We start from the raw sequence: 57,671 nt of genomic DNA on the forward strand, positions 1-57,671 counted from the left end.
AATTATGGTTTTATAGTGTATTTGATAATGGTCTTTTTGTTCGATTGAAAGTATGGCTGAGGTATTTATTAAGTTTGGACAATGCTGGATTAAAATAATCCAACATTGTTTTCGCCCTATTGCATGGTTCTTGATATTGCTTTTCCGGTTGCTTTAATATCTTGTTTAGCGCCTGTTACAGTCCCTTTAACAGTATGGCATGCTGCTAATAGAGCAATGCTTACACTGAGAGCTCCTAACTTGATTAAATTCCTTTTTAAATTAAACATAACTCCTCCTTTATGCTTATGATTCACTTGAATTTTAAACGCCCGTCCTTTTTCTTACCGCTGCATGCCTCAACTTGTCCAAGACATGCAGGCCGTTTAACGAGTGATTTAAAATCAAATAACTACATTTATATTTTTGCTTAATTTTCATAAAAAGAATGCTTTACATAAAGAATAGAAGAGTATTCTTAATTTTCAAGATAAAATTTCTATCAAATGACATAGTCAGGTCCTCATAGTAAAATCGCTGGCAAAATTATTTGTAGGTAATAAAACTGATACGTCCTGTTCTCTCCAAACGCGCCTCTTTCACCTTTGTCAAATCGCTTTCGTTTAATTTCTCCCTGCAGACTTGCCTCAGATCTTCTTCAGTCACTTGATGTCTTTTCAAAGCACTCCAAATGAGCTGGCCATCTTGTATTAATAGAACGGACTTTCCTTTAACCAGTTTTCCAAAGCTGTGCGAGTAAAAGGAGGAAATAGCAAAGACCCAATGCAAAAAAATAAGTAAACTGCTTCCAGCCATTGCAGATAATAATGTGGAGTTGCCGTTAATCGCACGGCTTAATACGGCACCAATGACAAAGACAAAAATATAATCAAATGCTGTTTCTAGGTTGTATCGGGTATTGCCAACACGGATGATAAAAATGGCAAAAACATAGATAATAAAAGTTCTTATAAAAAGATATAAAAGGTCTGGATCGGAATTAATCTTATAGAGGTAGTCAAGCCACATATCTGTTTCAACAAATCATTTATCCCAAAACTATAAATAGAATTGCTTTTCTTTTGCAATAATTTTATCAAGTTTTAAATGGATTGCTTTTGAATGCGTGTCTGGATAGAAAGTTAATCGATTGCTTATAAACATCAATATCAGGCAGGTAATCCTCTATCCAGGCATATAAAACCTTATTTTCTCAAATTAGTTCTGGTAATTAATTGATATTCACATTGTTTTTTCTTTCATAAAGAGTTCATTAAGCTTGTCTTCGTAAAAATGGTAATTTAATACCTGATACAACTCTTCGCGGGTTTGCATCTCTGCCAGAATGTCTTTTTGGGTACCGTTTTTGCGGATTGTGTTATAAACTTTTTCTGCGGCAGCACTCATTGCCCGAAATGCACTTAAAGGATAAAGGGCGAGGCTAATTCCCACTTCTTTTAATTCTTCCAATGTAAATAATGGAGTGACTCCAAATTCGGTGATATTGGCCAATACCGGAACATTGCATTGCTCAGTTAATGCCTGATATTCTTCAAGTTTACGCACGCCCTCAAAGAAAATCATATCTGCCCCTGCTTCAATATAAGCACTAATTCGCTCTAGCGCTGTATTTAAACCTTCATTAGCGAGGGCATCGGTTCTTGCCATAATAACAAAATCAGGATCGGTTTTCGCATCCACGGCGGCCTTAATGCGATCAATCATTTCTTCTTTTTCAACCAGTGCCTTACCTGGGCGGTGACCACAGCGCTTGGCTTGAACCTGATCCTCAATATGAACCGCGGCTACCCCTGCTTTAATCATTTCCTTGATAGTGCGTGCGATGCTAAAAGCGCCACCCCACCCTGTATCAATATCGACAAGTAAAGGCAAATCAACCGCGCTCATGATGCGCTGTGCGTCTTCAACTACATCATTTAATGTGGTAATTCCCAGGTCTGGTAAGCCGTAAGAGGCATTAGCCACCCCTGCTCCTGAAAGATAAATGGCATGAAATCCTGCTTTTTGGGCTTGCAAAGCGGTATAGGCATTTATTGTTCCTACAACTTGTAATGGTTTTTCTTTCATTAAAGCTTCACGTAGCTTTTTTCCTTGGCTGTATTGAAAATTTGACATTTGGTTTCCTTGTTTTGCCTAAGATGAGAATTTATCAGGACTTACGAAAAATCCCAATCTCTTTGTTAAAAAAAGTTTTTAATTCGGTCATTTATTTGATCTAAACTTCCTCATTAACAACATTTTTTGCCTTGATCTTGGGGTTTTCGTAAGTCCTGTTGATTTGATTTTTACGTTCTTTTGGATATTTTTTCAAATTACTGGAAAGGCACAGCAGAAGGACATCCAGGGTTTGAAAAAACGTATAGTTCATGTACCAAAGACAGACAAGTTTGTTTACCTCGTGTCACAACGGGACATGGCAAAAATCAGCTACAAATCATGAATAACCCAGACATTTGCTTCAATGTATATTCCGACATCCTCTTCTTTATTGATAATTACAGGATTTAATCCGCTTTTAACAAGATATTGACCAGTTTGAAGCAATGGATGACCGAGCCATTGCTCCCACTGAGCAACATTCGCTGTGATCATGCGTGATTGCTGACATGGATGAGCTATTTTTCCTCCCAGTTGTGCATGAACTCTTAACCAAGGATCAAAAATAGTATTATCCGCTTTTTTCCACTTCAAATAATCCTCTATGGAAATAAGAGGGTAGTTTTCCTTTTGGCTAGGTCTGGCTGGCACTATTAGGGCATTATATTGAGCCTCTTGTGCACTTGCTTTTAACCGATTCAATAAGAGTTTGCTTAAACCAAGTCTTTGGTAAGCTGGATTTACAGTCACTGATACAGCAGCAAGATAATTTGGTGGGTTGGGTATTGTAAATTCCAGATGAGACAGGATCCAATTTAATCCTTCTTGTGGCAAATTATCCAGTGATTGATGAAATGCTACAGGCAACGAATTAATAATCGCAACTACCTCACCATTATAGTGAGATAGCCACTGATATAAAGGATAATGACTGTACAACTTAAGAATATGGTCTTTTTTAATGCGTTGATAATCAGGCCAAATCTTTTGCCGCAAATGTAAAATTTTCTCTATCCAGTCTTCTTGCGCTTTGCCGGTTAGCCACGTAAGTTTATTGAGCATGAGCTTGTACCAAAAGGTGTTCCTTTGCGTTAATTAAACCAGCCCACCAATCTTCCATTATATCGACCGCCGCATACGCGCCATCCAATATTTCTTTTTCTTGGAGAAAAATATTGGGATCAACCTGTTCTTGAGCAAGAGTATGATCCATAAACTTGCCTAACTCATCTTTATGTGCCTGCTCTACTCCATCCAGGTGTAAATCATGGAATTGCTTGATGCGAGAATTTTCAAAATCCAAACCGTTTCTTTGGCAAAGCTCAGCACCTATTTTTTTAAATAAAATATGCTCAAAAATCGCAGCTGTTTCAGTGGCGTACATGACACCAAGGGTTTTCGATGCATTAACCCCAATCAAAGTTTCAATGCTCATAAAAAATTGTCTGGTTGCTACATACGGAATCCTGTTTGTTACATCCAGCCCTATTTTTTTTAGTGCATGTCGATACATTTGAGCATGATTTTTTTCTTCATTATAGTTAGCGAGTAACTCTTCGGAAACTCCAGGATCAGAAAGTGACTTTGTCTGGATATGAGAATTCATTAAAAAACGAGTATTGTTTAACGAAAACTGATAATGCTCCATTGTTAACCATTCAAGATAACTCGTCGAAAATTTTTTTAGGTCGCTAAAATAATTTAAAATTTCGGTAGTAAATTGGTCGTTTCTCTTATCCATGTATTCTCTTATCATGAAGCCTCCAGCAAGTATTAAAATCAATTCACTCATTCGGTTTACCATAACTATAAAGATCATATAATAAAAATATTATTTTATAATTATCTTGATAATTTTTAATTATGATAAATTTTTCGCAGATCCAGGTATTTATTACAATTGTTGAATCGGGTGGATTTATTGCTGCTGGAGAAAAGATACACCGTTCACAACCAGCAATAACTAATGCCATAAAAAAATTGGAATCCAGTTTGGGTTTTGAACTGTTTGATAGAAGAGTATACCGCCCACAACTCACTGCGAAAGGTAAAGCTTTTTATCAAAAAGCAAGAGAAGTGGTCGCTCTATTTATTCAATTGGAAAATAGTGCTGAAACATTGAGATCAGGAGTAGAAACACAATTTTCTATAGATCTTGATATTGCTTTACCATTGGCAGTATATGCTCCGCTTATTCAATCGTTCATAAGGCACTATCCCGAAACTTGTTTTTCACTAAGTAACAATACTTTTGTTCGATGTCTTGAGCGTCTGGAAAAAAGAGAGTGTCATTTATGTATAGCTGCAAGCCATATTCGCTCTCCGCAGATAGAATATTTGCGTATGCCTTCCATACGAATGATTCCTGTTGCGAGTAAGGACTATTATGACCAGCATAAAGAAAAAATAAATAATCCCAAACTGGGAATATACTGCATGCAAATTATGATAGCTGGCACACAACAGGAATTATATCAACTCAAGATTGAGCCATTAAGTAATTCCATGCCCAAATGGTTAGTGGGTGATATGTATATTCGTAAACAACTGATTTTATCGGGTATGGGTATTGGCCGTTTACCTGATCATCTGGTTAAAAAGGAGTTGGCAGAGGGCTCTTTGGTTCAGTTAAATACTAAGGATTATGTAGCCGTTACTATGGATATCTATGCTATGCGGTTAAATAATCAAGAGCACGGCATGGTCTCCAATTATGCCTGGCAATCACTAAAAAATTATGTTGATGACACAGCATCTCTCGATTTGGAATAACCAATCTTTATGTTTGTTTATTAAGGCAAGTGGTTTGGTGGACTGAATGTTTGAACAGCAGGAAGTGGTTCATTGACATAAAATCAAGATAAGCCTAAATTTAAATCAAAAAGATATAAAATTGATCCTATATTGGATACTATAATGATTGATTTTAAAATAAACTCCCAACCCGATGATGAATCTTGCGGGCCAACCTGTTTACATGCCATATACCAACATTATGGCTTGGATATCAGTTATGAAGAGGTGGCGAGCGAGGTAGAGCGTTCCTTATCTGGTGGAACATTGGCTCCCATGCTGGGTAAACACGCCTTGCAATTAGGGTATAACGCTACTCTTTATGTGAATAATTTAGAATTGTATGATCCTACCTGGTTTAATAGCGATGGCTCATCAAATACCAACGTTCTCAGAGAAATGCTCATGCAACAAATGAGGTATAAACGTAATCAGCATCTTGCTCGCGGAACACATGCAGTACTTGATTTTCTGACATTGGGGGGCGCTATCTATTTTCGCTGCCTGACTGCGGAAATTTTAAAGGAATATTTTGCCAGGCAGATTCCCATATTGGCCGGGCTTAGCTCTACTTATCTGTATAACTGCAGTCGCGAATTATTCAATAATGAAGGCAAATCCAGGAGTGATAATATCCGTGGTCGACCGTGTGGGCATTTCGTTGTTTTATGTGGATACAATCAAAAGCATCGTTTAGTGGTGGTTGCCGATCCTTACAAAACGAATCCGGTCTCTGGCGATCACTATTACAATGTGTCCATTCATAGATTGATTAATGCAATCATGCTAGGGGTAGTGACGCGTGATGGTAATTTATTGATTATTGAGCCGAAAAACGCGTAGATGAGTTTTTACTTTTAAACGCTTACTACAAACCCATGCCTGGTACTGAAAACCATGAGTTTCATACACTTCCTCTTTTCAGCTACCATTTACGAATGGCTATTGCCATTCAGCTAAAACCAAATAAATGATTATGGCTTACCTGGTACAAGGGTTTCGAATATATATGGTGTTAACTGAAGTTTATAAAAATGGGCTATGCAAAGGATTGAAGTAACAAAGATCTTCAATGGTGTCTGAATTTGAATTGCTCCAAATCGTCGTACTATACTTAAATTGATACGTTCATTATGTTATCAGTTTGAGATAATAATGACCAAAAGTAAAGGGCCAAAGACGCGAAATAGTTCATTCTTTCAGAATCATTTGAAGGTCTCTGTTGCGAAATTATTGTTCTCAGAGGGAGTGGGGGATTGGTATAAAAAAAAGGGCTATGGCGCTCAAGATACTGATAAAGATTTCCTGGCACCATTTGCTGATTTTCTTAATCAACAAAAAACCAATCCTGAAGCCACTTATTTTAACGCATTTCAGAATCTTGAATTAACATTAAACAGGGTGCCCTCTCAATTAGTTTCAGGGGATTGGTGTGAATTGGAGATCCTGAAATGCGAACCAGAGCCAGATTCTCCTCAAAAACCAGGTACTGGTAAACACATTGTATATTTTCCTGGCGCAAATACCTACTATCAAGCGTGCTTTCGGGATATTAGCGCTGCGGCAAAAGAAACGGGGGCAACGGTACATGCGCTCAATTTTCCAGGTATCGGGATGAGTACCGGAGAGGTTGTGGAAGCTAATGATTTAACCAACGCCGGTATTGCAGTGGTTTTGTCTTTATTAAATCAAGGCGTCAAGCCAGATGATATTGTTTTGCAAGGCGATTGTTTTGGGGCGTCAGTAGCGCTGGAGGTAAAAAATGAGATTGAGAAGCAAGCTGATATAAAAGTACGACTTATAATGAACAATGCATTTAAATCGTTTAAAGCCGTTGTTTCAGGCTTAATCGATCGATCTCCTTTAATTCCTTCAGCATCAAAATCCATTGCTAAAAATTTGCTGGAATTTACCGGATGGAATGTTACCCCTGGGCAAAAATACATCCATTCAGATCCCTACCAGTGCTATATTCAACATGAAGGGGATCAAACCCTAACTACCGCAACTTTATCCTCCAAAGTGGCTAAATATGCAGAAGAAATAAGGATAGGGAGAACCACATCCCACTCAAGAGATCCTGTTATTGACAGATGCCCTGAGGAATACAAACCATATCGTGACTTTCTTGATGAAAATTGTTTTGTCAGAGTTAGAGAATCTGCAAAAGAACGCTTAGCTGCTAAATTTGGTGTGGACAGCCGTGGCGAGGTTAATGCTCATTTTGCCGATCTTTGTGAATTGGAAATGCTGGGAGGGCAATCGGTCTATGAAGGATTTATTAATAACTATTTAGTCATGTCAGATAAATACATAAATACACATCCTCAAAATGACTATGATCCTGATAAAATTAATTTTCTTTCTTCTATTACTATGGGCTATACTCCAAAATCAAGTTAATTCAAAGCAAGTAACCTGGGAGGAGGGCACAAGCCCATATCCTGGGTTTTCATTGTGGTTCGGAAGTCAAGGACTGATTAACCCTGTAAAGCATAAGTATGCTGCCACAACTAAAGAATGGCTTTACTCCAGTTTTTCTCATTATGTTCAGTCTGGGTTATTGGATGAGAATTGGGGTGGTGTGGCTGTGATAGGGGAGTTTGGAGAGAAAATTGGTGATAAAGGTATATCTGGGTCACGTGCTTAGCTTAGCCCTCCTTCCATGCTAAGCTTTCTATTTTTATGGGTTTAGCCTATCTCAAAGGTCATAAGAATGGGGCAAGGTGAAGAGCTGGTTTCCATACATTTTGTTACTAAAAGTGAGAGTCTATTCCGAGCCTCGGTTAATTCATTAATTTTTAAATTAAGTTTTTCAATACGCCTTTCAGCCATATCTCTTACGTGCTCCCGATCATTTTTAGCATCAAACTCTAATAGTTCTTTTATTTCTTTTAAAGTAAAACCTGCTTTTTTGGCTAAAAGAATAAACCTTAAACGACTTATATCATTGTCACTATAACGCCTTATTTTTCCAGCCCCAAGTTCTTTGTTAAGCAACGGAACCTGAAGTAGTCCTTGGCGTTGATAATAACGTATGGTTTCAATCCCAACCCCACATAATTTAGCAAATTCACCAATTGTTTTATTATTCATTACTTGACTCCGTACTATAGTACGGAGTCTATATTACTATTTATAGGCCATTAATCATAGGGGATAGAAATGAACAATACTTCAATTAAAAAAGCAGTTTTGTATCGTATGGTGATAGAGCATCATGTTTGCCCTTATGGTATCAAATCTAGAGATTTATTAAGACGTCGAGGCTATGAGGTAGAAGATAATTGGTTAACAACCCGTGAACAGGTCGATGCGTTTAAGGATAAACACAATGTAAAAACCACACCTCAAACTTTTATCAACGATGAGCGTATAGGGGGGTATGACGATTTACGGCGTTACCTTGGAAAGAAAATAAGAGATCCAAAAGAAAAAAGTTATCGCCCCGTCATTGTGTTGTTCGCGATTACCGCTTTAATGGCGATGGCAGTGAGCTATGCTCGCTTTGCTAACCCTTTTACACCACATGTTTTAAGCTGGTTTATTGCATTTAGCATGGCCGTTCTTGCTTTATTAAAGCTCCAGAATATCGAAAGCTTTTCAACCATGTTTTTAAACTATGACCTCCTGGCCAAACGCTGGGTTCCTTACAGCTATATTTACCCATTTGCTGAAGGTTTAGCAGGGATATTAATGATTGCAGGAGCGTTAAATTGGCTTTCCATTCCAGTTGCCTTATTTATTGGAACTGTAGGTACTCTTTCTGTTTTTAAAGCCGTTTATATCGACAAGCGCGAGCTTAAATGTGCCTGTGTGGGCGGTGATAGTAACGTGCCTTTAGGATTTATTTCACTCACTGAAAATTTAATGATGATAGGAATGGCTTTATTCATGTTGCTTATGTAATTCAACTAGCAAGCGTAGCCCGGATGAAGTGGAACGAAATCCGGGCGTATGACAGCGCTTGCATCCCGGCTATGCTAGCTATACACTGTTAACAGATAAAAAGTCGATCATCGAGCTATCGATATCCAAGATTCTTAAAGTTCCCTTAAGACAGACCTTGTATAATGAACATTTTTTATATTTATTCCAGTTCTGCCAGATGAGCATAGAAATCAAGAGGAACCTACAGAACAATAATTCAGCCTTTGTCTACTTGCGCAGCACGGGGCTCGCCACAAACTCTCTGTCGAGCATTCTGTATTACATGACACGTATCATTGTCCTTACGGAAAGCGCGGGCTTTGCCCTAGGCATCCTGGGAGTGCTTTTTTCAGTCATTGGTTTTGTGAGCAGTACCATTGCAAGAATACTTGATCCAACAGTCTCAAATTTCAGTCGTGTGATGTCGGCTGGTATTCTCATTGCAGCTGCAGCAGGGGCTATACCACTGATCTATCTGGGAACGTTATTCCCTGCGATGTGGGTATATCTTGGTATCGGCGTGATGGGGTATGGTGTACTAGATGCGTCATACTACCTTTATTCGGACGTGCGTAAGGAAAATGTACTCATAAATCAGTATAAAGATAACCCTGAACAATATGTGGAAAATATTAAAGAAAAGCGACAAGCCAATTACGAAAAACTTCTCAACACGCGGATCGACGATAAGCAAACACGTGTGCTGCTAGTTTTTAAGCTTTACCGACTTGACAAAAAATTAGCCTTTGTTAAACAAGAGGGGCCAAGTAGGCTTTACGACATCGCATGTGATCGCAAGCGCACCCGGAGTCTGGGGAGATTTATTGACCTTGGCACTTCTCTTACAAGCCTTATTGTTGGTGTGGCAGGACTGTTTTTGGGAATTGCTGCCTGGCCAATTGGTCCTATATTGATCGGCGTATCCTTGGTTGTATTTGCTGTAAGCCTATCAAAGTCGGCGATACAGTTTTATAAAAAAATTAATAAAAACAATACGCTTTTAAAAGAAGTTCTCTCAGATGATAGATACATATCACTTATTGATGCGAATCTGGATAACCATTATGACATCCAAGAGACGGACACTGTGGAAAAAACACAAGAGAAGGTTTTTACGCATGAGCTTTCACACGAGTCAGCGCTCTCAAAAGACCACGAACGTAAAGAATATTATACAAAACTCTTTCAGCCTGTGAATAAAACCGCTCTCAGGCCAAACGATGAAGAGACGGACGAACTAAGCTGGCTATTTAGGAATTAGACGGTTTTATTGTAGCATCCTTGAATTGCATAAAAGGGATTCGTGAAGATGATGGAGCCTGGAGAAATAATTTATTGAGCGCTTGTGGCAGATTTTGTCTTTTGGGTAGTGAAAAGCAAAAGGCAAGATCTGACCCTCTGGCTTCCTTCGATATTTTTTAGCCAACTGTATTCCAAGACTACTGGCGGATGAGTCGCTCTGGTAGATGTCTTCTAGAATCTGGTTTGGAATATTTTTGACATCCCAAACTCCTAGAAAATGATTTGTGGCTACAACTATTACTGTTACATCGAGTATTCGTTTGTATGCCAATCCTTGAATTAGTCCTTTGAACCAATCTTTCTGCTTACTTTTCAGTTCAAGAATAAAGTGACCTGGGACATAGCCATCAGCATTGTTAGCCTGAGTTTCGCATTTAAATTCGGGATACTTCGATCTAAAGTAATTTCGTATTAGGTCCGCATTTCCTTTTTCATCCGGAAATGAAAGATACTGAATTAATCCCTCAATTTGTTTATCGGCATTAATCTTCTGCATCGAATAACCGTAATTGGTAATATAACCTTGTTATCGACTAACTATAGTTATACTTGAACGAACCATTAGAGTCTCTGTTGGATTGTCTACATTGTGTCTACATGATTTTTCGCGATTTTCTAAAAAATAGCGTAACTACTTGATTTCATTGGTCGGCCCACTAGGACTTGAAACCAGGACCAACGGATTATGAGTTATTTGTTGAAAAAAGTAGCTGGCTGAATTAGTGCATCGTAATATTGTCATATATAGTCGAAACGACATTTATCAAACCAGTGTTCATTTCCAAAATTATCAATAATAGCTATATCATCTTGATATATTTGACCAATTTCATTCACTGGTGGCTGAATGAACGTCATTGAGTTAACTTCAACACTCACCCCAGAAGGAATAAGATAATGTGCGGATGCGTATTTTTTACCCTTTATTAGTACCATTCCTTTGATCTTTTTTTTCTTATTAATTAGTACACCAGAAAGCTGTATATCTTGGTTTGAAATGTTGGTTAGCAAAAAATCACCAACAACTTGCATAACGTCATTATTATTCATTTTTCCCATATGCCACCAACAAGAATGTGTTCGATTTACACTCGCAATAGTTAATGTTTTTAAGGGATGAGCAGGATAGTAATAATTTGCCTTATTAACAATCCATGAGATACATTTCAAAAATGGTTTAAATAGAATGCCGATAGTCTTATCAATCCAATTCATCGTATATATCCCATTATTTATTTGCAAAGCGAGTGGCATAAGGTTGAAGTGTTGTGTTCGAGTGCTCGAGTCAACTTCATCTCAAACTTCGACACATATTCGACACGTAAAATTTAAGGTTTGATTGAATTTCGCCAAAACCCAGACTGGGAATGGCTCCCCGGACAAGACTCGAACTTGTGACCTAATGATTAACAGTCATCCGCTCTACCGACTGAGCTACCGGGGAATTGAGGCGGAATCTTAAAACGATTCCGCGAGAGAATCAAGTGGTTTTTAATATATTTTTTAACTGCAGAAACGTTGTAATCGGTTCAAGGCATCTTTCAGGGTATCAATACCGGTGGCGAAGGATATTCTGATGCAGCCTTCTGTGCCGAAAGCGGAGCCTGGAACCAGTGCTACACCTACTTCATTCAGCAATTTTTCGGAAAATTCGATGTCATTGACGTAACCTCGTTTTTCGATAATCGCCTGCACACTGGGAAAAATGTAGAAGGTTCCGTCGGCGGGGATAACTTCTATGCCATCGATGTTTTGCAATCTATCGGCCACATAGTCGTGCCTTTGATGAAAGGCGTTGACCATTTCTTCAATGCTCTCATTGCTGCCATTCAAAGCCGCTACGGCAGCTCTTTGTGCTATGGAGCATGGATTGGATGTGGATTGGGATTGAATGGTTTTCATCGCATTGATTAATGGAGCAGGGCCAGCTGCATAGCCTATCCGCCAGCCTGTCATGGCATAAGCTTTGGATACTCCGTTTAATACGATGGTTCTGTCGTATAATTCAGGGCAGGCGTTGAGAATATTTGCAAAAGCTTGACTCCAGATAATATGCTCGTACATATCATCCGTGGCAATCAGTATCTGTGGATGTTTTTTCAAAACCTCGCCCAATTCTTTTAATTCCTCCTGAGTGTAGGCTATTCCTGAGGGGTTGGAAGGGCTGTTCAGGAAAATCATTTTGGTTTTTGGAGTGATGGCTTGTTCGAGTTGTTGTGCATTGATTTTATAACGCTGTGCAGGAGTGGTTTCAATGATGACAGGAACACCATCGGCCAGCAAAACCATGTCAGGATAGGATACCCAATAAGGAGCAGGGATGATGACTTCATCGCCTGGGTTAAGATAAGCTTGGCAGAGATTATAACAGCTTTGTTTCCCCCCTACGGAGACTAATATCTGATTGAGTTGGTAATCCAGAGCGTTGTCTCTTTTGAATTTGTTTTTAACGGCTTCCTTTAGTTCGACTATCCCGTCTACAGCAGTGTATTTCGTGTCACCTGCTTCAATAGCAGAGATGGCGGCTAGCTTTATGTGTTGAGGCGTGTCAAAATCAGGTTCACCAGTTCCAAGGCCAATGATATCAAGGCCTTGGGCTTTCATCTGCGCTGCTTTTGCAGCTACGGCAAGGGTAGGTGAGGGTTTTACTTTTTGTACACGCTTTGCCAATGCGATATCCATCTGTTGCTCCTGTGAATTATAGGGGTACTAGCATATAATATAAAATATGAAAGACTTATTTAAAATTTACTCAAATTACCAACCTGCCGGTGATCAACCTACAGCTATAGCCTCTTTAATTGATGGTCTTGAATCAGGTTTGGCCAAACAAACATTATTAGGCGTTACCGGTTCTGGTAAAACATTTACTATAGCTCATGTTATTCAAGCCATGAAAAGACCCACTTTGATCATGGCGCCGAACAAAACGCTTGCGGCTCAACTTTATGGGGAGTTTAAAGCCTTTTTTCCTGATAATGCCGTAGAATATTTCGTTTCCTACTACGATTATTATCAGCCCGAAGCGTATGTACCTGCTTCAGATACGTTTATAGAAAAGGATGCTTCCATTAATGAACACATAGAGCAGATGCGCTTGTCCGCAACCAAAGCGTTGATTGAACGCAAGGATGCCATTATTGTAGCGACGGTTTCTGCCATTTATGGATTGGGCGATCCGGATTCCTATTTGCGTATGTTATTACATCTCTCCCGTGGAGAACAATCCGATCAGCGTAAAATTTTAAAGCGTCTTGCAGAAATGCAGTACACACGAACCAATCTCAGCCTGGAGCGCGGCCAATTCCGGGTGCACGGTGATGTCATTGATATTTTCCCGGCTGATTCCGAGAAAGAAGCGATAAGAATTGAGCTTTTTGACGATGAAGTGGATAATATTGCCCGTTTTGATCCTTTAACGGGAGAAATTTTACAGCGGTTACCACGCGTCACCATTTTTCCTAAAACTCATTATGTCACTCCCAGAGAACGTATTTTAGAAACAGTAGAAAAAGTAAAAGTAGAGTTGCAGGAAAGACTGGCTGAATTGAATGCACAAAATAAGCTGGTAGAAGCTCAGCGTTTGGAACAAAGAACTTGTTTTGATATTGAGATGATGTTGGAGTTAGGTTATTGCTCTGGCATTGAAAATTATTCGCGTTATTTATCCAACCGCGAAGCGGGTGAAGCGCCACCTACTCTTTTTGATTATCTCCCACCTGAGGCTTTGCTAATTATCGATGAATCGCATGTTACTGTTCCTCAAATAGGTGGCATGTATCGCGGAGACAGGGCGCGCAAGGAAACATTAGTTAATTATGGATTTCGCTTGCCTTCTGCCTTGGATAACAGGCCTTTACGTTTTGAAGAATTTGAAGAACGTTCGCCGCAGACTATTTATATTTCAGCAACGCCAGGGCCTTATGAGCAGGAGCATTCAGATAATGTGGCTGAGCAAGTGGTAAGACCCACCGGATTGATTGATCCTGAGGTGGAAATAAGGCCGGTGAAAACCCAGGTCGATGATCTCATGTCTGAAATCAGGCAGGTGATCGCCCAAGGCAGCCGTATTCTTGTAACGACATTAACTAAACGTATGGCAGAGGATTTGACAGAGTACCTGAGTGAGCACGGGATCAAGGTGCGCTATTTGCATTCCGATGTCGATACGGTTGAACGCATGGAAATTATTCGTGATTTGCGTTTGGGTGAGTTTGATGTTCTGGTAGGAATTAACTTATTGCGCGAAGGTCTTGATATGCCCGAGGTTGCTCTTGTTGCTATTTTAGATGCTGATAAGGAAGGTTTTTTACGCTCGGAGCGTTCTTTAATTCAAACAATTGGTCGTGCAGCACGTAATGTGAGGGGGCGCGCTATTTTGTATGCAGATACCGTTACCGGTTCGATGCAAAGAGCATTGACGGAAACAGAGAGACGACGTGAAAAACAAAAAACATTCAATTTGGAACATGGCATTACTCCCAAGGGAATTAATAAATCGGTTGAGGACATTTTGGAGGGTGCTTATATAGGCAAGCGCAAAACATTGGTTGCCGAACAAGCTCCCCGATACACCCATTGGTCTCCTCAGGAATTGGCAAAGCAAATTAATGCACTGGAAAAACAAATGTATTCCCATGCTCAAAACATGGAGTTTGAATTGGCAGCTAAAGTTCGGGATGAATACCTGCTATTAAAAGAGCAGTTGATGAAGGTATAACCCGATGGGTACCGGATTTTGAACCCTTGGGTTCAAGTGGGCAGCGAATGCATCGGTTCAGGCTTCCCACTCTATTGGTGGGCTTGCTCAACGCCGATAACAGGATGCTTCCCTGGCTGTGAGTGTTGGTTCTAAAATCACTCGCCATCGGGTTAATTAGATTATAACATCAACCTGGTTTTTACATCTAGAAAAACTCCATACGATATAGCATTTGTTATTTTTTCTTTAGACTATACTAATCATTAAGTATTCCATTTATTCGGTTTTTTGTAGAGCATTGAAGTGGTTGTAGAAGGGATGAGGAATTAAAAACCAGCCTGCTGACAGGCGTAAGGGAATTACTGTTAATCCATGAATATTAAATCTAATTTGGCACATAGTTCTGTTATCCTCAAAGGTCATGTTAATCGATATGCCTTTTTAGGATTGCTTATTTCTGTTGGCAGTATCTTGATTGCAAGTTGTATTGTTTCCTATCAACTGACTGGATCTGTGAGTTTAGGAGGATTTATTCAGGCTCAAAGATCTAACCCGGCAATTTGGATTCTGGATTTAACACCTTTTATGTTTGTGTATTGGGGGCAAGCGTTTTGTTATGGATTGGTTAACAAAGCGGAGAGTTTACTGGTTGATAAAACCAAAGAGCTTTTAAATATTAGTGGGAATCTGGAATTAAAACTCAAATATGATAGCTTGACCAATTTGCCTAACAACCGCTTGTTAAATGAAAAAATACGGCTTGCCATTGAACAATTGGGAGCACAAGGTGAGTTAGCCGTTATTGTGATAAAAATTAATGAGCTTAATTATAATTTCAGCTCATTTAATACCAATAATATCGTAAAGCAATTTGCTGAAAAATTAAAATCGGTTTTGATTGATCCTTACATGCTAAAAGCGTCTCTTGGAATTAATATGGTGGCAAGATTGCAAAGTGATGAATTTGCCATATTGATGCCAAGACTTAAAAAGGATTTGGAAATTGATGAGCTGTTAATTCATCTGCTTATCTTGCTAAATAGTAACCTAATGGTGGATGGAATTAATATCAATCTGGTCACTACCGTTGGTGCTGCTATCTATCCTATCCATGGAGAAGAAGATGATGCTTTAGTAAATCATGCCCTTATTGCAGTTTACCAGGCACGAAAAGAAAACAAATCCTATGCAGTTTACAGCCCTGAAATGGAAGAAGATCTTATTCATAATCGGATTGTGATGAATGAACTGCAGCGCTCCATTGAAAACAAAGATTTGAAAATTTATTACCAGCCAATAGTTGAATTAGCTAATGGCCAAATTGTAGGTGCTGAGTCATTAGCTCGTTTTGAACATCCTGAATTAGGTTTATTGAATGCGGAAAAATTCATGCCTTTAATCGAGGGAACCAGTTTAATTCATAATTTGACAACCCTTATGCTTAAAGAAGTCATAAAGCAATTAGCTGCCTGGCATGATGCTGGACATAAAATTTTTGTCTCGGCAAATCTGTCAGTGAACCGTGAGTTGCCTGATTTAATTGAGAAATTATTAAATGATTATGAGATCTCTCCACAATTTTTGAAACTTGAATTTACCGAAAGGGCTTGTTTAACTGAGCAGATGGTTACCAAAGAAGTTTTTGAACGATTGTCAACCATGGGAATCAAATTATGCATCGATGATTTTTGCAGCGAAAACTCTTCCTTTATTCATTTGACTAATTTCCCTATCGAAAACATTAAAATTGAGAAGTCTTTCGTACTGAAAATAGCCAAAGACGCAAAAAAAGCCAAAATTGTAGAGGCTATAGTAAAACTGGCCCAAACATTAGGGTGGGAGCCCCTGGTGGATGGTATTGCTGATCAAAATACATTGGAAAAATTAAGAGATTTAGGTTGTTTATATGGTCAGGGATTGTATTTTTCTCGAGCGGTCAATGTGACTGAATTTACATCATTGCTAAAGAAATGAATCTAGGCTTAATATCACCTCCCATTCGTTTTCCCGTTTTTTAGATTGAATACGAATTACAATAGTTAGATGCAAAGGCCTCGCTGATATTAAAACTTGTCAGGATCAGCATGTTCCCAGTGGATTTTATACTCATCAGGAATATTGCCTTTTAAAAATTGGCCTGGGTTAACGTAAGTATAGATTTGATCAAAAGATTTGACTTCATCTACCCCAATTCGTCTCATGATATGGGATGGTTTTAAATCACTAGGATTGTTTAATCCCAAAGCACCAACCATTTCCAAAAAGCTTTTTATCGTATTATTGTGGAAATTGGCAACAAGAAATTTTTTTTCATCAACAACAAGACCATACTGAAGACGTTTCTTTTGGGTGGCAACTCCCGTCGGGCAGGTATTAGCATTGCATTGTTTTGACTGGATACATCCTATTGACATCATCATGGCTCTTGCTGAATTACAGATATCAGCTCCAAGAGCAATATTAGTGAGCAAGTCAAACCCGTTGGTCACTTTTCCACTGCAAATCACGCGAATTTTATCGCGCACCCCAGTACCAACAAGAGCATTATGAACAAAAACCAGACCAGCTTCCAAAGGAGTTCCTATAAAATTGGTGTATTCAACCGGCGCTGCTCCTGTCCCACCTTCGGAACCATCTATTGTAATAAAATCAGGTAAAATATTCGTTTTCAGCATGGCTTTGCAAATAGCCATAAACTCATGTCTTCGCCCCAGGCAGAGTTTAAAGCCTACGGGTTTACCGCCTGAAAGATCGCGTAATCGTTTTACAAAATGAAGTAAGCCGACGGGATTATCAAAAGCGGTATGAGCAATTGGTGATAAAACATCTTTGCCCATGGATACTTTTCTTACTTTTGCTATTTCTTCCGTTAATTTGGCCGCAGGTAAAATTCCACCATGGGATGGTTTTGCACCTTGTGATAATTTAATTTCTATCATTTTTACTTCATCGCGGGAAGCTTCTTTGATAAATTCATTTTCGTCAAAATTACCTTTGTCGTCGCGGCATCCAAAATAAGCCGTGCCAATTTGAAAAACAATGTCACCGCCTTGCAAATGGTAAGGACTTAATCCTCCTTCTCCTGTATTGTGGTAAAATCCTCCAATTTTTGCTCCTTTGTTTAATGCCATTATGGCATTAGCCGATAAAGAGCCAAAGCTCATGGCTGATATGTTCAATCGGGAGGCATTGTAAGGTTTTTTACAATCAGGTCCACCCACATCAATTCTTGGTTCCACTTCACTGGAGTGTTTCGGCGATAAGGAATGGAGTGCCCAAGTGTAACCAACGCTTAGAATATCTCGCTCCGTTCCGAATGGGATGGTATCTCTGACATTTTTTGCCCGTTGATAAATCATGGAGCGGGTTTCCCTGTTAAAAGGAAGCTCGCTTTCATCTGTGGCGATGAAATATTGTTGAATCTCAGGACGAAGAAATTCCAAAAAATATCTAACGTGACCTAGTACTGGAAAATTGCGTAAAATGGTGTGTTTTGTTTGCAATACATCATAAATCCACAGGATTATGACAGGTATCAAGAAGGCAAAAAACCAGACAATATCCTGTAGCATGGCAAACAGGGCAAAGAGACATAAAAGGATAACCCCAAATCCGATATACCATTGACGTCGCATAGCTAATTCCTTTTAATTGTTTGCTATTAATATCAATAGTATAGGATGGTTTGCCGAGGAATACTTAATTTATCTGCCTATTGGCTGCTATCCGTTTCAGAGCCAACTACTGCTTTATTAATTTTATTTTCCAAAGAAGATATAAATTGAGTCACCTGTAATCGCTGTTGCTCCTGTTCATTTTTGCATAAAATTAATTCATGGCCAATATCCAGAGCAGCAAGCAAAAGGATGTGGAAATTATCCAAATGTTTAAATTTATTTTTGTTATTTTGCATTTTCTCATTAAGTTTTTCTGCGGCGAGTATTAAGCTCACTTCTTCTCCATCAGGGCATTTGATTTCATAGATTTTATTTAATAATTTTATTTTACAGAGTTTAATATTGGTCATTATTACGCCTTTGTATTTGCACGGTATTAAGCAAATAGTAGCAATTTTGCCTTAATGCAGCAAATTATGAAAATCATAGGTGGTGAGAAAGTGTAGCAGGTGAACACAGATTCTAAATGGGGTATCATTAGCTATCTTTTTAAATAGGGTTAACTATGTCTTTAGATAATGATTCGCTGCATTTACCTGAGTACGATGATTTTGTGCAATCCATTTCTGTTTTAGCATTAACCATGTCCGGTAGCGAATTACACGGAATCATGTGCGGTTATCTTTGTGCAGGGGCTGATAGTCAAGGTGAGGCCTATATACGTGCTTTATTAAATAATAAAAAAGATGAGCAAAGTCGTAATGCGTTATTATCCATGTTTTCTGTCTTTTCAATTAGTCAGCAACAAATGAATAATTTTGATTTTGAATTTGAAATGTTATTGCCCGATGACAACGAATCTTTGGTTGTTCGTGCTCAGGCTTTTAGTGAGTGGTGTGAAGGATTTACCCAGGGATTAACTATTGTCGGCGTTGGAATGGAGCAGTTTTATGAAGAGGAATCTCAGGAGGCTCTTCAGCACCTTATAGAATTTGCAGAGCTGGATTGCGAATCGTTGGAGGTAGGTGAGGAAGATGAGAAAGCTCTAATGGAGGTCAGTGAATACACTCGTATGGCAGTACTTCGGTTGCACAGCGATTTGGTTTTGCATGAAAGAGAACGCAGAGATTCAGGATCAACCCATTGATGGCAAGTTAATAAGGTATTGAGGTTGTTTGTATTTATTGGTTTTTTGATTTTTTGAAGGATTGCTCATTTGTTCTATTTATTAAAGTGAAAAGGGAAATTGATATGATAAGCCAACAAGAATATAAGGCGAGAAGAAAAAAATTAGCTGCGCAATTGCCTGATGATAGTGTTGCTGTAATACCCGCAGCACACGAAGTGCTGCGCAGTGGAGATACTCATTATCGATTTCGACAGGACAGTGATTTTTATTATTTAACAGGATTTAATGAGCCTGATGCTTTGTTGGTTATTATTGCGGGAAAAGATAGCCAAAGTATTTTGTTTAATCGCCCAAGAAATCCTGCGGAAGAACAATGGACAGGTAAACGATTAGGTCAGGATGGCGCTTTGCGAGAACTTGGAGTGCAGGCGGCATACCCACTAAGCAGTATTACAGAAGAGCTTCCTAAACTATTCAGCGGGAAATCTGCCATATACTATAACCTCAGTCGTAATTTATCATTGGAAAAAAAAATCAGGTATGTTTTATCATCACTAAAAGCTCAGGTGAGAAGGGGCATTAAGGCGCCTGAGTCTTTGTGCGATCTCGAACCTATTCTAAGCGAAATGCGATTGATTAAAAGTGAGGCGGAATTAGAGTTAATGAGACAGGCAGCCAGTATTTCCGTTGCTGCTCATAAACGAGCGATGCAAGTTTGTCAGAAAATGGAGTATGAGTATCAACTGGAGGCAGAATTAATTTATGAGTTTAGCCGTCATGGATGTCGTAGTGTAGCTTATGACCCTATCGTGGGTGGTGGCGCCAATGCCTGCATTCTTCATTATACAGAAAATAACAAACCTTTGCGCCGCGGTGATTTGGTGCTTATTGATGCAGGGGGTGAATACGGTAGTTATGCCGCGGACATTACCAGAACTTTCCCGGTAAGCGGTACTTTTAGCCCTGAGCAGAAAATCATTTATGAATTGGTATTGAAAGCACAAAAGGCTGGCATAGCAGCGATTAAACCGGGCCTTCCCTGGAATCACATTCAACAGACTATTATCAGAATTCTTACTGAGGGACTCTGTGATATAGGAATTTTGAAGGGAGATTTGGAGGATCTCATTAAAAATGAAGCATATAAACCATTTTATATGCATAATTCAGGGCATTGGTTAGGATTGGATGTGCATGATGTCGGGCGATATAAAATCAATAATGAATGGCGCCCTTTAGAGGCCGGGATGGTATTAACAGTAGAACCAGGACTGTATATCAGCGCAGGGATGGAGGGTGTTGATAAACGATGGTGGGATATTGGTGTGCGTATAGAAGATGATATTCTGGTAAGCAGGAGCGGATGTGAGGTATTGACGGGTGCCTTGCCTGTTAATGTAGATGATATTGAGGCGTTGATGCGTGGCGAATAAAGAGACTGATATACTGATTATTGGCGGTGGTTTGACTGGTGCAAGCTTATCCCTGGCTCTGCAGGGTTTGGGTTTCACTGTTACCTTAGTGGAATCCAGGCCATACAGTGACAAGGTAAATCCTGATTTTGATGCTCGCTCATTGGCGTTATCACCTGCAAGTCAACGTATATTGGCGATGTTGGGAGTTTGGGAGAGCCTAAAAGAATATACAACACCAATTCATATGATTCATGTTTCTGATCAGCATCGCTTTGGAGTTTCTCGTTTGCATGGCGAGAAAAATAGCCCTTTGGGCTATGTAGTAGAAATGCAATACATTAATAGGGCTTTGAGTATTCTAATCAATAAAGAGCACTTGCTGGCTCCAGCTGCTTTAAAAGCTATCGATTTTAACAATTCTATTGCCACTGTCACTAATGGCCCCGATATAATATCCATCCGGGCTCAATTAATTGTCGCAGCTGATGGGACGGAATCGATGACACGCCACCTTTGTAATCTACCAGTCAAAATAAAAGATTATGATCAAGAGGCTATTGTCGCCAATGTAGGTCTGGTAAAACCGCATGGTAATCGTGCTTTTGAGCGGTTTACACCTAATGGCCCTCTTGCATTATTGCCTATGATGGATGACAAAATGTCACTGGTGTGGGCATCAAAGCCTGAAGAGACAAAACGCTTAGTGATGTTGAATGATGATGATTTTTTGCGCGAGCTGCAAACTGCCTTTGGGTATAGGTTAGGGCGATTTGGTAAAGTAGGAAAGCGATACTCCTATCCCCTGAAACAAGTTTTAATGCCCCAGCAAACCAAATGGCCTGTTGTCTTTGTTGGTAATGCTGCTCACACGTTGCATCCTGTTGCAGGTCAGGGGTTTAACTTGGGTTTAAGAGATATTGCGACCTTGGCGCAATGCATTAGCCAAAAGGGATTAAATCCACAGATGTTGGGGCATTATTTGAAATTACGAGCACATGATCAGCAAATGATCACTTGGCTAACAGACGGTTTGATACATCTATTTACCAGTCGTTTACCCGGTATGGGTGTAGCGCGTAACCTTGGATTGCTGGCACTGGATAATATACCGGCATTAAAAAATTTATTAGCACGATACGCCCGTGGTTTTGGCGGAATGACTCCTGATTTGGTTTGTGAAATTGCATTGAGTGCAGGGGGGGAACTTCAATGAGCCAGCATTTTGATGTACTTGTCATTGGAGGTGGAATTGTTGGCTTGACTGCAGCCTTAGCTATGGCCCAACGTCATTATACTGTTGCTGTTATCGATGCCGGGACATTGACGGTCAATACAGACAAGAGTGATTTGCGTGTTTATGCCATCAATAAAGCATCAAAATTGTTATTAAGTGAATTAGGCGTGTGGCAACACCTGGATGATGCTCGAGTCGCTCCTTATAATAAAATGCATGTTTGGGATGGTGTGAGTGGAGCTTATATTGACTTTGATTCTCGCAGTATTGCTGAACCAAATTTAGGGGCAATTATTGAAGAATCAATCTTAAAACAAGCTCTATTTCGTCAAATATCATTAGAATCCAAAATTAGTTTATTTCCTCAAAGTGTAATAGACGAGGTGTGCAATTTAGAGCAGAATATCAAGATCTCTGGCCAAAATACTACCTGGGAAGGACAGTTATTGATGATAGCTGATGGCGCTAACTCCCCTATACGTCATAAGCTTAAGGTGGATTTAACCAGTTGGTCGTATGAGCAACAAGCGTTGGTTGCGACAGTAAATAGTGAAAAATCGCATCGGAATACGGCTTTTCAAGTATTTAATCCTGATGGTCCTTTGGCTTTTTTACCATTATCCAATCCCAATCAATGTTCGATCGTTTGGTCAACTCATCCTGATAATGCGATGCGATTGAAATTACTTGATGATAATGAATTTAACGGGGAATTGACTAAGGCATTTGGAAGCCAGCTAGGGCAAATAAAGGTGGTAAGCAGCCGCCATCAATTTCCTTTACAAATGAGGCATGTCAAGCAATATGTAGGACATCGCTGGTTACTACTTGGTGATGCAGCCCACACTATTCATCCATTAGCCGGTCTTGGGTTAAATGTTGGTCTGGCCGATGTGAAAAGCTGGATAAACTGTCTGGAAATGGGTAGAAGGGAATTGACATCAAATAAAATCTTGAGGGCATACCAAAGGGAACGGAAGTATTCTGTGTGGCAAATTATTTTACTTATGGAGGGATTTAAAAGATTATTTGGAACCGCCGCCTCTCCCGTTACCTCATTACGCAGCCTCGGATTGCGGGCATGCAATGAATTTATCCCGATTAAACGATTATTTATGCGCCAGGCTAGTGGTTTATAAGTAATTTTTCGCCAAAGTAAGACTTTTTTTCAGAAAAGATATATTGCTTAATTTTTAGTTAATAATTCTTATGTATAATTTTTTCGCTAACCTAAAAAACTCTCCGAGGTTTTTAAATCACTTATTCTTATTTCTGAAGTTTTTTAGGTTGCCTATCATTCCTCAGAGGTTAAGCAATGAACAGATTAAAATTTTTTTCCAAATTTCACAATGCGTTACTTAATTTTGAATCCAGTATTTCTAATTTAGGCGATCCTCTGGTTGGATTTAAAATCAAGGAATTACAGACTAAAAAAATATTGGTTCGGGCTGATGGACGTAGTTTAGATCATTTACACAAATTAGGTGGTTTGCCACAACGCGTTGAAAGCGAGAAGCTGGAAAAGGTTCGTATTACCGATGTAGAAAGATACCAGAAATTTAATCTGAATCCATTTGGATGGGGTGCCTGTGCTTCTACAGAGGATTTACGAAAATTCCTGGAAACCTATCCCGAATTAACCAAACAAGCATGGGTTCATAAATTTTATGGAAGTTCAACTTCACTTCTTACTCTAAAGTCTGAAGTAGGAATAGGATGTGGTGAGCATGACGGGGAAAGAGAAGAACTCGTTGTCGATAGTGTCTCATTTGGACAAATAATTGCATCTACTTGCCCAAAATACAGGGAAAAATACCTTGATGGGGGAGTGGTTCCCAATGCTATGAAGGATTTTAACTCCAAGGTCCCAGAAACCATGAAACTCGGCGATTTCAGTTCGGAAAAAAGCACTTTGGAATGGTTATTGATAAATGATTGTGAGGAAGAGTTTGCCAAGCTTTGCAAAGAAGTATACGGAGATACCCCTCTTAAAATTTTGCTGAGGCGATTTGACGGAGATAAATATCTTGCAGACGCTGTTACATATTATGTAAAGGAATCTTCATTATCCCCTAGGGTTTAATGCTTGATGAGGATTGTGGCATAGATTTGACTGTCAATTCAACGTCATGATCCTTATTTATTTGTGCTTCAACATGGTGAGATGGATCTAAAATAAGCGGATTCATATGATGTACCTGGTCAAAGCGGATAGAACTGTTATTCCCAATCATGGATTCAACACTACCATATCCCCACTCATTTCCGGTTAGAGCAAACGCATCTGAAGGGTTAATAGCGGCAGGCAGATATTTTTCAATTTCTTCTTCACGAAACTCCAGAACATCTCGGGTGCTTTGATACACTTTGGTAGAACCATCATAGTCTTCAAAAATTGAATCAAACTGTTCTTGCTGAATTTCATTAAAAATGGGAAATTCAATTTTTGCAATCCATGGAAATTTATGATCACTTAACAGTTTTTTATAAGCACGTAAATAATAGGGAAAAATGATATGTTGTATATCATAACCGCAATCAATTTTTGCAAAAAAACCCATTCCAACCCCAGTGGCTTTCAGCAAGGCCGCTTTTCCAGTTTCTTTTGCTGTTTGATTTACTGATGCCAGCAGTAATGAAACGTCTTCCAGTTGATAGCGAAAATAGGCTTCAGATAGGAATATAATAGCGTTGGATTTGCTAAAACTGGGATAAAATCCACCTGAAGAAAACCTTGCCAGATAAGGAAAACCCAAACGAATGCGGGCCATCACCTTGTTAGTATCATATTCACCTAACTCCTTTTTAGCCACATCAAATTGAATAGGTAAACCATCATGCAAATGGCTAAAGAGAGGCGAATCAATTATCTTTTGTACGGGATCTAATAGAAATAAACGATAATGGAGGTAATTATTTTCAAAAGAGGGGCCTGCTAAAGAAAAAATACTCACTTTTATTGGTTTTCGATAGGGTAATAATGGATTGGTTAGTGGATAACCTCCGGAGGCGGTGACCAGGCTGTGCGAAGAAACAACTTTCTTGCTGCCTGTTAACCTTTCTATGGGAGATAATAATTCAGGATGCCCTACAGGGATTTTCTCGAAATATCCTGCTTCATTCGGGAATGGTAATCCATTTTGAAAATACCCACTTTTATCTCCTGATACATCAATGGCCGCTATTTTAGTTAATGCCCCATTAATCGTTTCAGTGTCGGGAAGATATTTCTTATTAGCAAATACTCTGACGGAAGATTGCGTTTCTATCAACTCATCAATCTGAAATTTTTTATCGAGGCCACTGTTTTTTAATTGTGTTTCAAACCAAATTTTAGGGGGGCTAGCTTTTATCGGTCTTGATGCACGTGTGAAAAATGAAAAAAATTTAGACCGCATAAGAAATCTCCCTAACAAATTTAGTATGCCAGCATGTCAGCATTGTTCTGTTAATGATTTGCACTAAAGATGGACCTTAAACAAAATTTAATTCTCTCGTTTTCCTATGCAGAAAGGGAGGGAAATTCTATTAATAAAACAATTAAAACCATCTATTGTTTTATTATATTTCATTATGAGTCAAATTAAAACGTATGTTTTAAAAATTGTTAGCCGATTTATTTGCTAAATGTATGTATTTTGCAATAATGCAATTTATTGATGATTTGAATGGAGAATGCATGTTTGGAAGATTATGGTTACGTGCAGTTGGCCGTCCCTCGACTCTTGACTTGTCAACGATGGTTTTGGGTCGAATGCCTGCGGAGGCTACCTTTGAATCTGTAAAACGAGAATTTGAACAGGAACTTCGCCGAGTTGGGTTGAAGCGATTTCAAGAAAACATTCATGCTGAGCAACTGATTTTGGAGCAATTATTAAAACAGCGGGAAGAGATGACCAAAAAAATTGATGAAAAATGCTTGCTTCCTGCGCTACAGCGATCTGAAAACGGATACGATGTAACAGGATTATATTGGAGCAGGATGCAAGGGGAACTGTCAAAAATTCAGTCTAAAAAAGAACGTGTTGAGTTGGATGAAACGATCGATTGGTTATATGCTCGTCGCCGTTTTTTAAAGGAGCAGAATAATTTGTCTTTGGATAAAGAACCAGCTCACTCTGCTTCCCCCGCGCTTTAGCGTGCAAATTCTTTGCGACAAAAACTTACTTTATCTAAAGTTGACTCTTGTCCGCTCTCTTTAAAACGGGCTTCAATCGTTCTATAACGCTTAAGCCCACCCTCGCGGTTGGCTATTTGTATATTTAATCCTGGTCTGGCATTCAATTCCAGCATTAATGGACCATGTTCTTTATCAAGTACAATATCAACTCCAAGATAACCCAAACCAGTTAGCTCATAGCAACTGGAGGCTATTTCAAGAATTTGGTTCCAATAGGGTACTTCGATGCCTACAATGGGATTTAACGTGTCGGGATGGTAGTCTATGGTATCATTTTGAAACACACCACCAAGAGTTTTTCCTGTCGCAAGATCAACGCCTACACCAATTGCTCCTTGATGTAAGTTGGCTTTTCCACCGGATAAACGGGTGGGAAGTCTTACCATAGCCATTGCCGGATAACCTAGTAAAGTAATAATACGGATATCGGGTATGCCTTCATAACTGACTTCTGCAAACACGGGGTCGACGACTACTCGTTTTTCAATGATGGCATAATCTGAGGAGCCGCCAAGGCTATAAGCCCCAGATAGCAAGCAAGATAGGTGGTAACTCAGTTCCTGCACGGTAGTAAGCTTGCCATTAATTTGTCGATATCGGCCGTAAACTTTGTCCTTAAATACCAGTATTCCATCACCACCAGAGCCTCTGGCTGGTTTTACCACGAAATCATTATAACTGGCAAATCGGGTTTCTATTGATTTGATTTGCTGCTCAGTTTCAATGATGTCATATAAGGCTGGAACTGCAATTCCCGCTTTTAAGGCCAGTTTTTTGGTTTTGAGCTTGTCATCAACCAAAGGAAATAACTTTCTTGGATTGTAGCGTAATACAAAATCCGTATTCCGCTGGTTAATGCTTAAAACCCCATGATTTTTCAGGCGCCTAAACAGGTTAATCATTCTATCGCACTCGCAAGTGATTTAAAGCGTTTTAATTCGACTAAACGATAGCCACGATATTGACCAAACCATAAAATCAAGGACAAAAGTACTAATAGTAATTCGGGAAAAGCAAAGACCAAATATTGCAGGGGTTCATAACTCATTGCCCCGTATGAAATAACTGCTGCTGCAAGACTGCCAATTCCTGATTTTATTGCTTCGGAAGCTCCTCTTTCATCCCACGTGATGCACATACGTTCGATAGTCATGGTTAAGATGACCATAGGGAATAATGCGACAGACATCCCGGTATCCAAACTAAGATTTTGACATAGAACACTGATAAAGATCATTAGTAGAATTACTACAGTGAGAATGGCCGCAAGTCTTGGGACTAACAGTAGCCTTAATTGATCCAGATAAAAACGCGCTAATAGTCCGAAAGAAATAATAATGACAAATAAAGTAATACCCCACGCTACATGCGTTTCTCTAAAGGCTAGGGCAATCAAGACGGGCATAAACGTGCCAAAAGTTTTAATACCTATAAAATTACGTAGTATTAAAATGATGAATGCTCCAATGGGAACAGTTAGCAAAATTTTATATATCCCTTGTACATTGACAGGGAGCTGGAGTAAGGAGAAGCGTAAGAGTTGCGAGTCCTCTAAGCCCCTTGATTTGGCTACACTTAAGGCATTAATGGGTGTTGGTGATACAGTTAATGAAAACTGAGCTCTATTACCACCAACAACATTAAATAACGGCCCATTTCCATATTGCCAAATAAGAAACTCTTTTGGCAAACCGGCACTGCCAGTTTTGGGGTTAATGTAAATCCAGTGTTTTCCGTTAAAAACGGCGAGCAAGGATTTCAAATCAGCCTTTTTTTGCTGGTTTAGATAAATCCCCTGGACTGTAATGGCCGGAATCTTTGATTGATTGAGAATCAAAATGGTAGCATTGATAATATTGTCATCATTGAATTCGTTCCCAATCAAAAGCTTCGCATTACCATCTCTTTTGTTTAACTCTTTAATAGTGCTTTGGGCAAATGTTTGAATGTCTGCTGATGTTGATCTCACTTGATTGGTAATCGTTTCAACAGCCGATTTTTGACTGTCATTCAGAGGCTGTGATTTGATTACTGAAGGTTTTGGCAAAGAGGACTCATCACTGTCCGTTTGACGAAAGATTGCTCTATAATAAAGTGATTGAGAACCATTGCCACGCCTTATAGACCATACGGTTTCTCTATTGGAACCATTTAAATTGGTTGTGACACCATAATTTCTGGATACAAAATATTCATCGAGTATGGCAAAATTGGGGGGCAGATAAGGGATATTAAAACTCGCCTTTATCGGTGTATTTCTATCGGCGGTAAAACGAAGGTTGGATTCAACCATCCAGCTGTTGATCGTTTCAGTATCGGTCAGAGGGACATCCAGAACAATATGTCTATATAAAAAAATACCTGATCCTAAAAGCATTAGAGTGAGGATCAAACCATAAACATGACGTTTGTTATTTTTCATTGTTCACTGGGCTCTTGGATTTAGTTGTGAAAGTAAGGGCAGGGTCAACGGCCCCATGAAAATCAATAATGGCATCTCTTCCCAACAATAAAGGGTAGAGGAATCGTTTCCTGTTGGTTAAGTTAACTTTAATTGTTCTGACTTTATCGCCAAGTTTGATATTAAGTAAGACTACCGGTCGCCTGATGGGTGTTGTTCTTAATAATCCGGGGTTAGCTTCGCTCGACCTTACTTTAATCTTTACTTTACCGACATACTCTCCTTCAAACGAGTAATCACCGGTTTTAGTTGGAACGGTAAAACGTAAATAAGGGATGCCCTTTTTTTCAATTTCTGTGATATTCACAGCATGTAATGATGCTGATTTAGCGCCTGTATCAAGCTTTGCAGATAAAGTGAGGTTTTGATCGATTAATGTGGCTTTCTCTACGTAGCCATAGATTTGAGCTTCACTGTTTGCCATAAGAGATCCTGTCAGTAGTGACATCAACATAAAGAGAACAAATTTTGATCTCATTTAATCCTCATACTGGGTTTTATTTTGGTGCAATATCGTAGCAGGTTTAAGGCATAAGTCACAGTCTGAGAGAGAATTTAATACAATTTTTTTTATTTTTTTTAATAATTTTGGTAATTGGATGTGTTATGATGAAGGGTTTGAGGTTATTGTTGTATTTTTTTAATTCAGGATGAAAGCTTAATTGACATCGAGTCCAATTATGCATACAATAGCGCCCAATCTTAGCTGATAGCCCCATACCTATACATGCCTCATGCGAGTGATGAAAATCAGGCTTCCAAGCCTACTGATTTAGTCTTCATTTTAGCAATTGCTGGTCGTATTGACGCGCAAAGTCGAATTCTCGCTCAAAAACTTGATAAAAGTCGCAGTGTATATTATGCCTACGCTGTTATGGATTCTCTAAGTTCTTCATACAGCATGTTCAAATATTTTTTTGATCTGTTTGCTTCCCCTAATGATAACGATGCAATGCATGAATTCTTAAATTCTCCAACCGGCCTTATTACTATTGCAGTTGAGTCAATATTTTTAGTTACCTTTTCATTTTTAGCCTGCCAATTTGAGAATGAAAAGGAAGATTCCTATAAAAAATTCATTGCTAGCGCCTGGCCCTATTTTCGTGATGTCATGAAGGGCTTGAAAAATGCTTACAAAGGCTGGAGAAGTGCTGTTGTTGCGTTCAGTTTAATTGGAGGCGTGGATGCAAAATTTCTTATTCTTCCAATGGGAGTGATTTTAGGGGTAATTGCTGCAGCCAACAGGTTTTGGATACGCAGCATGCTGGAAGATCGTAAAACAATGATGAGTGCGAATATAGCGCTGCTTATGGAGATAAAAAAATTAATTTCTTTATCTCATGAGGAAAGCTTCTCCTATTTAAGAAGAATCAAATATCAGACTATGCAAACTCGTAATTTTGCATTCTGGGCTGTTGCTGCAGGCGGACTTCTTGATGGTTTATATCTCTACGTTGGTGTATTGGGCCTGGCTGTATTGTCACCACAACTGCTTATGGCAATGGCTCTTATTTGTGCCTTTTATACGGTGGCTTGCGTCATTACACGCATTTATGAGGAATATGATTTCCAGTTGAGATTATTAGTCACCCAAACCAAATGCCAATTGGCTTTAATTACTAAAGAACTGGAAACTAATTACGCCAAATTACTCTTATTGCAAGATAAAAAGGATCTAGACAAAGTTGATCAGGAAGAGCTCAATCGACTAAAAAGATTAGTCCATAATTTAATAACCCGGTTTGACGATAGTCGCAAGTTATTATCTCAACAATCAAACCGCACTTATTTATCTTCTGCTTTATTGGGGATGAAAAATGGATTATACGCTTATGGTGCCTTGGCAAGTGTTTTGTTTTTAGTGGGTTCTATTTTAGTAATGGCAGGTGTTTCTTTTCCTCCTGCTTTGCTTGTGGCCAGTATTATTTTAGGCCTGGTGTTAGTTTTTAGTTTCACCATTCATTCTTTAGTGACTAATTATTGGCATCAGAAGAAGCTGGAAACTCAAAAGGAACGTCCATATGAGCGATTGATCGAATGGAAAAATAGTCTTAATGATGAACTGAATAAGACTGAATTGTTGGAGCCTGAAGAGTTTCATGCATTACTAAATGATGGATTATCTTTAGATCCTTCACCACAATTTTTCTTTCAAGAATGGTTTGAGGTTTTGCGTTCCTTATTTTCCGGATTCGGTAAGGGGCAAAAATTTGTTGATTTTGCCGGCAATTCATTACAGGAAATGGGTGAAGATGGTCATTATCGTGATACTCCTGTTATGTATGTGTTATCAGTCTTTAGTGCTTTATTGTTTGGGGTGACCCTGGCTTTAAGAGCTTTAGCCAAAGGATTGGGGCGAACCCCCTTAGCCCAGCAGGCCAAGCTGACGGAGGACGGCAAAGAAACTCCGGTTAATCTTGAGATAACGAAGAAAGTAATACAGAAAACCGAGGAGCCAAGGGAATCAATCCAATCTGAAAAGTCCCGGACTGATTCCCCAGCGCGTGCGGATTCTCTATCTTTATTCGGTATATTTGAAACCAAAACTAAAAAAAACCAGCCTAATTCTCCTTCAATTCCTCATTCCAAAAGCGAGTCAGCATTAAATCAATTAATACCTAGTCAGAGCAGTACAATTCTGGGTTTAGCTTAGGATCGTTATACATCTTAAATTGATGGTAGACTCTGAACGTGCGCGTTTTAGCCCGTACCTCATCAAGTAATTCATCAAGACACAAAGCCAATTGACTTAACTGCTGTTGTATGATTTCCAGTTTTTGTGCGCAGGCTATTCTATGTTCTTCGCTCACATCCTGGCGTTTTGTTTGCAAGTCCATATGATAGGATTTCAGTGATAAAATAGATAATCTGTCAATAATCATCCCAGGCGACTCGGAATTGACAGGGCAATTGGTATGGCTTTCGGGTTGTAATTTTTTATAAAGCCATTCATCCATTGCTTCCATGCGGTTATTTCTTTGCTGATTGTAGGCATCTATTTCTCTTTTGGCTTGGTAAACAAATTCGAAGCCCATATCATCTCGACGCGCCTTGTCTTCTGCATGCCATAATTGGAAATTAAAAGCATGATTTTCTTCTACGAGTTGAAGAAATTGTTTGTGTTGATACGCTATGCCATTGGCTTTCCAATGTATGATGCTCATTTTATGAAGTTTGATGATGGTTGATGGATCAAAATTTTCTTGCATATCATATCCTGCGGATTAATTTGGAATGTACCTTAAGGTGAGTTTCGTTTTAGAAAATAAGCTTATTTTCATAATTTGAACTCGACTTTTTGAACGATATCTCATATAAAAAATCGACATTTATATGAGAAATTTTTTCAATTACCATTAGTTTAACCCGAATCCAGGAGTTGGATCCAGTTTCAGTCATTTTTGAAATGGCTGTTCAATTATCCAGGATAAAACCCTAATTACTAAAATAGGTATTATAGATTTCCAAATAAGTCCCGTCTTTTTCTATTTGCAATAAAGCCTGATTGATTTTCATAATGAGAGGTGCTTTATTTTTGAGGGCTAATATTCCATAGCCATTACCTATAGGAATTGGATCTCCTACTAATTTTAACTCGGTCAAGGAGTTGCTCATCGCATATTTGGCTGCATTCGAATTAAGTACTACTCCCTCGATTTGCTTATTTGACAATGCAATAGCCATATCAGGGAGTTTGGAAAATTGTACCAGGTCAAAATAATCCTGAAAATGTTCTGCAAGGAGGCTACCATACAAGGTGTATTTTAAAGTGCCGACTTTTTTACCTTTCAGATCTGCTAAACTATTGATGTCATTGTTAGCTTTCAGGGTTATCACCTGTGCATTGCTCGGTAAGTAGGGAAGACTGAATATATAATTGGTGTCAACGGTGGGTACGATTGGAGTAGGTGCCAGCATAATATCAAGCTTCCCTTGGTTAAGATTGGTATATAGCTGTTGAATATTCATGCCCTTGTATTGGCATTCCATTTCAATGATCTTGCAAATGGAATTCATCAAATCGATGTTGAATCCAAAATAGATCTCTCCTCCTCCTCCTCCAGATCTTGATACAAATGGGGGCGCAAACTCCGGAACACCAATAAGAAGTGGTTTTCCAAAGGCGTAAAAATTTAAAAAGATCAAAAGAATGAACATGAATCGTTTCATGTTTTAAGTCCATTTAGGATGTACTTAAAATTTAGGAGTAGCAATCGATTTTGTCAAATTAAAATCAATATGTATTTTAATTGATATTTTATTTGTTTTTTGTAAGCCAACGATCCAGGGCATTGGCAAAATTTGTTTTTTCTTTCGCACTTAACGCAGAGGGGCCTCCTGTGCGCTCTCCGGCTGAACGCAATTGTTCATTAATATCTCTAAGAGTGAGGCGCTGTTTGATATTATTGGCTGTAAATAATTCTCCTCTTGGACTCATTGCTAACCCTTCCTTAACTATTACTTCTGCAGCCAAAGGGATATCTGCTGTGATCACCAAATCTTTAGCTTTCATATGGCTCGTAATATAATGATCTGCGCGGTCATAGCCTTTTTCTACAAGAACAGAACGAATAAACGGTGAGTTTGGATAAACAAGGTAGCAATTAGCTACCAGGATAAGGTTGGTATTGGTTCGTATGGCAGCACGAAAGAGGACATCTTTTATCATTTTCGGGCAAGCGTCGGCATCAACCCAGATCGTCATTTGGTATCCTAAAGTTTTCAAATCAATAGTTTAAGGGTATAGTAAAACCATTATCCTTTTAAATCCCTATTGGAGAAAGGATTATTTTAGGATGTTAGGGAAGTGTCGTAATGAAGCGGTTAATAAATACAATAAAAGGACAAATTCAACAGATTCCCATTCCCAACTTGAAACATTTGTTGTTAAGTCACTTTAAAGAAGATGCTCACGATTTAGCAGAACTCTTTTGTCAACAAATCCCGACTCAGAAAAACCAATTGCCGTTTACTAACTCTGTTCCATTTGGTTTGCCTGCTTCGTTATCTGTACTCGCAATCGTTTTGACTTATGTCCCTAACTTGCTCCACCGAGAGTTATCAGAGCAGTTGCCTACAGTATTAGATTCAATAAGAGAGACTGAAACCATCGTTGATAATCAATTAGCAGAGAGATGCACGGAGCAATTGAATAATTATAGTGATGCAAAACCGATCATTATCGCGTTGAAAGAAAGAGGAGCCAAGGATTTAATTCAGATCTTGGAGCAAGCCGATGAGCGTAGTTTGTTGGCCTTTTCTTATCTGGCTAAAGACACCGATTTAAATGTTTTAATTGAAACCTTTTTAGTTAAAAACAATCAGGATTTGGATTTAGTTAACAGAAACCATTTGGTTCAATTTTTGCGTCAACCTGATTTGGCAGGATGGTTAACCCGTTTTCTTGATTCATTAATCGGTGAATCGGTCAATGCGCTCTCAATTCGATTGTTGTTGACTTTGACCGCACCTGTGAAAGCGATTGACAGATTAAAGGGAGCTAGAGCCAGCCTTGCTCAGTATCCTTTTTCAATAGATTTGCAAGCCATGCAGGCTGTGTTTAATTTTTATCAGTATGAATTAAAAAGAGATTTATTTTCTCCTGAAAGTCATTTAGTCGTGCAGCTCTTGTATGATTTATTAAAAAATTCCGAATTAGACAAACAACAAGAGTTTTTTCAGGGGTTAAGTCAGGAAACTGTGCTTTTGATCGTTGAGTATTGTATAGCGGAATATAACAAAACGACTGGAGAAGAGAAACAGAACTGTAAAAACTTGCTTACCAAACTATGTTCTGCGTTTTCTGGTTCAAGCCAGGATTTTTTGGGGAAAATAAGGGCGAGAATTAATCAGCTTGATCCTTATCTCTTTGAGACCCCTCAGTTATATCAACTGGCATCCGATTTAATAACTCAATTATGTAATTCAGGAACGGAGCTGTTATCCAGTTCGCCAATCGGTTTATTGTTATCCAAGCCACAATTTGTTGGAGTTTGTACGCCTAAGGTTTTAAAACAATTAATTGAAAGGTATGGCTTGTATACCTTAACGTTGAATCAGATGGACTACAGGAAAGACCTGTGTTTTAAAGAACATGCTCCGTACTTTGATGAAATCAATGAGCATATGGCTCAGATTGAGCGTAATCTTCTTATTCATCCAGAAGCTCGGTCTTTTTGGCTGGATAAAAAATACAGCTTATTGCAGTTTAGAGTTGAGACCAGTAAAAGTGCTTTGCTTCATCAAATGGAGTGTTTACTGGAGGCGAACAAGGTAGGAGATGAGGTAAATAATAAGGGATTAGATGTGTTATGTCATTATTACATCTTGAATTATCCTAATTTACGTTCGGATTTATTCCTTAAAGTGATAAATCATATTTATTCTCGGTTTTTTAGTAAGGGTAATAACAAAACCGAAGCTCGGATCGAGTTACTTCACTGGTTAAAACAAGATTTTCTTCTAATTGATAAGTTGCCCAAAGAGTTAGACAGAAAAAAAGAAATTTTTTTATATAACTCTGCCGGGAAGAAGATTGGATTTCTAAATGAATCTAATGTTGCAATGACTTTTGTTAATGAGGAAATCGTATTATTAGCTCGAACGGGCGCTATGGATATCAATGAGCCCTTATATGATCAAGAGGGTTTGATTCTAGGGTATTTAACTGAAGGGAGTTGCTTAAGAAGAGAAAGTTCAATTCACAAAAATGCTGCCGCCTTGGTTTTAGGTGGTTTGCCCAAAAGTGATTTGGAAAACTCCTCTTTTGGATTGGAAGCGCTGTTACACAATGTATTATTTGAGAACTCGATAGGGGTTTTATATCAATGCGAATCCATTTGTTCTGATGCCAATAAGCGCATATGGTTGAATAATAAATTATTAAAAGAAATCCAAGAGGCTCCAGGAGAAATCCCCACATCTGTTTTGTATCCATTACTTGATCATTTTGAGGATGAAACAGTATTTGAATTATTAGGAACCATAAGGAACAAAACCAATGCGCTTGAGCTTTTTCATTATATTTTAAATCGAGACTCCAGGCGTTCTATTTTATTGAATGGTTTGTATGAGTCTGATTTTCAAAGATTTTTGGAGCATCAAGGCGCTGATATTTGTTTAGCTGATTATTTGGTTAATTATTATGATAAACCCTGGTTTTCAGAAGTCTTACTACGATTTGCTTACCATGGTAAAAAATATAAAAAGCCAGATCTGCTCAGTAGAGCCTTGACTTTCATTACTAAGGAAGTTTCTCAAGATAAGGAGCAAGAGACGATCTGTGATGCTGTACTGGATCATTTAATAAATTCTGAAGCATGTGCCGTATTAGTGTTAAGGGAGTTTCTAAGTGATAGAACTCATAACTCCATTCAGAAGGTCAATAATCCGGAAATTGGCAAAGTCAGCCAATTTTTTAATAGGCGGCATATAGTCTCCCTAATCGCACAGTTAAATAAGACTTCTTACTGGGAGCAAAATGCCCAGTATAAATTGGCATTACATATTTTGGCCAATCAACATGGACGCCTTTTTTCTGAAACTGATTTTGATCCTGGTTCTACTCAGGCCTGGCAAGGTAATGAATTAAAAGAATTGGCTTGTTTTACAAGCAGGCATTTATGCAAGAAACGTCCTTTCGATAATAAACATGATATTGGGTATCGTGTTTTAGGGGAGCTTCTTTTTAGATGCGCCAATTCAGGGATAGCGTCATTATTTTATAAGCAAAAAACGCTGAATCGCGCAATAACCCGATTGTCAATCACAGAACCCTTTTTAGTCAGGATGGTGGATAAATTATGGATGCCTAAAGGAATCAGAGAACTTTATGGAAAGTCTTTGTTTTTTAAGGGTTCCTGGTTTGATGATCCAGCTTTCTTGCAAAAGGAATTAAAAGATCATCCTCCTCTTCTGGACTGGGGTCATTTCATTAAGCAAACCTGGAATAAAAGGGATAAACAGAAGAAGTCACCCATAATATGTACTTATTTGCTAAGTTATACGGGTAAGAAAAACGTATTGTCGCGGTTATTACAGGATTATTTTAATTCTTTTCAAGGAATGCCAGATTACATCAGGCCAGTCAGTCAATTATTGAGACTTTTCCCTCAACGCGATGTGTCCGCAGTGATATACGATGTGTTGGAAGCTGAAATGATAAAAAAACCTCAATTATTAGACAGGCAAATTTTAAATGACATGGCATTTTATTATGGAAAACAGTTGACTGGGAAGGATACATGCCATCCTGTGGCAGGTATTAATTTATTAATGTATTGGGGTCAGAATAAACACTATTCTTTAGTAAGACGAGGATGTGAACTATTAGTCAGGGATTGTGAGGATAAAGGGGTAAAGAAACGACTGCTTAGCGCTGCCAAAGAAGCAGAAGTAGAACAGGATTTGAGTTCCAGTGTACAAGCATTTTATTTTGGGCTGATTAAATTTTTTAAAAGATTATGGCATTATGGTTTTAATACGGAAAACAACTCTTCGAAAATGATAAAGTTTTGTGATGATCCCACTCCTGGCCCTACTCGTAAACAAGCAGGAGCCTTCGTCAATGCACCGGCTGCAGAAAGCAGAACCAATTCACAGTCTTTAACTTTTGCTGAAAAGCGCAAGCAGTTAATCAATCTTTTAGCTACTATTAACCGTAGCCCGGCACACTTCTCACGAGTGGCAAATTATTTAGACCGTGCTCAAACATTCTTTGGAGAACAATCCAAACAGTTAGCACATTATGACAAACATGCTACATCAAGTGCAGTTGACTGTTCTAATTGATTTTAGTACAGCACTCTAAAATTCTTGCCTTTATTTTTGTAGGGCATATATTCTTGGCCCAGCATTAATGCATGGCTCTATACAAATGAATTTATAGATAACTACTCAAAAAAATAATTCTACTGATAAACACTTTCTAAAATTGTTTGACATGTTAGAATATCAAACAATTCAAAATCTTATAGTTAAATTATTTTTTGTATAAGATTCTGATTTGCAAGGGATTATTTAGTTTTTCCATTTTAATTAAGTAACTAATTCCTTAAATATTGACCTATTTATTATTTTATTTGCGAAATTTAATATATGAAACGGACTTTACCAAAAATTTTATTTTTGCTACTTACTCTTACCGGGAATCCTATCTCTGCAGCAGGTTTATTTTTTAATGTTTTGGTTACTGGCTCCGTATTAACTATTAACACAACCATTCCAAATCACACCTATTCTAATGCCGGTATTTCTGTTAGGACACCAGGATATCAACTCACTGGGCTTGGAAGAGATTGTCAGTTAAATACCAATGGTTATTGTTTATTTACCGTAAGCGATAGGCAAACTGCTCAAATATCTATATCAGGGCCATCAGGAACTGTACAAGTTGTTCTGTGTTTAAATGGGGCTGGAGCTTTGTCTTGTCAGAATTATTATGTTCACATAGATAACTTTCTTTTTACTGTGGGCACCTATCAAAATGGAGGAATTACTAGTCCGATTTTCTATCGCTCTACTGATTTTGGAGCCACATGGCAAGGTCCTCTCTTTTTAACTGTTCCAGCTGGGGCAACAAATAATAAAGCGAGTTCTATTTCTTGCTCAAAGTCAGGTCTTGTTTGTTCCACCGTAGGCAATATCTTTATTGGAGGAACTAATCAATCCTTTGCTTGGTCAACGAGTGATGGTGGAATTAATTGGATACCATCTGTGATCCCCTTATCAACTGCTAATGAAATATTGATTGGTGTTTCGTGTTCAAGTGATGGGGTAAAATGTGCAGCTGTTGGACAATCCCTCACTACAGGACGTCCTATCGCTTATTTTTCTAAAAATTCAGGTAGAACATGGCTCGCCTCAATAGTTCCTGCAGGTGCAACAGGTAGTATGCAAGGAGTTTCGTGCTCAAGCTCATTAAGTACTTGCACTGCTGTGGGTTTGTCATTTGTTCCTCTCTCAGCAGTAGCTTATTATAGCCTAGATGAGGGGCAAACCTGGTTTACCTCATCAGGCATTGATCCAATGGAACAGGCGGTTTTATTTCGTGTTTCTTGTTCTACTTCAGGAAAAAACTGTGCCTCTGTTGGTAAAACCCTTGATGACTTGAACTTAATTGCTTACACATCCGAAAACTCAGGGGTAACTTGGACCAAATCAGCACCATTTCAGTTGCCTACTAATTCGCTCCCTACTGTCGAATTAGTCGGCCTTGGATGTTCTGATTCAGGAACTCAGTGTACTGCAGTTGGATCTGCTTCCAGTGCTACAGTTGACTTTGCTCTCAGTTATTCAACGAAAAATGGAGGAAGAACGTGGAGTAGTCCAACACTTGTGCCACCTCCTAATCCACCAGGAACATCGATTGGATTCAATGGTTTGTTTTGTTATCCTTCTGGCGTCTTGTGTTTTGCAGTTGGTCGTGCAGATTTAGCCAATCCACGCCAGCCAATTGTTTTTGAGACAGCTAATGGTGGTTCTAATTGGAAAGAGGGTAGCCCTTTAAGTGGAGATGCAGGTAGATACAATTTGTTTAGTGCAAGCGGTAGTCACTAATTTTAAACCGCACTCTTAATGAGAACATACTTAAAAAGCGAATGCACTTTTGTTCACATATTTTGCAGAAAAGGAATTACTCTATCCGACAGGATTAAAATAGTTGAAGTTAGAAGCTGGAGGGACGATGTCTTTTGTACATAAAGTAGGCAAAAAAATTATAGTATTGTTAGTATGTGGAATAAGCATATCAACAAATTTAGCATCAGCGCTGCCTCAACCCAAAGGCCACTTATCAAATGATTCTTCTACCCAATCTATGGCAAACGATAATCCTTTATTAGTGCAAGATAAATCATCAATTAAACCAAGATCCTTCCTGCCAATAGTTTCCATTCATGGTGGGGGATTTATAGCTTCTCCAGGGCGTGCACAAGATATTTATATCGTTGATTTAATTGGTGACCATTATTCAGTAAATAAAAAAAATAGTTCTAATGCACTTTTCGGATTAGGTCTTAGTTTTACTGGACTTGATAATAGTCGTTTGGATCTTACCTATGGTGTAAATGCTTTTTATTTCGGACGAACAACCGTAAGTGGAGTGATCACACAAGAACAATTATTTACTAATCTTGCCTATAGCTATTCTGTAACTAATATACCAATATATGCTTCTGTAAAAGGTATCATGAAGAATTCTCGAAGCGATAATTTCAATTTGACTTTGGATATTGGTTTTGGCCCAAATTTCATGAGTACAAACAATTTTAATGAACAATCACTAGATGGTGGCATCACAATTCCTAACAATATTTTTGTAGGGCGAGAGATAACTAATTTTAGTGCTATGGCAGGAATAGGCATTAGAATTAATGATGTATTCAATCTGATACCTATTGAATGTGGGTATCGTTTCTTTTACTTGGGCAAGGGCAATTTCACTTCATTCAATAACCAGATAATCAATACTCTAAATACCAGCGATAATTATGCTAACGCCTTAATATGTACTTTGACTATTTGATATTTAAGATCACTTTGCTAAGAAAAAGTTTATTAATATGAAATAAATGAACGGCATGAATAAGTCAGCTACTAATTTGGGGTTCTAAAGATTTGGAGTTGATTTGGAAAGTGGCCATCCGCTAAAAATCAAAAAAGCTTGCTTGTGATTAGCCATGAATGGGGATATTGTCAGCAATCGCCTTTTCAGTATTTTCGTTTTTTTGCGCATTGTTTTATTTTATTGTTTTATTCTATTTAAGATTGGTTCTTTGTATTAGAATAGCCGCCAGATTGCCACTTAAATCGGTTACTGTTGGTTTTTGTTAATTTAGTGACTCGTTTTTATTATGCAAGGAGCTCTTATGAAGTGTCGTTTCTTTATCTCTATGGCAATAGCAAGTTTGCTGAGCGGGAACACTTTAGCTGGAACCATGAACTCACCTTCTAAAGGCTGGTCCTGGTTAGGTTCTATTAGTGCAGGTCCTATCTGGGCAAGAGGTGGTGAGATTCAAACGTTTTTTCTTGCACCAGAAATTGAAAAAACCTATGTGGCTAGAAAAGAAACAAATACCCTCGCTAACGGTGAGCTTTTTATTGGGATACAAAAAATATTATCTCCCCAATGGTTGACTCAGTTGGGTTTGGCTGTTGCAACCACTGACAATAGCAAACTGCAGGGTGTTATTTGGGATGATGCAGACCCACAGTTTGATAACCACAGTTACCAATACAAAGTTCGGCATAGCCGGATTACTGCGAAAGGAAAGCTTCTTCTTGATAAGAGATATTGGCTCATACCCTGGGTGAGCGGAAGTTTGGGTGTTGGATTTAACCGCGCCTATGATTTTTCGAATACTCCCCTAATTTTTGAAGCACTTTCCAATCCCAATTTCAACAACCATACTCAAACTGCATTCACGTACACCTTAGGTGTTGGTGTACAAAAAGCATTTAGCGAACATTGGCAAGTGGGCATAGGCTACGAATTGGTTGACTGGGGTAAAAGTAAGCTGGATAGAGCTGCAGGACAGACTATAAATTCAGGATTGAAGCTTAATCACCTCTATACCCATGGTGTTTTATTAAACCTCACTTATGTTGTGTAAGGATACTCAAGATGAAAAGAAATAGAAGGACCTCTCTCCATAAAATATGGGTTGGTATTTTATCTGGATTCATAATATCAACAGTACAGGCTGGCAGCCCTGTATGGACCTTTGAACCGCTTACTGCCACTAGCATTTCTGTACCTGCCAATAGCACTGCTACAGTCGAATACCGGGTAACTAATCAATCGACTAAGCCACACACCCTAGTTATGCAACCTATCAAAAGTATTGTGCAAATTACTACAGGATTAGGCGTTTGCGGTAATCCTTTCGTTTTACGAGCTAAAAGCTCTTGTATTCTTTCTTTGCGGATAAACGGTGGCCAGTTAAGTAGTCCTATTGTTGATGGACCTATTGTGTGCCAGCAAGGCTCTACGAATCAATGTTATAGGCCAAGTGCCGCGAATATTTTACATATTGTGCAAGCACCGCCCATCACGGATGCAGTGATTACAATAACTGGCTCTCCATTAACCCTGACAGTAAATGGCCCAACTGGTCAACTAACAATCAATAACACCACGACCGAAGTATCAGCCACGAACATTACTTCAAATTTTACGGGCACAGCGCTAGATGGTAACGTGACGGAAACAGGAAATACATGTGCTAATGTTCCACCAGGAGGTAGTTGTACTTTGACCTATACACCAGGTAATACGATAGTGCCACAAACCAACTTTACCATCCAGGGTACCAATACCAATGCGCTGACCGCAGCGATTGCCATCCAGTCAGGAAGCACTTTAACGGCAGTTAATCCCAATTCGGGAACGGCTTCAGGTGGGACGGGTGTGATATTAACTGGAACAGGGCTAACTGGGGCAACTGCTGTGACCTTCGGTGGAATAGCAGCTACCAGTGTCAATGTGGTTAACTCTACGACAGTGACGGCGGTCACGCCTGCCCATGCCATTGGACCTGTCGATGTAGTCATTGACACACCTGTAGGCGGTGCAACACTGGCTAATGGTTATACCTATTTAACCACAGCAGTCGGACAGCCTTCAGGAGGCGGGATTATTGCCTGCCTGAATGGTGGCTTGAACAACTTGATTGCAGCTACTGCAGATAACCACACAGGTATTGGCATTATCTGGGGCGGTTTTGGTACAGCAACTAATGCTCAGAGTGATACGGATGGTGCTACCAATACCACGACGATTGTTGCTTGTTTAACAGGACCTGGTGGTGCGCTAGGATGCCCACAAAACATTGCCGCGAACACTTATGCTGCAGGTATTTGCAGTACCTATGAAGTGGATTCTCAAGGAAATACACCATGTCAGCCAGGCAACACCTGTTACAGTGATTGGTTCTTGCCAGCTGGAAATAACTTGACGCCATCAGGCCAGTTAAACTGTCTTCACACCAATCGAGCTGCTATTGGTAATTTTGGCGCGGGCGCCTACTGGAGTTCTACTGAGGTTAACCCGGATCCAACGGGCCGTGCCTGGATTCAGGTCATATCCAATGGCATCTCGGGCTTCGATTTGAAGGTCGTCAATAATGCGGTTAGGTGTGTTCGGAGCTTTACACCTTAGCTTCTTTATCCGTTTCTTTGGAGGCAGCTTTGCTGCCTCATGATTTTTTGCTAATGAACTGTTCAGGTTTTGATAAATGGCATTCTTTACAGAACTTCCAACCACGACAGCAACTGGTTATTCAGAGATGTTGTCGGATAACTTTGTGAAAAGCCAGTGAGATCTATTGGAAATACGTCATGCTTTACAAAATTACTCTGCGTCACTGTATCCTGAAGATAGTGATTGAGCTATCTGCATAGGTCTTTTTATAATAATCTCGTGCACTATTTATTTTAAATAGATTAGAGATTTTAATTTATTCCTAAATCTATCGGATATGAGTACTTAATCTTATATAATTGACTACGGCAAATAAAAAGTAAGTATTCGATTTCATTTAAAGAAACCACCGTATGGGACTGTAATGGGTGTAGGTATTGATGCTGGATTTACTAGTGAAGATTGAATAACTTGTAGTTATATAAAAATTATGAGGTGAATCATGAGAATTTTGCTCTCTTTCTATCTTTTATTGCTTTCAACAGGGCTTTTTGCAGAATCCACCTTTCCTGATGGTTGTCGGGCTGTTCCAGTACAAGGTCAATCCGTGACATTAAAAGCCAAGAAAAATAAGTTGGTGTTTATTCACAATGTGACCAATTTGGATCTATGGATTACTCATCCAGTCACAGAACCTGGGGCCAGTGCTGGTTGGACAAGCCGATTGCAAGCTGGTAAATGGTCAGCTTTGTTAGTGGATAAAGCTGCCTTTATTTTAAATTGTATCGAATCAAGACCAGGGCATGAACAACAAATACCTTGTGAAAATGCTATTGCCGTATGCCAATGGAAAGGGGTAAAAATACCGGCAAGCGCTCAAGGTACTTTCTGGGTAGCGGAAGACTTGTCGTTAGCAGCGTTAACTGCGGCAGTTGGTGGAAGAGGCTTTGTATTGCCGGAGAAATAATTTATCGATGAACCTCTTGGGATATGGCTATGGATTCCATGCAGCAACCAATTATGTCAACTCAAAGTACAAATCAGGATGACGCCTCCAGCCATCCTGAATGTTTGGCAAATAACGGAATCAGTTTAGACCGCCACCATGTTCCTCAACCTTGAGTCCTAAAGGCAATTTATACAGAATTCTCTGATAGTTGACAGCATATCCTTGCTAGTTATAGTGATAAATGGTAGAACAGGACTAAAGAGGTTTTAGTCATATAAAGTTTGAAGAGAAAAATGGTGAAAAGTGAGTAAAAAATCCAAAGATCCCTTTTATAAGAGGGAACGCGAAAAATACGCCGAGCCAATTCCAAGCCGGGAATACATCATGGAAATCCTGGACGAATACGGTAGGCCAATGTCTCGCAGTAAACTGTTTGATAAGTTGGATTTGAACTCTGAGAGCCAACAGGAATCCTTGGGTTTTCGGTTGAAGGCCATGTTGCGTGATGGCCAAATCATGCAGGACAGGCGTGGGCGCTTTTGTTTATTACAAAAAATTAATTTATTGCGCGGAACTGTTCAAGGCCATCCTGATGGTTTTGGATTTTTTATCCCGGATGACGGTTCCGAGGATATGGTTCTCTCTGCTAAAGAAATGAGGGCTGTCATGCATGGCGACATGGTGCTTGCCTATCAGTCCGGATTGGATAGAAGGGGAAGACCAGAAGCTAAAATCCACGAAGTCCTGGAACATGCGAACGCCACGGTTGTAGGTCGCTTTTTCACTGATCATGGCGTGAATTTTGTCATTCCTGATAGCAAGCGTCTGACTCAGGATATTTCAATTCCCCAAGAATTTATTGGCGATGCCAAAAATGGCCAAATAGTCTTGGTTGAATTAATTGCGTACCCTAACAAGCGTTCGCAAGCGATCGGCAGAGTAATCCATATTTTGGGTGAGCATATGGCTCCTGGCATGGAAATTCAGGTGGCAATCCATGCCCATGGCATTCCTTTCGAATGGCCAGATGATGTTCTTGCAGAAGTGGGTAAAATTCCACAACAGATTTCCGAGGAACAATTAAAAGGTCGAACCGATTTGCGCAATCTTCCTTTTGTAACCATTGATGGGGAAGATGCAAAAGATTTTGATGATGCTGTGTATTGTTACAAAAAGCCCAAAGGCGGATTCCAATTGTATGTTGCTATAGCGGACGTCAGTCATTATGTTGCCAAAGATTCTGCTTTGGATAAAGAAGCGGCAAGGCGTGGAAATTCAGTTTATTTTCCCGGCAAAGTGGTACCTATGCTGCCAGAAGCCTTATCTAATGGTGTTTGCTCATTAAATCCCCATGTTGATCGCTTATGTATGGTAGCTGAATTATCGATTACCCAAGAAGGAAAAATATCCCGCTCCCGTTTTTATCGAGCCGTGATTCATTCTCATGCACGTTTGACCTACACGGCAGTTGGCAAGTGGTTGGAACAAGGCAAGGCAGATGAAAAACATCAAGCATTGTGGCCAATGCTTGAATCTCTTTATGATTTATACCATGTTCTTCTTGATACCCGTAGACTTAGAGGTGCTATGGATTTCGAGACCACGGAAACTCGAATCGAATTTGATGAAAACAAGAAAATAAAATGTATCGTGCCTGTAATACGCAATGACGCACATAAATTAATCGAGGAATGCATGTTGGCAGCGAATGTTGCAACAGCAAGATTTTTAGAAAAGGCTGAAATTCCTACTTTATATCGAGTTCATGCGGCTCCTGAAGAAGATAAAATTACTGCATTGAGACAGTTTTTAGGTGAGCTGGGATTGTCATTAGGAGGGGGAAGAAAACCTGGACCCAAGGATTTTCAACGTACTATGAACATGATTGGTGACCGACCAGAAAAGCATCTTATTGAAACGGTAATGCTGCGCTCTTTAAAGCAGGCTCAGTACGTTGAATCGAATGAAGGTCATTTTGGTTTGGCTTATTCCGCTTACACGCATTTTACATCACCAATCAGAAGATTTCCTGATTTGTTAATTCACAGAGCAATAGGGCATTTGCTGGATAATCATCCTGTTTACGAGTTTGAGTATAGTCATGAAGATATGAATCGTTTGGGGAAACATTCCTCCATGACGGAGCGCCGTGCTGATGAAGCAACTCGGGAAGTGATTACCTGGTTAAAGTGCGAGTATATGCAAGACAAACTGGGGCAGGTATTTAAAGGCAGAATATCCGCTGTGACCAGCTTTGGTATTTTTGTGGAGCTCGATGAAATTTATGTAGAAGGCTTGGTTCATGTCACTTCTTTAAAGAATGATTATTATACTTTTGACTCTGCAAAACATCGTTTAATAGGAGCTCGCGGTGGTCAGGTTTATCGTTTGGGAGATAAAATGACTGTGTTGGTAGCTCGTGTTGATTTAAACGAACGTAAAATAGATTTTGAGCCTGTCGAGGATGAAGTTTGTAATGAATGAGCAGTATGTTTACGGGTTGCACGCAGTTTCTGCATTATTAGCAAATCCACATCGAATGATCAAAAAACTCTTTGTTAATCAAGATAGAATAGATAAAAGACTTCATGAGTTTTTAGTCAAGGCAGAAAGCGCCCATGTCCCTATTGAAAAGCTAAGCGCGCAAAAAATGAATCAGCAGTTTTCCGAGTTTACGCATCAGGGTGTTGTTGCACTTGCTTCGGCATTACCCGAATACGGTGAAAGTGATCTGATTACTTTATTAGAAAGAAGTAAAAAACCTGCATTGATTCTTATTCTGGATGGAATTACAGATCCTCATAATTTAGGAGCTTGCTTGCGGACGGCCGATGCAACCGGTGTTGATTTTGTTGTGATTCCTAAAGATAAAAGCGCGAGTATTACTCCCGTTGTCAGTAAAGTGGCTTGTGGAGCTGCTGAATCAATTCCTTTGGTGAAAGTAACTAATTTAGCAAGGGCTATGGATATTTTAAAACAACAGGGTGTCTGGATCTTTGGAGCAGCTGGCGAAGCAGAGCATTTACTTTATGCAATGGATTGTTCTGGAAACATCGCTCTTGTCATGGGAGCAGAAGGAACCGGGTTAAGAAGATTAACTCGCGAGCATTGCGATGGATTGTTTTCTTTGCCTATGATGGGAAGTGTAGAGAGTTTAAATGTGTCAGTGGCGACTGGTGTTTCATTGTATGAAGTAATTAGGCAAAGAGGGCAATTTCGTGAGTGAATTAAAAATCAAAGCAGCCAAAGCAGCTATAGCTTATATTGAAGATGATATGGTAATAGGTGTTGGAACGGGCTCTACAGTTAATTTTTTTATAAAAGAATTAGCTGCAATCAAACATAAGATAGAGGCTTGTGTAGCCAGTTCAAAAGCAACCGAGGCATTGCTTCGAGAAGAGGGCATTCCTGTAATTGATTTAAATTCAGTACAGGATTTACCTATCTATGTTGATGGCGCTGATGAAGTCAATGAACGCGGCGAAATGATAAAGGGGGGCGGAGGAGCCCTGACTCGGGAGAAAATTGTAGCGAATGTAGCCACCCAATTTATCTGTATTGTTGATGAGTCCAAGACTGTGAAGCGTTTAGGAGAGTTTCCCGTTGCTGTGGAAGTCATTCCAATGGCCCGTAGTTTTGTTGCACGACAAATTGTTAAATTAGGAGGAGACCCTGAATACAGAGAAGGTTTCATTACCGATAATGGTAATATTATTCTGGATGTGTTTAATTTGAATTTTTCTACGCCTATGGCCTTGGAAGACAGTATTAATGTAATCCCAGGCGTTGTTGAGAATGGAGTGTTTGCCAAACGTTTGGCAGACAAAGTATTAGTGGCCTCAGCAACCGGGGTGAATAATTTAAAATAGTCGACTTACATACGTTCATATCTCAAAACATTAATTACCAATAATTTTATAGGTCCCTCAAAAATGGATACGCACAAGGTTTTTGTAAATCGCATTATAAATATGAAAAAAATTAAACTAATTGGTTTGGATATGGACCATACCCTAATCCGATATAATTCGAAAAATTTTGAATCTTTAGTTTACGATCTCGTCAAGGAAAGACTGGTGGATAGCTTTCACTATCCTGAGGAAATTAAAAAATTCAAATTTAATTTTGATGATGCTATTCGTGGTTTGGTGATTGACAGTAAGAATGGCAACATTTTAAAACTGAGCCGATATGGTGCCATTAGATTGAGTTATCATGGCACGAAACAGATCAGTTTTAGTGATCAGAAAAAAATTTACAGAAGTATTTATGTTGACCTTGGTGATCCGAATTACATGGCAATTGATACTTCTTTTTCCATAGCATTTTGCATCCTGTATGGCCAGCTGGTTGATTTAAAAGATAGCTATCCCGATAAAATGCCAAACTATCAAGTCATAGCGCAAGACGTACAATATTGTGTGGATAAAGTTCACTCGGATGGTACCTTGAAAAACATAATTATTAAAAATTTAAAAAAATATGTGATAAGAGAAAAGGAAGTGGTTGATGGATTGAAGCATTTTATTCGTTATGGGAAAAAAATATTTATTTTGACCAATTCAGAATATTCTTATTCTAAATTGTTGTTGGATTATGCCTTGTCCCCATTTCTGGATAAAGGGGAGCACTGGCAAGATTTATTTGAGTTTATTATTACCCTGGCAAATAAACCTCGATTCTTTTATGATAACTTACGATTTTTATCAGTTAATCCCGAAAACGGGACCATGACCAATGTCCATGGCTCAATAGTTCCTGGCGTATACCAAGGAGGTAATGCCAAAAAATTTACTGAAGATCTTGGGGTTGGCGGAGATGAAATTCTCTATATAGGGGATCATATTTACGGTGATATATTACGATTGAAAAAAGATTGTAATTGGCGTACTGCTCTGGTTGTTGAAGAATTAGGTGAGGAAATTGCATCCCAAATAAGGGCTTTGCCAATTGAAAAGAAAATTGTTGAGGCCATGGCAATTAAAAAAGAGTTAGAGCAGAAATATGTTGATCTGTGCACAAGAAGTATTGACGAAGATTCGCAAAAGTATGATCAGGAAATTCATGACTTGCAATTGCAAATAGCCACTGTTGACTTACAAATTTCAAGATTATTACAAGAACAAAGCAGTTTCTATAATCCCAAATGGGAAAGAGTTTTTCGCGCCGGGGCGGAAGAGAGTTACTTTGCCTATCAAGTTGATAGATTCGCCTGTATCTATATGGAGAAATTATCCGATTTATTGGAGCATTCACCAATGACCTATTTTCGTGCCAACAGACGATTCTTGGCTCACGATATAGACATTTGATTTTTTCTATTAGTCAGGTACGGGGATCAGATCAAGGAGAGTGCTATTTATCCCCAGCAAAGTTATTCTATGATGCGGTATATGTAACGGAACACGATCTTTATCACGCAAGATACTGGATATACCATAGCGATGTATACCAACCAGGCTGGCCGGTGCTTTTTCATAACTCATATCATGAAGCTACACGCCAAGTCGTCTTTACACGGATAACACAACTCCCATGCCGTCAACACAGGAATAGCATAATCATAAGGCACATTTTCAATAACATGCTCTTGGGTGATTACATCACCGCCAAGTTCCCCGCAATTGCCATCTTCCTTTTCCAAAGCGGAAATCACGTTTAGCAGTATTATCTTTGTAAGTTGATAGCATTCTCACTGCTCGAGCGTTTGGATTCACCACAGGCTGAACAGTCAATCACTTGAATGATTCCAGTATCTTCCAAAGCGGTGGTTCTGAATTGAGAAAGAGGTTGAACTGCAACGGTTTAAGTTAATTCGGCTATCTCTTCAATAGAAAGTTGTATTGGTTGTGATAAGGAGTTAGTGAAGAATGAACATAGAACAAGAAATAATAATCCTTTATGAAAGTGAGTGATTGGACACATCTCAAGGCCTCCAATTTGTTTTGATGAATAAATTTTGATAAAGCTCATAAATACAGTTTATTGTAATTTGTGCAGGGAAGGCAGACTAATAATTTCGCAATTTTTTATATTTAATATTCTCTTAATATAAATTTTGTACAATCTGGGGTCATTTAAAATTAAGAGAATAGTAAGGAAATATAATGCCTAAAGTTATTATTTTTACCGATTTTGATGGTACTGTAACCGGAAGAAGCGGTAATGAAACTGTATTTACAGAGTTTTATCAGTCACTGTTGCAAGGTTATCAAAAGGATGTGGAGCAGGACTATAAAAGTACTCCAATGAAAGATCCAATTGAAGTTAAGGCATTGTTCGAAGCAAAATTTGGAGAATACAACGAAAATTTTGATCATAGCCAGCAGGATGTTGCTTTCCTGATGCGACCAGAAGCGGTGGCATTTTTCCATGAAGTATTAAAAAATGATGATGTGATTGTCAATATTGTCACCAAAAACCGAGTTGAATACATTAAAGCAGTTTTCAAATATCAAGGTTTTTCTGATGAAGAAATCAGCAAGTTAACCACGCTGGAGTCAGGGTATAAATTTAATGATGTCAATTCCAGGCTTAATCACCAAACAGAGAAGGCCAATCGGGTTTATATTCTTGATGATAGCCCGACAGACTATGCTGAGATGCTGCGTGCAGTAAAAGGTAATGGATACAATGAGGAAGAAATTCGTGGTTATAGTAAGGATCCAGGAGAATTTGAATGGTCCCAATATTTGGAAGATGTTAGGGAAATTTTCCCGCCTAAAGTGAACACTCTTGGAGAGCTTAGTTTACCAGATGAGCGAGGAGATGAACTTTCTATTGGTGAAGAAGCCCCTGTATTACCACAAGAGGATAATTTATCCCCGCGCGAAGAAACGGTTACCAGTGTATCTAATCAGCCTGTTTCATCTTCTGATTATCGTACCCTAAAGATAATAGGCGCTTTTGCAGGCGTTGGATTTGGTTTCGGCTTTGCTTTAGGTGTTACGTTGGTTGCTACCGGAGTTTTTGCTCCTTCAGGTGTTGGTCTCTTGGGAGCTTTGACCTTAGGCGCTATGAGCGGTACTGGCGTTGCTACATTATCTGGTGTCATTGGATTTGCGGTTGCTAAGGGAACAGAGTCTACACCAGAGCCTGTAAGCAAAGAGGTTATTCCTGGTATTAAGCAAAGCAGCCATGAGGTTATGAGTGGTTTGGGTGGTTCTCAATTACTGAGCGCAAACACTCTTCACCCGGTTGGTCATTTCCCAGGCGTTCTATCAAGAAGAACTCCCAAGCAAGGTAAAGAAGAGCAATATCAAGAAGAATACGTATTGACTAATCCACTTCATAATTCATAGTATTTCTATTTCGTTGGATAAATAATGATTTTTTTAATCATTATTTATCCGGTCATTCCAGTGCTGTTCAATTGCGATTCAATGTAATCAAAAATTTTTAAAATGATGCCTATTAGAGTAAAATAGGTTGCAATTGATTTAATTTATAGTTTTTCAACAAAATGAACCAATTGCCAAATTGCCCAAAATGTCTTTCTGAATATAGTTATGTGGACGGTGACGTATTAATTTGCCCTGAGTGTACCTATGAATGGCCAAAAAACAGTGATAACAATAACGAAGAGTCTGCAAAAATCATCACAGATGCCAATGGAAACCTATTGCAAAATGGAGATACAGTAACAGTCATCAAGGACTTAAAAATAAAGGGCTCATCTCAAGTGATAAAGGTAGGAACGAAAGTAAAAAATATCCGTCTGGTTGAAGGCGATCATGATATTGACTGCAGAATCGATGGGATAGGTGCCATGAAATTAAAATCACAATTTGTAAAAAAAATTTAATAGGGTATTTCGTTGACTTTTCAATTTGCAATTTTTAACTGAATTAATTCGTTTTTCTTAAGATTTTCTTAAGGTTCACACATTATACTTCTCTCGTAGTTAAGAGGGAGCAGTGATGCGTGTATTAATTGTTGAGGACAGTGCTTTTAATGCCTTTTGTTTGCGCCGATTGTTGGAGTCGGTGGTTGCATCAATTTCAGTGACTATTGTGAATAATAGTCAAGACGCATTATCCTTTATCAATAACTATTGCCCCGATATAGTCGTTGTTGATGGTGATCTGGGTGCCAGCCCTGATCAAATGAACTGCAACGGTCCCGATCTTGCAGGAATTCTTTTACAAAAATACCCGCAACTTCCTATTATAGCCTGGTCTGATTCGGATGCCATGCGAGAGGACTTTATTAAAGTGTTTAAGAGCCATGGTCGGTTTTTGAATGAGTATAATACCTGGCCCAAGGTCATTGGTTTGGAACGTATTCATAAAACATGGTCTTATTATTTTGGTGAGTTTATAGCTTGCCAAAATGCTTCCTTTGCGAGCCGAACTTCTATTAATTATTATTAAATGCAATAAATTAAACGCTTTTACGCGCCTCAATGTGCATCATCCCAGTTAGAGCCTGTGCCAATAGATACAACAAGGGGTACAGATAATTTAACAGTTTGCTCCATGATATTGTGTATAATGGCACGACATTCTTCAACTGCTTCCTGTCGGACCTCAAAAACCAATTCATCATGTACCTGCATGATCATCTTTGCAGAAGGATTCTTTTGCGAATGCTCCCAATTGGAGATAGCCAACATGGTTTTTTTTATGATATCAGCCGCAGTTCCTTGCATCGGTCCGTTGATGGCAGTGCGCTCAGCTGCTTTTTGCCTCATTAGGTTACGTGAATTAATTTCAGGTAAATAGAGACGACGACCGAATAAAGTTTCAACATAACCAAGTTGATGTGCTTGTTGGCGAGTACGTTCCATGTATTCAAGTACCTTAGGATAACGACGGAAATAGGTATCGATATAATGTTGAGCATCCTGACGCTCCACACCAATTTGTTTTGCCAGGCCAAAAGCAGACATACCATATATCAAACCAAAGTTCACTGCCTTGGCTCGTCTACGTTGTTCTTTGGTTACAGCGTCCAAATTCGTTTGAAAGATTTCACTTGCCGTTGCGGCATGAATGTCCCAACCATTAGCAAAAGCTCGTAAAAGGTTATCATCCTGAGATAAATGCGCCATTATCCTTAACTCGATTTGCGAGTAATCAGCCGCCATGATCAGACTTCCTTCTGGCGCTATGAAGGCAGTTCGAATCAATCTTCCTTCTTCACTCCGTATAGGGATATTCTGTAAGTTAGGATCACTGGAAGATAATCGGCCTGTTGCTGCTACCGCTTGATTATAGGATGTGTGCACTCTATGTGTTTTGGGGTTGATTCTTTTGGGTAAGGCATCGATATAGGTACTGACTAATTTTGATAAGCTTCGGTATTCCAGGATTACAGCTGGAAGGCGATAATCAAAAGCTAATTCCTGTAAAACAGATTCTGCAGTTGAAGGTTGTCCTGTCGGAGTTTTCGCTACAACAGGGAGCTTTTGTTCATCAAATAGTATTTCTTGTAATTGTTTTGGGGAATTGAGATTGAATGCTTTTCCAGCAAGTTGTACGGCTTCATTTTCCAGAGACTTCATTTGCTCTTTCAAACGACTGCCGTGCTGTTTTAGAATGACCGGATCGATGAGAACACCATGCATTTCCATATCAGCGAGAACAGTCAGTAAGGGCATTTCAATGTCATGCAACACGTTACGCAATGGCTCATCCAGCATGGGGTAAAGTTTATTATGTAATCGCAAAGTAATGTCCGCGTCTTCAGCTGCATAGACCCCGGCCTTCTCCACTGGAATTTGGTCAAAACGGAGTTGTTTTGCTCCTTTTCCTGCAACATCTTCATAACTTATTGTTTTATAACCCAGATATTTTAATGCCAAAGAATCCATATCATGTCTGCCTGCACCACTATTGAGTACATAGGATTCCAACATGGTGTCATAAGTAATGCCTTTTAAGGTAATGCCATAATTTTTAAGTACGCTGTAATCATATTTAATGTTTTGCCCTATTTTTCCTATGGCAGGATTTTCCAAAATGGGCTTTAAAGCAGTTAAAACTTCTTCTCTCACTAACTGTGTGCTGCCATCAGTATGAGCCAGAGGAATATAAGATGCTTTTTCTTCCTCAACAGCTAAAGAGATGCCTACCAGCTCAGCTTGCATGACATCAAGATTGGTTGTTTCAGTATCGATACAAAATTGTTTACTTTGCTCCAGTTTATTAAGCCAATGATTTAACTGTTGGTGAGTAGTTATTATTTCATAGGCTTTATTATTGCCGGCATCCTTTTCTTTGGGTGATTTTTGATTCTCTGCTTCCTGTAGTAATTCTTTAAGCCATGATTTAAATTCCAATTCACGAGTTAATTTAATTAATTGCTCATTATCAGCCGGTGTGGGCATCAATTGGTTTAAATTTAAGGGCAGATCCAAATCAGTTTTGATAGTGACCAATTTTTTTGAGAGTGGTAAATGAGGGATGCTGGCACGCAAATATTCACCAATTTTGCCGCCAATTTCGTTTGCGTGTGCAATCAAATTATCTAGCGTTTGATACTCTGTCAGCCATTTTACAGCAGTTTTGGGGCCGCATTTCTCTACTCCCGGAATATTATCTACAGTATCTCCAATGAGAGTGAGGTAATCAATGATTTGTTCAGGGGTTACACCAAATTTTTCTTTGACCCCGTCAATATCCATGCTGTAATTACTCATAGTATTGATGAGAGACACATGTTCATTGACCAATTGCGCCATGTCTTTATCACCAGTTGATATAACAACTGGTATGCCTTGCTCTGTGGCTTGTTTTGCCAAAGTTCCAATCACATCATCCGCCTCGACTCCATCAATGATAAGCAAGGGCAATCCCATCGCTTGCAGCAATTGGATTAGTGGTTGAAACTGAGAACTCAATTCTTGAGGCATCGGCGGTCTGTGTGCCTTGTATTCCGGATACCATTCATCTCGGAAAGTTTTTCCTTTGGCGTCAAAGACAACAGCTATTTCTTCTGGGTGATAATCTTTAATGATTTTTTTTATCATATTGGCAACTCCATAAATTGCGCCAGTAGGCTGGCCTTTGGAGTTTGTCAGTGGTGGGAGGGCATGAAACGCTCTAAAGAAATAGGAAGAGCCATCTATTAGAATCAGAGGTGGCTTCATGGCTACTCTACCTCTTTTTCTTTAATATCGAGTTTTTTGTTAATTACAGCAACTTGTTCGGTAAGTGATTTAATGTTTTTGCGTATTAATGGAATACGATTTACTGATAGTTCATGCTTAATCGCGACATCTTTGGGTTTTGCTGGATTACCAAGATATACTGTCCCTTTCTTTAAGTGTTTGTGTGGGGGGACCCCTGTGCGTGCGCCTAATATGACCTCATCTTCAATGTGAACATGGTCACTCACTCCCACGTTGGCGGCAAAGATGACATTATTCCCGGTAGTGGTACTGCCAGCAATGCCAGTAAAAGCACAAATAATATTATGCTTGCCTAACTTGACCGAGTGAGCGATTTGTACCAAATTATCAATTTTTGTCCCTTCACCTATCACTGTAGCGCCTAATGTGGCCTTGTCTATCGCTGTGTTGGCTCCAATTTCGACATTATTTTCAATCACTACATATCCTGAATGAGGTACTTTGAGATGCTGGCCATCAACAAAAGTATAACCAAAGCCATCAGAACCGATTACTGTAGAGGCATGGATAGTGACATTGGAACCGATACGGCAATTATCATAAATAGTGACTTGGGGATGAATGGTTGTGTGAGCTCCAATGACCACATTATGGCCGATATGAATATGACTTTTGAGCACCGAATGGTTACCTATAATACTTCCTGATTCAATGACCACGAATGGCCCAACATAGATCTCATCGCCTAATTGTACTTCTTCACCGATTACAGCAGTGGGATGTATCCCCGGAGTTATTTTTTTGGGGGGATAAAAATGGTTGAGTAAAGTAATAAATGCTTTAAAAGGGTTTTTTACCTGAATTAATGGTTTTGGGGAATCGATAGTACCTTGACCAACAAGAATAGCAGCCGCCTCAGAGTGTTCAGCAAGTTTGATATTGTCCTCACCTTCGGCGAAAACTAAAGATCCGGGAAGTATATTATCTATAGGCGATAGTGTGGAAACAGTGATGGCATCATTGCCTATTACAATACCTTGAACAAGGTTTGCTATATCACGAAGAGAAGAATTCATTAGTTTACCTTTCAATTCCGCAAAATAGAGCGATTATATACCTCTTATTGTCCATTTTCGAGTGAATTATCCTCAATTCAAATGGCTTTCAGATTAATAATTTTTCTTATCATGATCATGCCATTCCGCGGATTCAGATGAATTGCCAACACACCCTAGAAAAATAAGATTAATTAAGGTATAAAATCAAATAACTTCTATTAAAATCAGTTCATAAAAGAGCCAGAATCAAGAGGACTGATTTGTAATCAAAAGGACGGGATATGCTGAAAAAAATATTGCTCACCGGATTATGTGTTTTGTTTAGTATGAACCTTTCCGCTTCAGAACCGATTTATGATGAAGAGATTCCCTTGCTTTGGTCATCTATTATTACAGTGAGTGGGGGGCCTTCTTGGGCAACACCTGGACAAAATCAGTATATTTATCCAATGTCTCCAATCTATATAATTAATTTTAATCCTAATTTACCACCAAATTATTATCTCTATTTTACTGATGACTCTCCTACTAGCGTTTTAGCCAACGGCGAGGTATTTTTTGGTCTGCAACGCGCAATCAATCCTAAAATGATTGGCCAATTAGGTTTGGGCGTAGCTGGGGTAAGCGATGCCAAGGTCACTGGCGATGTCAACCTTAATGGGCTATTCCATGTATATTCCTATGATTATAAGGTCAATCATGCGCGAGTAGAGCTAAAAGGTAAGCTGATAGGAAGCGCTTTTACACCCGTACAACCCTATCTGAGTGGTAGTTTTGGAATAGCATTTAATAATGCCCATGATTACAGAACGCTTTCTATCAATCAATTCCTGTTTCCTGCACCATGGTTTGCGTCAAACACCACTTATGCTTTTGCATACAGTGTGGGGGCAGGGGTCCAAAAAATGTTAAATCCTAACTGGCAGGTTGGCGTAGGATATGAGTTTGCAGACTTAGGGAAAAGTTATTTGGGTGGTGATGGAGTTAATATTACCAAAGGGCCACGATTGACCCATTTGTATAATAATCAATTACTGTTTAGTGTGAGCTATTTATATTCTTAACTAATGTATTTGCGCAGAACCAAAGCGGCATTGGCTCCACCAAAAGCGAAATGGTTGGATAAGGCAATATCAATGGTTTTTTCTCGTGCTGCATTAGGTACATAATCCAGATCACAGGCTGGGTCTGGAGTATGCAGGTTAATAGTCGGTAACAACGTATTTTTTTGCAAACTTAGTGTCGTTGCAATAATTTCCATTGCTCCTGCCGCCCCAATCGCATGTCCTGTCATGGCTTTTTGAGCAGTAATTGGAATGTCATAAGCTCTTTTACCGAAAACCATTTTTATTGTTTCTGTTTCCGTGCTGTCATTGAGCTGGGTTCCTGTCCCATGTGCATTGATATAATGAATATCGTTAATTGATAACTTGGCATCATTTAAGGCAGCAAAAATAGCTCTTGCTTGTCCTTGTGAATGTGGTGCGGTGACATGGAATGCATCGCAACTGGCACCATAGCCAATGATTTCTCCGAGAATTTGTGCTCCTCTTGCTTTCGCTTGTTGTAACTCTTCAAGTATTAATACCC

At 39.1% G+C, this 57,671-nt stretch carries 52 protein-coding genes, 1 tRNA gene and 1 other RNA gene (1 of these 54 only partly in view); 30 read left to right on the plus strand and 24 right to left on the minus strand.

The window, feature by feature from the left end; all coding sequences use genetic code 11:
* Positions 1-116: 116 nt before the first annotated feature.
* The 5 genes from OQJ02_RS00255 to OQJ02_RS00275 all read right to left on the minus strand — a co-directional run bounded on the left by OQJ02_RS00255 (position 117) and on the right by OQJ02_RS00275 (position 3,853).
* Positions 117-269, minus strand: a complete 153-nt coding sequence (locus tag OQJ02_RS00255; RefSeq protein WP_165481399.1) for a hypothetical protein — start codon at positions 267-269, stop codon at positions 117-119.
* A gap of 256 nt (positions 270-525) precedes the next feature.
* Positions 526-1,008: a DUF421 domain-containing protein gene (locus tag OQJ02_RS00260; protein ID WP_265717353.1), complete on the minus strand. Its 483-nt coding sequence runs from the start codon at positions 1,006-1,008 to the stop codon at positions 526-528.
* A 213-nt stretch (positions 1,009-1,221) separates the two neighbouring features.
* On the minus strand, positions 1,222-2,115 hold the full coding sequence (gene prpB, locus OQJ02_RS00265; protein WP_265717354.1) for a methylisocitrate lyase: 894 nt from the start codon (positions 2,113-2,115) through the stop codon (positions 1,222-1,224).
* A 312-nt stretch (positions 2,116-2,427) separates the two neighbouring features.
* The gene (locus OQJ02_RS00270; RefSeq protein ID WP_265717355.1) at positions 2,428-3,159 is read right to left on the minus strand and encodes a GNAT family N-acetyltransferase; all 732 of its coding nucleotides are present in this window, start codon (positions 3,157-3,159) and stop codon (positions 2,428-2,430) included.
* Positions 3,149-3,853 (minus strand): DUF3865 domain-containing protein, encoded by a 705-nt coding sequence (locus OQJ02_RS00275; protein WP_322783396.1) that lies wholly within the window; start codon positions 3,851-3,853, stop codon positions 3,149-3,151. The genes OQJ02_RS00270 and OQJ02_RS00275 overlap by 11 nt, the downstream gene beginning before the upstream one ends.
* Before the next feature lie 107 nt (positions 3,854-3,960).
* Between OQJ02_RS00275 and OQJ02_RS00280 the strand changes: the two genes are divergently transcribed.
* The 4 genes from OQJ02_RS00280 to OQJ02_RS00295 all read left to right on the plus strand — a co-directional run bounded on the left by OQJ02_RS00280 (position 3,961) and on the right by OQJ02_RS00295 (position 7,540).
* Complete coding sequence (locus tag OQJ02_RS00280) at positions 3,961-4,869, plus strand: LysR family transcriptional regulator (protein WP_265717357.1); 909 nt, start codon at positions 3,961-3,963, stop codon at positions 4,867-4,869.
* A gap of 144 nt (positions 4,870-5,013) precedes the next feature.
* Entirely contained in the window at positions 5,014-5,733 is a 720-nt protein-coding gene (locus tag OQJ02_RS00285) for a C39 family peptidase (RefSeq protein ID WP_265717358.1), read from the plus strand.
* Positions 5,734-6,045: 312 nt separating this feature from the next.
* Positions 6,046-7,293: a Dot/Icm T4SS effector alpha/beta hydrolase gene (sdbB, locus tag OQJ02_RS00290; protein WP_265717359.1), complete on the plus strand. Its 1,248-nt coding sequence runs from the start codon at positions 6,046-6,048 to the stop codon at positions 7,291-7,293.
* Positions 7,294-7,345: 52 nt separating this feature from the next.
* Complete coding sequence (locus OQJ02_RS00295) at positions 7,346-7,540, plus strand: hypothetical protein (protein ID WP_265717360.1); 195 nt, start codon at positions 7,346-7,348, stop codon at positions 7,538-7,540.
* Positions 7,541-7,581: 41 nt separating this feature from the next.
* Here OQJ02_RS00295 and OQJ02_RS00300 read toward each other — a convergent pair whose 3' ends face one another.
* Positions 7,582-7,986 carry a MerR family transcriptional regulator gene (locus tag OQJ02_RS00300; protein WP_265717361.1) on the minus strand — a complete coding sequence of 135 codons (405 nt, stop codon included), beginning with the start codon at positions 7,984-7,986 and terminating at the stop codon, positions 7,582-7,584.
* A gap of 69 nt (positions 7,987-8,055) precedes the next feature.
* Here OQJ02_RS00300 and OQJ02_RS00305 point away from each other — a divergent pair, with 69 nt between their 5' ends.
* Both OQJ02_RS00305 and ceg2 read left to right on the plus strand, forming a co-directional pair.
* Positions 8,056-8,799: a glutaredoxin family protein gene (locus OQJ02_RS00305; RefSeq protein WP_265717362.1), complete on the plus strand. Its 744-nt coding sequence runs from the start codon at positions 8,056-8,058 to the stop codon at positions 8,797-8,799.
* 199 nt (positions 8,800-8,998) lie between these two features.
* The gene (ceg2, locus tag OQJ02_RS00310; RefSeq protein WP_322783397.1) at positions 8,999-10,081 is read left to right on the plus strand and encodes a lpg0059 family Dot/Icm T4SS effector; all 1,083 of its coding nucleotides are present in this window, start codon (positions 8,999-9,001) and stop codon (positions 10,079-10,081) included.
* A gap of 6 nt (positions 10,082-10,087) precedes the next feature.
* On the opposite strand, the gene OQJ02_RS00315 is transcribed toward ceg2, so the two are convergent.
* The 4 genes from OQJ02_RS00315 to OQJ02_RS00330 all read right to left on the minus strand — a co-directional run bounded on the left by OQJ02_RS00315 (position 10,088) and on the right by OQJ02_RS00330 (position 12,804).
* Complete coding sequence (locus OQJ02_RS00315; RefSeq protein ID WP_265717364.1) at positions 10,088-10,618, minus strand: hypothetical protein; 531 nt, start codon at positions 10,616-10,618, stop codon at positions 10,088-10,090.
* 242 nt (positions 10,619-10,860) lie between these two features.
* Positions 10,861-11,337, minus strand: coding sequence for a hypothetical protein (locus tag OQJ02_RS00320; RefSeq protein ID WP_265717365.1), 477 nt, complete (start codon positions 11,335-11,337; stop codon positions 10,861-10,863).
* Positions 11,338-11,490: 153 nt separating this feature from the next.
* Positions 11,491-11,566, minus strand: a tRNA-Asn gene (locus OQJ02_RS00325).
* Positions 11,567-11,625: 59 nt separating this feature from the next.
* Positions 11,626-12,804: a pyridoxal phosphate-dependent aminotransferase gene (locus tag OQJ02_RS00330; RefSeq protein WP_265717366.1), complete on the minus strand. Its 1,179-nt coding sequence runs from the start codon at positions 12,802-12,804 to the stop codon at positions 11,626-11,628.
* A gap of 46 nt (positions 12,805-12,850) precedes the next feature.
* On the opposite strand from OQJ02_RS00330, the gene uvrB reads away from it, so the two are divergent.
* Positions 12,851-14,842: an excinuclease ABC subunit UvrB gene (gene uvrB, locus OQJ02_RS00335; protein WP_265717367.1), complete on the plus strand. Its 1,992-nt coding sequence runs from the start codon at positions 12,851-12,853 to the stop codon at positions 14,840-14,842.
* Here the strand turns inward: uvrB and ssrS are convergent.
* Positions 14,837-14,999, minus strand: a non-coding RNA gene (gene ssrS / locus OQJ02_RS00340) — 6S RNA. The genes uvrB and ssrS overlap by 6 nt on opposite strands.
* A gap of 197 nt (positions 15,000-15,196) precedes the next feature.
* Here ssrS and OQJ02_RS00345 point away from each other — a divergent pair.
* Positions 15,197-16,798, plus strand: coding sequence for a putative bifunctional diguanylate cyclase/phosphodiesterase (locus OQJ02_RS00345; protein WP_265717368.1), 1,602 nt, complete (start codon positions 15,197-15,199; stop codon positions 16,796-16,798).
* Between the two features lie 89 nt (positions 16,799-16,887).
* Here OQJ02_RS00345 and OQJ02_RS00350 read toward each other — a convergent pair whose 3' ends face one another.
* Together OQJ02_RS00350 and OQJ02_RS00355 are read right to left on the minus strand one after the other, a co-directional pair.
* On the minus strand, positions 16,888-18,459 hold the full coding sequence (locus OQJ02_RS00350; protein ID WP_265717369.1) for an FMN-binding glutamate synthase family protein: 1,572 nt from the start codon (positions 18,457-18,459) through the stop codon (positions 16,888-16,890).
* Between the two features lie 77 nt (positions 18,460-18,536).
* Complete coding sequence (locus OQJ02_RS00355; RefSeq protein WP_265717370.1) at positions 18,537-18,851, minus strand: cell division protein ZapA; 315 nt, start codon at positions 18,849-18,851, stop codon at positions 18,537-18,539.
* Between the two features lie 155 nt (positions 18,852-19,006).
* Here OQJ02_RS00355 and OQJ02_RS00360 point away from each other — a divergent pair, with 155 nt between their 5' ends.
* The 5 genes from OQJ02_RS00360 (at position 19,007) to ceg3 (ending at position 24,302) form a co-directional block, all read left to right on the plus strand.
* Positions 19,007-19,588 carry a UPF0149 family protein gene (locus OQJ02_RS00360; protein WP_265717371.1) on the plus strand — a complete coding sequence of 194 codons (582 nt, stop codon included), beginning with the start codon at positions 19,007-19,009 and terminating at the stop codon, positions 19,586-19,588.
* 104 nt (positions 19,589-19,692) lie between these two features.
* Entirely contained in the window at positions 19,693-21,003 is a 1,311-nt protein-coding gene (pepP, locus tag OQJ02_RS00365; RefSeq protein WP_265717372.1) for a Xaa-Pro aminopeptidase, read from the plus strand.
* Entirely contained in the window at positions 20,993-22,198 is a 1,206-nt protein-coding gene (ubiH, locus tag OQJ02_RS00370; RefSeq protein ID WP_265717373.1) for a 2-octaprenyl-6-methoxyphenyl hydroxylase, read from the plus strand. Before pepP ends, ubiH begins: the two co-directional genes overlap by 11 nt.
* Positions 22,195-23,358, plus strand: a complete 1,164-nt coding sequence (locus tag OQJ02_RS00375; protein ID WP_265717374.1) for a UbiH/UbiF/VisC/COQ6 family ubiquinone biosynthesis hydroxylase — start codon at positions 22,195-22,197, stop codon at positions 23,356-23,358. Before ubiH ends, OQJ02_RS00375 begins: the two co-directional genes overlap by 4 nt.
* 176 nt (positions 23,359-23,534) lie before the next feature.
* Positions 23,535-24,302 carry a Dot/Icm T4SS effector Ceg3 gene (gene ceg3 / locus OQJ02_RS00380; protein ID WP_265717375.1) on the plus strand — a complete coding sequence of 256 codons (768 nt, stop codon included), beginning with the start codon at positions 23,535-23,537 and terminating at the stop codon, positions 24,300-24,302.
* Here ceg3 and OQJ02_RS00385 read toward each other — a convergent pair.
* The gene (locus OQJ02_RS00385; RefSeq protein WP_265717376.1) at positions 24,292-25,617 is read right to left on the minus strand and encodes a lpg0081 family Dot/Icm T4SS effector; all 1,326 of its coding nucleotides are present in this window, start codon (positions 25,615-25,617) and stop codon (positions 24,292-24,294) included. The two genes, ceg3 and OQJ02_RS00385, sit on opposite strands and share 11 nt — an antisense overlap.
* A 281-nt stretch (positions 25,618-25,898) precedes the next feature.
* Here OQJ02_RS00385 and OQJ02_RS00390 point away from each other — a divergent pair, with 281 nt between their 5' ends.
* Complete coding sequence (locus OQJ02_RS00390) at positions 25,899-26,357, plus strand: hypothetical protein (RefSeq protein WP_265717377.1); 459 nt, start codon at positions 25,899-25,901, stop codon at positions 26,355-26,357.
* Here the strand turns inward: OQJ02_RS00390 and OQJ02_RS00395 are convergent.
* Genes OQJ02_RS00395 through OQJ02_RS00405 form a run of 3 tightly spaced genes read right to left on the minus strand, consistent with a single transcriptional unit; the run spans position 26,354 to position 29,338 of the window.
* Positions 26,354-27,301: an alpha-L-glutamate ligase-like protein gene (locus OQJ02_RS00395; RefSeq protein ID WP_010945844.1), complete on the minus strand. Its 948-nt coding sequence runs from the start codon at positions 27,299-27,301 to the stop codon at positions 26,354-26,356. The genes OQJ02_RS00390 and OQJ02_RS00395 overlap by 4 nt on opposite strands.
* Entirely contained in the window at positions 27,298-28,821 is a 1,524-nt protein-coding gene (locus OQJ02_RS00400) for an inactive transglutaminase family protein (RefSeq protein WP_265717378.1), read from the minus strand. The genes OQJ02_RS00395 and OQJ02_RS00400 overlap by 4 nt, the downstream gene beginning before the upstream one ends.
* Positions 28,811-29,338 (minus strand): ATP-dependent zinc protease, encoded by a 528-nt coding sequence (locus OQJ02_RS00405; protein WP_265717379.1) that lies wholly within the window; start codon positions 29,336-29,338, stop codon positions 28,811-28,813. Before OQJ02_RS00405 ends, OQJ02_RS00400 begins: the two co-directional genes overlap by 11 nt.
* A gap of 249 nt (positions 29,339-29,587) precedes the next feature.
* On the opposite strand from OQJ02_RS00405, the gene OQJ02_RS00410 reads away from it, so the two are divergent.
* A complete protein-coding gene (locus OQJ02_RS00410) occupies positions 29,588-31,513 on the plus strand; it encodes a hypothetical protein (protein ID WP_265717380.1) in 1,926 nt (641 codons plus the stop codon).
* Here OQJ02_RS00410 and OQJ02_RS00415 read toward each other — a convergent pair.
* The 3 genes from OQJ02_RS00415 to OQJ02_RS00425 form a co-directional block, all read right to left on the minus strand.
* Positions 31,479-32,069, minus strand: a complete 591-nt coding sequence (locus OQJ02_RS00415; RefSeq protein ID WP_265717381.1) for a DUF4254 domain-containing protein — start codon at positions 32,067-32,069, stop codon at positions 31,479-31,481. The two genes, OQJ02_RS00410 and OQJ02_RS00415, sit on opposite strands and share 35 nt — an antisense overlap.
* Positions 32,070-32,295: 226 nt before the next feature.
* Positions 32,296-33,030, minus strand: a complete 735-nt coding sequence (locus tag OQJ02_RS00420; protein ID WP_265717382.1) for a transporter substrate-binding domain-containing protein — start codon at positions 33,028-33,030, stop codon at positions 32,296-32,298.
* 88 nt (positions 33,031-33,118) lie between these two features.
* Positions 33,119-33,565 (minus strand): YaiI/YqxD family protein, encoded by a 447-nt coding sequence (locus OQJ02_RS00425; protein ID WP_265717383.1) that lies wholly within the window; start codon positions 33,563-33,565, stop codon positions 33,119-33,121.
* 110 nt (positions 33,566-33,675) lie between these two features.
* Here OQJ02_RS00425 and OQJ02_RS00430 point away from each other — a divergent pair, with 110 nt between their 5' ends.
* The 11 genes from OQJ02_RS00430 (at position 33,676) to OQJ02_RS00480 (ending at position 49,261) form a co-directional block, all read left to right on the plus strand.
* Positions 33,676-37,650: a hypothetical protein gene (locus tag OQJ02_RS00430; RefSeq protein ID WP_265717384.1), complete on the plus strand. Its 3,975-nt coding sequence runs from the start codon at positions 33,676-33,678 to the stop codon at positions 37,648-37,650.
* A gap of 306 nt (positions 37,651-37,956) precedes the next feature.
* Positions 37,957-39,417 carry a WD40/YVTN/BNR-like repeat-containing protein gene (locus OQJ02_RS00435; protein WP_265717385.1) on the plus strand — a complete coding sequence of 487 codons (1,461 nt, stop codon included), beginning with the start codon at positions 37,957-37,959 and terminating at the stop codon, positions 39,415-39,417.
* A gap of 127 nt (positions 39,418-39,544) precedes the next feature.
* Complete coding sequence (locus OQJ02_RS00440; protein WP_265717386.1) at positions 39,545-40,384, plus strand: hypothetical protein; 840 nt, start codon at positions 39,545-39,547, stop codon at positions 40,382-40,384.
* Between the two features lie 343 nt (positions 40,385-40,727).
* Entirely contained in the window at positions 40,728-41,471 is a 744-nt protein-coding gene (locus OQJ02_RS00445) for an outer membrane protein (protein WP_265717387.1), read from the plus strand.
* Between the two features lie 11 nt (positions 41,472-41,482).
* Entirely contained in the window at positions 41,483-43,018 is a 1,536-nt protein-coding gene (locus tag OQJ02_RS00450; protein ID WP_265717388.1) for an IPT/TIG domain-containing protein, read from the plus strand.
* A 484-nt stretch (positions 43,019-43,502) separates the two neighbouring features.
* Entirely contained in the window at positions 43,503-43,967 is a 465-nt protein-coding gene (locus OQJ02_RS00455; protein WP_265717389.1) for a hypothetical protein, read from the plus strand.
* Between the two features lie 29 nt (positions 43,968-43,996).
* Entirely contained in the window at positions 43,997-44,122 is a 126-nt protein-coding gene (locus OQJ02_RS00460; RefSeq protein ID WP_265717390.1) for a hypothetical protein, read from the plus strand.
* 130 nt (positions 44,123-44,252) lie between these two features.
* Positions 44,253-46,433, plus strand: a complete 2,181-nt coding sequence (rnr, locus tag OQJ02_RS00465) for a ribonuclease R (RefSeq protein WP_265717391.1) — start codon at positions 44,253-44,255, stop codon at positions 46,431-46,433.
* Positions 46,426-47,175, plus strand: a complete 750-nt coding sequence (gene rlmB, locus OQJ02_RS00470) for a 23S rRNA (guanosine(2251)-2'-O)-methyltransferase RlmB (protein ID WP_265717392.1) — start codon at positions 46,426-46,428, stop codon at positions 47,173-47,175. The genes rnr and rlmB overlap by 8 nt, the downstream gene beginning before the upstream one ends.
* Positions 47,168-47,818, plus strand: coding sequence for a ribose-5-phosphate isomerase RpiA (rpiA, locus tag OQJ02_RS00475; protein ID WP_265717393.1), 651 nt, complete (start codon positions 47,168-47,170; stop codon positions 47,816-47,818). Before rlmB ends, rpiA begins: the two co-directional genes overlap by 8 nt.
* Before the next feature lie 63 nt (positions 47,819-47,881).
* Positions 47,882-49,261 (plus strand): HAD-IG family 5'-nucleotidase, encoded by a 1,380-nt coding sequence (locus OQJ02_RS00480; protein ID WP_265717394.1) that lies wholly within the window; start codon positions 47,882-47,884, stop codon positions 49,259-49,261.
* A 170-nt stretch (positions 49,262-49,431) separates the two neighbouring features.
* Here the strand turns inward: OQJ02_RS00480 and OQJ02_RS00485 are convergent, their stop codons facing one another.
* A complete protein-coding gene (locus OQJ02_RS00485; protein ID WP_265717395.1) occupies positions 49,432-49,593 on the minus strand; it encodes a hypothetical protein in 162 nt (53 codons plus the stop codon).
* A 463-nt stretch (positions 49,594-50,056) separates the two neighbouring features.
* Between OQJ02_RS00485 and OQJ02_RS00490 the strand changes: the two genes are divergently transcribed.
* The 3 genes from OQJ02_RS00490 to OQJ02_RS00500 all read left to right on the plus strand — a co-directional run bounded on the left by OQJ02_RS00490 (position 50,057) and on the right by OQJ02_RS00500 (position 52,321).
* Entirely contained in the window at positions 50,057-51,250 is a 1,194-nt protein-coding gene (locus OQJ02_RS00490) for a haloacid dehalogenase-like hydrolase (RefSeq protein ID WP_265717396.1), read from the plus strand.
* Positions 51,251-51,411: 161 nt separating this feature from the next.
* Positions 51,412-51,753, plus strand: a complete 342-nt coding sequence (locus OQJ02_RS00495; RefSeq protein ID WP_265717397.1) for a zinc ribbon domain-containing protein YjdM — start codon at positions 51,412-51,414, stop codon at positions 51,751-51,753.
* A gap of 115 nt (positions 51,754-51,868) precedes the next feature.
* A complete protein-coding gene (locus OQJ02_RS00500) occupies positions 51,869-52,321 on the plus strand; it encodes a response regulator (RefSeq protein WP_265717398.1) in 453 nt (150 codons plus the stop codon).
* A gap of 29 nt (positions 52,322-52,350) precedes the next feature.
* On the opposite strand, the gene polA is transcribed toward OQJ02_RS00500, so the two are convergent.
* On the minus strand, positions 52,351-55,041 hold the full coding sequence (gene polA, locus OQJ02_RS00505) for a DNA polymerase I (protein ID WP_265717399.1): 2,691 nt from the start codon (positions 55,039-55,041) through the stop codon (positions 52,351-52,353).
* Positions 55,042-55,043: 2 nt separating this feature from the next.
* Positions 55,044-56,099 carry a UDP-3-O-(3-hydroxymyristoyl)glucosamine N-acyltransferase gene (lpxD, locus tag OQJ02_RS00510; RefSeq protein ID WP_265717400.1) on the minus strand — a complete coding sequence of 352 codons (1,056 nt, stop codon included), beginning with the start codon at positions 56,097-56,099 and terminating at the stop codon, positions 55,044-55,046.
* A 263-nt stretch (positions 56,100-56,362) separates the two neighbouring features.
* On the opposite strand from lpxD, the gene OQJ02_RS00515 reads away from it, so the two are divergent.
* Positions 56,363-57,145, plus strand: coding sequence for an outer membrane protein (locus OQJ02_RS00515; RefSeq protein WP_265717401.1), 783 nt, complete (start codon positions 56,363-56,365; stop codon positions 57,143-57,145).
* Here the strand turns inward: OQJ02_RS00515 and OQJ02_RS00520 are convergent.
* A protein-coding gene (locus OQJ02_RS00520; RefSeq protein WP_265717402.1) for a beta-ketoacyl-[acyl-carrier-protein] synthase family protein crosses the window boundary here: on the minus strand, positions 57,142-57,671 show its end. Its footprint extends 700 nt past the window's final position; the window shows 530 of its 1,230 coding nt (coding positions 701-1,230); the start codon falls outside the window, past its right edge; its stop codon occupies positions 57,142-57,144. The two genes, OQJ02_RS00515 and OQJ02_RS00520, sit on opposite strands and share 4 nt — an antisense overlap.

The sequence above is a fragment of the Legionella sp. PATHC032 genome, assembly GCF_026191185.1.
GTDB lineage: Bacteria > Pseudomonadota > Gammaproteobacteria > Legionellales > Legionellaceae > Legionella.

What these genes read in the sequence shown, in the direction of transcription:
- OQJ02_RS00255 (WP_165481399.1), bottom strand. Translation starts at nt 269, where the DNA reads ATGTTTAATTTAAAAAGGAATTTAATCAAGTTAGGAGCTCTCAGTGTA.
- OQJ02_RS00260 (WP_265717353.1), bottom strand. Translation starts at nt 1,008, where the DNA reads ATGTGGCTTGACTACCTCTATAAGATTAATTCCGATCCAGACCTTTTA.
- prpB (WP_265717354.1), bottom strand. Translation starts at nt 2,115, where the DNA reads ATGTCAAATTTTCAATACAGCCAAGGAAAAAAGCTACGTGAAGCTTTA.
- OQJ02_RS00270 (WP_265717355.1), bottom strand. Translation starts at nt 3,159, where the DNA reads ATGCTCAATAAACTTACGTGGCTAACCGGCAAAGCGCAAGAAGACTGG.
- OQJ02_RS00275 (WP_322783396.1), bottom strand. Translation starts at nt 3,853, where the DNA reads ATGATAAGAGAATACATGGATAAGAGAAACGACCAATTTACTACCGAA.
- OQJ02_RS00280 (WP_265717357.1), top strand. Translation starts at nt 3,961, where the DNA reads ATGATAAATTTTTCGCAGATCCAGGTATTTATTACAATTGTTGAATCG.
- OQJ02_RS00285 (WP_265717358.1), top strand. Translation starts at nt 5,014, where the DNA reads ATGATTGATTTTAAAATAAACTCCCAACCCGATGATGAATCTTGCGGG.
- sdbB (WP_265717359.1), top strand. Translation starts at nt 6,046, where the DNA reads ATGACCAAAAGTAAAGGGCCAAAGACGCGAAATAGTTCATTCTTTCAG.
- OQJ02_RS00300 (WP_265717361.1), bottom strand. Translation starts at nt 7,986, where the DNA reads ATGAATAATAAAACAATTGGTGAATTTGCTAAATTATGTGGGGTTGGG.
- OQJ02_RS00305 (WP_265717362.1), top strand. Translation starts at nt 8,056, where the DNA reads ATGAACAATACTTCAATTAAAAAAGCAGTTTTGTATCGTATGGTGATA.
- ceg2 (WP_322783397.1), top strand. Translation starts at nt 8,999, where the DNA reads ATGAGCATAGAAATCAAGAGGAACCTACAGAACAATAATTCAGCCTTT.
- OQJ02_RS00315 (WP_265717364.1), bottom strand. Translation starts at nt 10,618, where the DNA reads ATGCAGAAGATTAATGCCGATAAACAAATTGAGGGATTAATTCAGTAT.
- OQJ02_RS00320 (WP_265717365.1), bottom strand. Translation starts at nt 11,337, where the DNA reads ATGAATTGGATTGATAAGACTATCGGCATTCTATTTAAACCATTTTTG.
- OQJ02_RS00330 (WP_265717366.1), bottom strand. Translation starts at nt 12,804, where the DNA reads ATGGATATCGCATTGGCAAAGCGTGTACAAAAAGTAAAACCCTCACCT.
- uvrB (WP_265717367.1), top strand. Translation starts at nt 12,851, where the DNA reads ATGAAAGACTTATTTAAAATTTACTCAAATTACCAACCTGCCGGTGAT.
- OQJ02_RS00345 (WP_265717368.1), top strand. Translation starts at nt 15,197, where the DNA reads ATGAATATTAAATCTAATTTGGCACATAGTTCTGTTATCCTCAAAGGT.
- OQJ02_RS00350 (WP_265717369.1), bottom strand. Translation starts at nt 18,459, where the DNA reads ATGCGACGTCAATGGTATATCGGATTTGGGGTTATCCTTTTATGTCTC.
- OQJ02_RS00355 (WP_265717370.1), bottom strand. Translation starts at nt 18,851, where the DNA reads ATGACCAATATTAAACTCTGTAAAATAAAATTATTAAATAAAATCTAT.
- OQJ02_RS00360 (WP_265717371.1), top strand. Translation starts at nt 19,007, where the DNA reads ATGTCTTTAGATAATGATTCGCTGCATTTACCTGAGTACGATGATTTT.
- pepP (WP_265717372.1), top strand. Translation starts at nt 19,693, where the DNA reads ATGATAAGCCAACAAGAATATAAGGCGAGAAGAAAAAAATTAGCTGCG.
- OQJ02_RS00375 (WP_265717374.1), top strand. Translation starts at nt 22,195, where the DNA reads ATGAGCCAGCATTTTGATGTACTTGTCATTGGAGGTGGAATTGTTGGC.
- ceg3 (WP_265717375.1), top strand. Translation starts at nt 23,535, where the DNA reads ATGAACAGATTAAAATTTTTTTCCAAATTTCACAATGCGTTACTTAAT.
- OQJ02_RS00385 (WP_265717376.1), bottom strand. Translation starts at nt 25,617, where the DNA reads ATGCGGTCTAAATTTTTTTCATTTTTCACACGTGCATCAAGACCGATA.
- OQJ02_RS00390 (WP_265717377.1), top strand. Translation starts at nt 25,899, where the DNA reads ATGTTTGGAAGATTATGGTTACGTGCAGTTGGCCGTCCCTCGACTCTT.
- OQJ02_RS00395 (WP_010945844.1), bottom strand. Translation starts at nt 27,301, where the DNA reads ATGATTAACCTGTTTAGGCGCCTGAAAAATCATGGGGTTTTAAGCATT.
- OQJ02_RS00400 (WP_265717378.1), bottom strand. Translation starts at nt 28,821, where the DNA reads ATGAAAAATAACAAACGTCATGTTTATGGTTTGATCCTCACTCTAATG.
- OQJ02_RS00405 (WP_265717379.1), bottom strand. Translation starts at nt 29,338, where the DNA reads ATGAGATCAAAATTTGTTCTCTTTATGTTGATGTCACTACTGACAGGA.
- OQJ02_RS00410 (WP_265717380.1), top strand. Translation starts at nt 29,588, where the DNA reads ATGCCTCATGCGAGTGATGAAAATCAGGCTTCCAAGCCTACTGATTTA.
- OQJ02_RS00415 (WP_265717381.1), bottom strand. Translation starts at nt 32,069, where the DNA reads ATGCAAGAAAATTTTGATCCATCAACCATCATCAAACTTCATAAAATG.
- OQJ02_RS00420 (WP_265717382.1), bottom strand. Translation starts at nt 33,030, where the DNA reads ATGAAACGATTCATGTTCATTCTTTTGATCTTTTTAAATTTTTACGCC.
- OQJ02_RS00425 (WP_265717383.1), bottom strand. Translation starts at nt 33,565, where the DNA reads ATGACGATCTGGGTTGATGCCGACGCTTGCCCGAAAATGATAAAAGAT.
- OQJ02_RS00430 (WP_265717384.1), top strand. Translation starts at nt 33,676, where the DNA reads ATGAAGCGGTTAATAAATACAATAAAAGGACAAATTCAACAGATTCCC.
- OQJ02_RS00435 (WP_265717385.1), top strand. Translation starts at nt 37,957, where the DNA reads ATGAAACGGACTTTACCAAAAATTTTATTTTTGCTACTTACTCTTACC.
- OQJ02_RS00440 (WP_265717386.1), top strand. Translation starts at nt 39,545, where the DNA reads ATGTCTTTTGTACATAAAGTAGGCAAAAAAATTATAGTATTGTTAGTA.
- OQJ02_RS00445 (WP_265717387.1), top strand. Translation starts at nt 40,728, where the DNA reads ATGAAGTGTCGTTTCTTTATCTCTATGGCAATAGCAAGTTTGCTGAGC.
- OQJ02_RS00450 (WP_265717388.1), top strand. Translation starts at nt 41,483, where the DNA reads ATGAAAAGAAATAGAAGGACCTCTCTCCATAAAATATGGGTTGGTATT.
- OQJ02_RS00455 (WP_265717389.1), top strand. Translation starts at nt 43,503, where the DNA reads ATGAGAATTTTGCTCTCTTTCTATCTTTTATTGCTTTCAACAGGGCTT.
- OQJ02_RS00460 (WP_265717390.1), top strand. Translation starts at nt 43,997, where the DNA reads ATGGATTCCATGCAGCAACCAATTATGTCAACTCAAAGTACAAATCAG.
- rlmB (WP_265717392.1), top strand. Translation starts at nt 46,426, where the DNA reads ATGAATGAGCAGTATGTTTACGGGTTGCACGCAGTTTCTGCATTATTA.
- OQJ02_RS00480 (WP_265717394.1), top strand. Translation starts at nt 47,882, where the DNA reads ATGGATACGCACAAGGTTTTTGTAAATCGCATTATAAATATGAAAAAA.
- OQJ02_RS00490 (WP_265717396.1), top strand. Translation starts at nt 50,057, where the DNA reads ATGCCTAAAGTTATTATTTTTACCGATTTTGATGGTACTGTAACCGGA.
- OQJ02_RS00495 (WP_265717397.1), top strand. Translation starts at nt 51,412, where the DNA reads ATGAACCAATTGCCAAATTGCCCAAAATGTCTTTCTGAATATAGTTAT.
- OQJ02_RS00500 (WP_265717398.1), top strand. Translation starts at nt 51,869, where the DNA reads ATGCGTGTATTAATTGTTGAGGACAGTGCTTTTAATGCCTTTTGTTTG.
- polA (WP_265717399.1), bottom strand. Translation starts at nt 55,041, where the DNA reads ATGAAGCCACCTCTGATTCTAATAGATGGCTCTTCCTATTTCTTTAGA.
- lpxD (WP_265717400.1), bottom strand. Translation starts at nt 56,099, where the DNA reads ATGAATTCTTCTCTTCGTGATATAGCAAACCTTGTTCAAGGTATTGTA.
- OQJ02_RS00515 (WP_265717401.1), top strand. Translation starts at nt 56,363, where the DNA reads ATGCTGAAAAAAATATTGCTCACCGGATTATGTGTTTTGTTTAGTATG.